The 40912-nt window shown below is 71.9% G+C and carries 40 protein-coding genes and 1 pseudogene; 16 read left to right on the top strand and 25 right to left on the bottom strand.

Going from position 1 to position 40912, the window contains the following annotated elements:
- From ACZ7G3_RS33950 to ACZ7G3_RS33920, 7 genes and pseudogenes are all read right to left on the bottom strand, one after another.
- Positions 1–166: pseudogene (locus ACZ7G3_RS33950) on the bottom strand (ABC transporter); the annotation flags it as partial.
- 62 nt (positions 167–228) lie between these two features.
- Positions 229–1071 (bottom strand): DUF4097 family beta strand repeat-containing protein, encoded by an 843-nt coding sequence (locus tag ACZ7G3_RS33945; RefSeq protein WP_470930355.1) that lies wholly within the window; start codon positions 1069–1071, stop codon positions 229–231.
- A 163-nt stretch (positions 1072–1234) separates the two neighbouring features.
- Positions 1235–1759, bottom strand: a complete 525-nt coding sequence (locus ACZ7G3_RS33940; protein ID WP_470930353.1) for a hypothetical protein — start codon at positions 1757–1759, stop codon at positions 1235–1237.
- Between the two features lie 266 nt (positions 1760–2025).
- A complete protein-coding gene (locus tag ACZ7G3_RS33935; RefSeq protein ID WP_470930351.1) occupies positions 2026–2457 on the bottom strand; it encodes an SHOCT-like domain-containing protein in 432 nt (143 codons plus the stop codon).
- 20 nt (positions 2458–2477) lie between these two features.
- Complete coding sequence (locus tag ACZ7G3_RS33930; protein ID WP_426524850.1) at positions 2478–2738, bottom strand: hypothetical protein; 261 nt, start codon at positions 2736–2738, stop codon at positions 2478–2480.
- Entirely contained in the window at positions 2735–3100 is a 366-nt protein-coding gene (locus ACZ7G3_RS33925) for a DUF2089 domain-containing protein (protein ID WP_426602944.1), read from the bottom strand. Before ACZ7G3_RS33925 ends, ACZ7G3_RS33930 begins: the two co-directional genes overlap by 4 nt.
- A gap of 92 nt (positions 3101–3192) precedes the next feature.
- Positions 3193–4191: a helix-turn-helix transcriptional regulator gene (locus ACZ7G3_RS33920; protein WP_470930350.1), complete on the bottom strand. Its 999-nt coding sequence runs from the start codon at positions 4189–4191 to the stop codon at positions 3193–3195.
- A 125-nt stretch (positions 4192–4316) separates the two neighbouring features.
- Between ACZ7G3_RS33920 and ACZ7G3_RS33915 the strand changes: the two genes are divergently transcribed.
- Positions 4317–4739 carry a VOC family protein gene (locus ACZ7G3_RS33915; protein WP_426524856.1) on the top strand — a complete coding sequence of 141 codons (423 nt, stop codon included), beginning with the start codon at positions 4317–4319 and terminating at the stop codon, positions 4737–4739.
- 122 nt (positions 4740–4861) lie between these two features.
- On the opposite strand, the gene ACZ7G3_RS33910 is transcribed toward ACZ7G3_RS33915, so the two are convergent.
- From ACZ7G3_RS33910 to ACZ7G3_RS33895, 4 genes are all read right to left on the bottom strand, one after another.
- Positions 4862–6304, bottom strand: a complete 1443-nt coding sequence (locus tag ACZ7G3_RS33910; RefSeq protein ID WP_470930349.1) for a sensor histidine kinase — start codon at positions 6302–6304, stop codon at positions 4862–4864.
- Entirely contained in the window at positions 6305–7144 is an 840-nt protein-coding gene (locus ACZ7G3_RS33905) for a response regulator transcription factor (RefSeq protein ID WP_470930348.1), read from the bottom strand. It abuts the gene before it with no gap.
- A 61-nt stretch (positions 7145–7205) separates the two neighbouring features.
- Positions 7206–7832, bottom strand: a complete 627-nt coding sequence (locus ACZ7G3_RS33900) for a CE1759 family FMN reductase (RefSeq protein ID WP_470930347.1) — start codon at positions 7830–7832, stop codon at positions 7206–7208.
- On the bottom strand, positions 7829–8920 hold the full coding sequence (locus tag ACZ7G3_RS33895) for an LLM class flavin-dependent oxidoreductase (protein WP_470930346.1): 1092 nt from the start codon (positions 8918–8920) through the stop codon (positions 7829–7831). Before ACZ7G3_RS33895 ends, ACZ7G3_RS33900 begins: the two co-directional genes overlap by 4 nt.
- Positions 8921–9024: 104 nt before the next feature.
- Here ACZ7G3_RS33895 and ACZ7G3_RS33890 point away from each other — a divergent pair, with 104 nt between their 5' ends.
- Both ACZ7G3_RS33890 and ACZ7G3_RS33885 read left to right on the top strand, forming a co-directional pair.
- Complete coding sequence (locus tag ACZ7G3_RS33890; protein ID WP_426602932.1) at positions 9025–9363, top strand: YnfA family protein; 339 nt, start codon at positions 9025–9027, stop codon at positions 9361–9363.
- A gap of 54 nt (positions 9364–9417) precedes the next feature.
- Positions 9418–10197 carry an SDR family NAD(P)-dependent oxidoreductase gene (locus ACZ7G3_RS33885; protein WP_470930345.1) on the top strand — a complete coding sequence of 260 codons (780 nt, stop codon included), beginning with the start codon at positions 9418–9420 and terminating at the stop codon, positions 10195–10197.
- 124 nt (positions 10198–10321) lie between these two features.
- Here the strand turns inward: ACZ7G3_RS33885 and ACZ7G3_RS33880 are convergent, their stop codons facing one another.
- A complete protein-coding gene (locus tag ACZ7G3_RS33880; RefSeq protein WP_470930344.1) occupies positions 10322–11515 on the bottom strand; it encodes an RtcB family protein in 1194 nt (397 codons plus the stop codon).
- Between the two features lie 204 nt (positions 11516–11719).
- Between ACZ7G3_RS33880 and ACZ7G3_RS33875 the strand changes: the two genes are divergently transcribed.
- From ACZ7G3_RS33875 to ACZ7G3_RS33865, 3 genes are all read left to right on the top strand, one after another.
- Complete coding sequence (locus ACZ7G3_RS33875; protein ID WP_470930343.1) at positions 11720–12712, top strand: DUF3558 domain-containing protein; 993 nt, start codon at positions 11720–11722, stop codon at positions 12710–12712.
- A gap of 116 nt (positions 12713–12828) precedes the next feature.
- Positions 12829–13701 (top strand): DUF3558 family protein, encoded by an 873-nt coding sequence (locus ACZ7G3_RS33870; protein WP_470930342.1) that lies wholly within the window; start codon positions 12829–12831, stop codon positions 13699–13701.
- A gap of 89 nt (positions 13702–13790) precedes the next feature.
- A complete protein-coding gene (locus ACZ7G3_RS33865; protein ID WP_470930341.1) occupies positions 13791–15191 on the top strand; it encodes a DUF2637 domain-containing protein in 1401 nt (466 codons plus the stop codon).
- A 109-nt stretch (positions 15192–15300) separates the two neighbouring features.
- On the opposite strand, the gene lysS is transcribed toward ACZ7G3_RS33865, so the two are convergent.
- The gene (gene lysS, locus ACZ7G3_RS33860; protein WP_470930340.1) at positions 15301–17040 is read right to left on the bottom strand and encodes a lysine--tRNA ligase; all 1740 of its coding nucleotides are present in this window, start codon (positions 17038–17040) and stop codon (positions 15301–15303) included.
- Between the two features lie 187 nt (positions 17041–17227).
- On the opposite strand from lysS, the gene argS reads away from it, so the two are divergent.
- Positions 17228–19000, top strand: a complete 1773-nt coding sequence (argS, locus tag ACZ7G3_RS33855; RefSeq protein ID WP_470930339.1) for an arginine--tRNA ligase — start codon at positions 17228–17230, stop codon at positions 18998–19000.
- Positions 19001–19087: 87 nt separating this feature from the next.
- Here the strand turns inward: argS and ACZ7G3_RS33850 are convergent, their stop codons facing one another.
- Positions 19088–19534 (bottom strand): peptidoglycan-binding domain-containing protein, encoded by a 447-nt coding sequence (locus tag ACZ7G3_RS33850; protein WP_470930337.1) that lies wholly within the window; start codon positions 19532–19534, stop codon positions 19088–19090.
- Positions 19535–19840: 306 nt separating this feature from the next.
- Here ACZ7G3_RS33850 and ACZ7G3_RS33845 point away from each other — a divergent pair, with 306 nt between their 5' ends.
- Together ACZ7G3_RS33845 and ACZ7G3_RS33840 are read left to right on the top strand one after the other, a co-directional pair.
- Complete coding sequence (locus tag ACZ7G3_RS33845; RefSeq protein WP_470930335.1) at positions 19841–20650, top strand: peptidoglycan-binding protein; 810 nt, start codon at positions 19841–19843, stop codon at positions 20648–20650.
- Positions 20647–21519 carry a helix-turn-helix domain-containing protein gene (locus ACZ7G3_RS33840; RefSeq protein WP_470930333.1) on the top strand — a complete coding sequence of 291 codons (873 nt, stop codon included), beginning with the start codon at positions 20647–20649 and terminating at the stop codon, positions 21517–21519. Before ACZ7G3_RS33845 ends, ACZ7G3_RS33840 begins: the two co-directional genes overlap by 4 nt.
- Before the next feature lie 156 nt (positions 21520–21675).
- Here the strand turns inward: ACZ7G3_RS33840 and ACZ7G3_RS33835 are convergent, their stop codons facing one another.
- The 3 genes from ACZ7G3_RS33835 to ACZ7G3_RS33825 all read right to left on the bottom strand — a co-directional run bounded on the left by ACZ7G3_RS33835 (position 21676) and on the right by ACZ7G3_RS33825 (position 25472).
- Positions 21676–22980, bottom strand: a complete 1305-nt coding sequence (locus ACZ7G3_RS33835; protein ID WP_470930331.1) for an aminotransferase-like domain-containing protein — start codon at positions 22978–22980, stop codon at positions 21676–21678.
- Positions 22981–23055: 75 nt separating this feature from the next.
- Positions 23056–23958, bottom strand: coding sequence for an SAM-dependent methyltransferase (locus ACZ7G3_RS33830; protein WP_426602909.1), 903 nt, complete (start codon positions 23956–23958; stop codon positions 23056–23058).
- 113 nt (positions 23959–24071) lie between these two features.
- On the bottom strand, positions 24072–25472 hold the full coding sequence (locus ACZ7G3_RS33825; protein WP_470930329.1) for a helix-turn-helix domain-containing protein: 1401 nt from the start codon (positions 25470–25472) through the stop codon (positions 24072–24074).
- 209 nt (positions 25473–25681) lie between these two features.
- Between ACZ7G3_RS33825 and ACZ7G3_RS33820 the strand changes: the two genes are divergently transcribed.
- Positions 25682–26461, top strand: a complete 780-nt coding sequence (locus ACZ7G3_RS33820) for a DUF4232 domain-containing protein (RefSeq protein ID WP_470930327.1) — start codon at positions 25682–25684, stop codon at positions 26459–26461.
- A 49-nt stretch (positions 26462–26510) separates the two neighbouring features.
- Here the strand turns inward: ACZ7G3_RS33820 and hemB are convergent, their stop codons facing one another.
- Positions 26511–27503 (bottom strand): porphobilinogen synthase, encoded by a 993-nt coding sequence (gene hemB / locus ACZ7G3_RS33815; protein WP_470930325.1) that lies wholly within the window; start codon positions 27501–27503, stop codon positions 26511–26513.
- 97 nt (positions 27504–27600) lie between these two features.
- Here hemB and ACZ7G3_RS33810 point away from each other — a divergent pair, with 97 nt between their 5' ends.
- Entirely contained in the window at positions 27601–28434 is an 834-nt protein-coding gene (locus ACZ7G3_RS33810) for a bestrophin-like domain (protein ID WP_470930359.1), read from the top strand.
- Here ACZ7G3_RS33810 and ACZ7G3_RS33805 read toward each other — a convergent pair.
- The 4 genes from ACZ7G3_RS33805 to ACZ7G3_RS33790 form a co-directional block, all read right to left on the bottom strand.
- Entirely contained in the window at positions 28376–30223 is a 1848-nt protein-coding gene (locus ACZ7G3_RS33805) for a glycoside hydrolase family 15 protein (RefSeq protein ID WP_470930323.1), read from the bottom strand. The two genes, ACZ7G3_RS33810 and ACZ7G3_RS33805, sit on opposite strands and share 59 nt — an antisense overlap.
- 43 nt (positions 30224–30266) lie before the next feature.
- The gene (iolE, locus tag ACZ7G3_RS33800) at positions 30267–31163 is read right to left on the bottom strand and encodes a myo-inosose-2 dehydratase (protein WP_470930321.1); all 897 of its coding nucleotides are present in this window, start codon (positions 31161–31163) and stop codon (positions 30267–30269) included.
- Positions 31163–32863: a pyranose oxidase gene (locus ACZ7G3_RS33795; RefSeq protein WP_470930319.1), complete on the bottom strand. Its 1701-nt coding sequence runs from the start codon at positions 32861–32863 to the stop codon at positions 31163–31165. Before ACZ7G3_RS33795 ends, iolE begins: the two co-directional genes overlap by 1 nt.
- A gap of 82 nt (positions 32864–32945) precedes the next feature.
- Positions 32946–34241 carry an FG-GAP repeat domain-containing protein gene (locus ACZ7G3_RS33790; protein ID WP_470930317.1) on the bottom strand — a complete coding sequence of 432 codons (1296 nt, stop codon included), beginning with the start codon at positions 34239–34241 and terminating at the stop codon, positions 32946–32948.
- Positions 34242–34439: 198 nt separating this feature from the next.
- Between ACZ7G3_RS33790 and ACZ7G3_RS33785 the strand changes: the two genes are divergently transcribed.
- Positions 34440–34901, top strand: coding sequence for a MarR family winged helix-turn-helix transcriptional regulator (locus tag ACZ7G3_RS33785; RefSeq protein ID WP_470930315.1), 462 nt, complete (start codon positions 34440–34442; stop codon positions 34899–34901).
- On the opposite strand, the gene ACZ7G3_RS33780 is transcribed toward ACZ7G3_RS33785, so the two are convergent.
- Together ACZ7G3_RS33780 and ACZ7G3_RS33775 are read right to left on the bottom strand one after the other, a co-directional pair.
- The gene (locus tag ACZ7G3_RS33780) at positions 34898–35818 is read right to left on the bottom strand and encodes a nitroreductase/quinone reductase family protein (RefSeq protein WP_470930313.1); all 921 of its coding nucleotides are present in this window, start codon (positions 35816–35818) and stop codon (positions 34898–34900) included. The genes ACZ7G3_RS33785 and ACZ7G3_RS33780 overlap by 4 nt on opposite strands.
- A 340-nt stretch (positions 35819–36158) precedes the next feature.
- On the bottom strand, positions 36159–36440 hold the full coding sequence (locus ACZ7G3_RS33775) for a transcriptional regulator (protein WP_470930357.1): 282 nt from the start codon (positions 36438–36440) through the stop codon (positions 36159–36161).
- A 416-nt stretch (positions 36441–36856) separates the two neighbouring features.
- Between ACZ7G3_RS33775 and ACZ7G3_RS33770 the strand changes: the two genes are divergently transcribed.
- Complete coding sequence (locus ACZ7G3_RS33770) at positions 36857–37831, top strand: ABC transporter ATP-binding protein (protein ID WP_470930311.1); 975 nt, start codon at positions 36857–36859, stop codon at positions 37829–37831.
- Positions 37828–38661: an ABC transporter permease gene (locus tag ACZ7G3_RS33765; RefSeq protein WP_470930309.1), complete on the top strand. Its 834-nt coding sequence runs from the start codon at positions 37828–37830 to the stop codon at positions 38659–38661. Before ACZ7G3_RS33770 ends, ACZ7G3_RS33765 begins: the two co-directional genes overlap by 4 nt.
- 361 nt (positions 38662–39022) lie before the next feature.
- On the opposite strand, the gene ACZ7G3_RS33760 is transcribed toward ACZ7G3_RS33765, so the two are convergent.
- Positions 39023–39643, bottom strand: a complete 621-nt coding sequence (locus ACZ7G3_RS33760; RefSeq protein ID WP_426602885.1) for a TetR/AcrR family transcriptional regulator — start codon at positions 39641–39643, stop codon at positions 39023–39025.
- Between the two features lie 123 nt (positions 39644–39766).
- On the opposite strand from ACZ7G3_RS33760, the gene ACZ7G3_RS33755 reads away from it, so the two are divergent.
- Both ACZ7G3_RS33755 and ACZ7G3_RS33750 read left to right on the top strand, forming a co-directional pair.
- Positions 39767–40432, top strand: coding sequence for a DUF998 domain-containing protein (locus ACZ7G3_RS33755; protein WP_470930307.1), 666 nt, complete (start codon positions 39767–39769; stop codon positions 40430–40432).
- 82 nt (positions 40433–40514) lie between these two features.
- Entirely contained in the window at positions 40515–40727 is a 213-nt protein-coding gene (locus ACZ7G3_RS33750; protein WP_426602881.1) for a DUF4287 domain-containing protein, read from the top strand.
- Positions 40728–40912: the final 185 nt, after the last annotated feature.

Raw genomic sequence — 40912 nt, 5'->3', positions numbered from 1 at the left:
CGTTCGGCCCGAGCAGGGCGAACACGGAACCGGCCGGGATGTGCAGGTCGACGCCGTCGAGGACGGTCTTGTCGCCGTACGACTTGCGCAGCCCGACGGCGGAGACGGCGGCCGGGGACGCCTGACCGCCCCCCTGCCTGGACGTGGACATGACAGATGAAGGCATGGAGTCCTCCCTTTCGAGGGGCGAGGTGATCGGGGTGAGTGGGCGGGCCCGCGGGGCGGGGCTCAGGCCTTGGCGCGCCGGACGTCGATGTTCCCGTGCCGGGTGCGGGCGCGGACCTTGACCGTGTCGTCGCCCTCGTGCGGTGTCTCGGACGCGGTGAGCGAGTTGCGTACCTGGCCGGAGCCCGCGTGGACGTCGAGCCAGGCGGCCGTGCCCTCACGGACACCGACCTCGATGGCGCCGTAACTGGTCTCCAACTGGACGGTGCCGCGGACCGCGTCGCCCACGCGCAGGGTTCCGTGGGCGGTGGTGGCGGTGACCGAGTCCTCGGCGCGGGCGATGTCGATGTCGCCGTTGGCTCCGCTCACCCGCAGCTCGCCGGTCGCGGCGCCGACGGTCGTGGTGCCGTGCGAGTTCTTCAGGACGGCGGGGCCGTCGAGCAGGCCGACGCGCAGGCTGCCCGAACTGGTGGTGATCTCGGCCGCGCCCTCGACCCGGTCCACGGTGATCGAGCCGTGCGACGCGGTCAGCTTCAGAGGGCCGGTCGCATCGAGGCGGACGTCGCCGGACGAAACCTTCACGTGGACTTCGCCGAGCCGGCCCTCGCCGAGCACCTGGGTCCAGGCACCGGTCAGGTCGACGCGCGAGCCCGTGGGCAGTTCGACCGTCACGTCGACGGTGCCGGTGCGCCCGAACAGGCCGGACTTGGGCGTCCTGACGGTCAGTTCGCCGTTCGCGTACGTCACCTCGGTCTGGTCGGCCGTCCGCACGTCCAGGTCCTTCCCGGGGTCGCGGGGCCGCACCTCGACGACGGTTTCGACGCGGTCGCCCGCGGCGAACTGGATGGAACCGGCCTCCACGCGCGCCGTGGCCGAGATCGCTTCGGGAGTGTCGAAAGAAGGCATGGCTGTCCCGTCCTCTTGGGTCTTCAGGACGTCCCGGCTGAGGGGACGTGGTGTCGGTGAAGCGGTGCGGGTGAGCTGGTGAGCGGGTGTGCGAGTGAGCGGGTGTGCGGATGTGCGGGTGAGCCGGCGCTTGGTGAGGTGGCGCCGCGTGCGCCGGGCGCGGCTAGCGCACCCAGCCCGTGAAGCTCTGTCCGAGCGTCCGGGTCTTCTCCGCCGCCTGCGGCCGGGTGCCGCCGTCGACCGCGGCCGACACGGCACGCACCAGCCACGCGTTGACCGACAGGCCCTCGCGGCTCGCGGCCTCCTCCGCGCGCGCCTTGAGGTGGGCCGGCAGGCGCAGGTTGACGCGGGCGGTGCCGCCCTCGTCACCTTCGGCCGGGACCGAGGCCGCGGCCCTGGGCGGTTCCACGGGGGCGGCCGGCTCGGCGGGGGCACGGTCGTCGGTGGGCGGCGGCGTCACCACGAAGTCCGGGTCGAGCCCGCGCAGCCGCACGTCGACCGAGCCGGGGGCGAGTTCACGGGTGATCTCGTCCATCGCGGCGGAGAGCACGTTGAGCATGGTCAGCCGGGTCGCCGACTCCAGCGGAGCGGTGAGCCTCTCGGCCAGCACACGGGCGTCTTCCCCGCCGGCTTCGGCGGCCACCGCGAGTTCACGGCGGAGAGTGTCGACATACGGGGTGAGGTCCATGACGCCATTATGGCACCACAGTGGCGCCACACGCAAGCATGCGCGGCACCGAACCCGACGGAACGCCGAGAAAACCCCTCCGACCTGCGGAAACGCACCCAACACTGCACGAACGACGACGACATCGGCACGTTGGGACACTCCCAGGTGCCGTGAAATGGCACCGCTTGGCACCAGGTGGCGCCGTATGGCGCCGTATGGCGCCAAGCGGGCCGGCCGGTGGTGCAGGCACTCAGCGGCACCCCGGCCACCCCGCCGTGGCGGCGTCACTCACAGAAGACCCGCACCTTGGTGCCGGAGTCGTCGACGTCGATGGCGACCTCGTCGAGCTGGTCGACGAGGTCCTCCATCTGCTGCGGCTTGAGTTCGGTGAGGTCGATCGGCACCCCGGACCTGTTCAGTTCCGCGTTGGCCTTGGCGAGCGCCTGCGGAGGGACCAGGCTCGTGAGCCGGACCCCGGCACGCAGCAGCTGCATCGGGACGCGGATGTCGACCCGGCTCGGCCCGTCACCGCCGGGTTCGTCCACCGCGTCCACCACCACGCGCAGGTACTTGGCCCGGGGCTTCGGGCGGGGCGAGGCTCCCGGCGGCGCCTCGGGCCGGTCTCGCTCGAGGGCGTCGATGAGCCGCTCGGCCTCGTCCGCGGTGATTCTGCCCTCGGCCAGCATCTCCAGGACCTGGCGGCGCTGCTCGTTCATGATCTCCCCATCCCTCCGACTCATCCGACGCTTACCAGCACGGCCGTCCGGCCCTGCTCGATCTCGATCCGGGTGCCGGGCAGCGCCCACAGCAGCTGCCCGGCGCCGCGCAGCGCGCCCACCGGGCTCACCCGGGTGACGAGGCAGGCGACCAGTCCGGCCGCCACGGCGAGCAGCAGCAGCGGTGACAGCACCACCAGCACCGGCAGGACGGGGACGTACAACCGCCGCCGACGGCTGCCCGGGCGGCGCCAGCACACCGTCACCAGCTGGGGGATCACCGGGACCTCTCCAGCTCGGCCAGCGCCTCCTGGGCGCTGATCTCCCCCCGGCGCAGGCGGTCGACGACGTCGGCGGCACCGGTCGGCGCCGGGTCGGTGTCGACGAAGTCGAGGTGCTCGGCGATCCGCTTCAGCCGGGACTTGACCGTCGGGTAGCTCACCCCGAAGATCCGCTCCATCTCCTTGATCGAACCGTGCGACCGCACGAACGCGGCGACGAACACCTGGTCGTCGATGCCGAGCTGAGCCAGCTGCGGCGGCTCGAACTGCCCCTCGATCGCGACGCCGCTGTCGGCGAGGCGGACCCGCTCGACCACGAACGGCCGCCCTTGCGTCAGGTCCGTCAGTTCCTGCCAGTCCACCCTCGGCTCCCTGCCTTCGACTCGACGACCGCGCTCATCCCTGTTTGTACTTTGATTTTCTTAAGCGGTCAACGGCTACACCTTCATTTTCTTCATTCCACGTTCGTGGAATTCAACTCGCTCGCGCCCGCCGCGTTGGCGCAGCGCGCGGCCAGTTCGGCGAACGCGCTGGTCAGTTGGGGCGGGCCGACGACTTCGACGTCGGCGTCGAAGCGGCAGAGCGCGGCGGCGAGGCCGGTCCACGACCAGGAGCCGAGGGTGAGGCGGCAGCGGTCGGGGCCGAGTTCTTCGACGACCGCGTCCTGCGCGAAGGGGGCCACGGCCCGCGCGGGGAGGTCGAGGACGACCTCGCCGATGCAGGGCCAGTCGGCGGTGGAGCCGTCGGTTCCGCGGAAGTGGCCGGTGACGAACGCGGCCACGTCGCCACCGGGGACCTCGCGCGGGCTGAAGCGCGGGCCGGTCGGAGTGCGCGGGTGTACGCGGTCGACGCGGAAGGTGCGCCAGTCGGCACGGTCGAGGTCCCAGGCGACCAGGTACCAGTGGCCGCGCCGGGTGACGAGGTGATGGGGCTGTACGCGGCGGGGCCGACCGGTGGAGCCGGTGGCGTCGTGCCCGTAGTCGAAGCGCAGCTCCTCGCGGGCGTGGACGACGCGGCTCAGCTCCATGAGGACCGCCGTGTCGACCGGTGCCGCGTCACCGGACCCGGGCGACGGAACGGCGGTGACCCGCACCATGTCGATGCGCTGCCGCAGGCGGGGCGGCATGACCTGGCGAACGGTGGACAGCGCCCGTGCGGCGTCCTCGCCGATCGTGCCGCTGGTGACCGCGGACTGCAGGGCGAGGGCCAGGGCGACGGCCTGGCCGTCGTCGAACAGCAGCGGGGGCAGTTGCGAGCCGGCGTCCAGGCGGTAGCCGCCGGAGGGCCCCTTGAAAGCGAGGATCGGGTAGCCCAGCTCCCGTAGCCGGTCGATGTCGCGGCGCACGGTGCGCGGGGTGATGTCGAGCCGCTCGGCGAGATCGTCACCGGACCAGTCGCGATGCGCCTGAAGCAGTGAGAGCAGTGCGAGCAACCGCGAGGAAGTCTTCTGCATGCCCACCATTGTGGGCGCGGTACAGGACACAACCTGTCCGCTACCCCTGGAACGGTGAACCCCGGGTCCACCAGAGAGCAGGGCCCGCGAGAGAGCACAGAACCGCCGAGAGCAGGGAGAAGGCCATGGCCGTCACGACCACCACCCATCTGAACTTCCGGGGCGACGCCCGGGCGGCGCTGGACCACTACCGGTCCGTCTTCGGCGGACGCGTCACCGCCGTCACGTACAAGGACACCGGCAACACGCGGAACGAGAACGAAGCGGACTGGGTGACGTGGGGCGAGGTGGTGGGCGACAACGGCTTCCACGTCATGGCCTACGACGTGCCCTCCGACCTGCCCTGGGACCAGGGCAGCCGCCCCTTCTTCGTCTCCGTGCGCGGTGACGACACGGACGAGATCAGCACCCTCTGGCAGAAGCTGGCGGAGGGATCGACGGTGGTGCAGCCCCTGGAACCCTCGCAGTGGGCCCCGCTGTACGGCATGCTCACCGACCGCTTCGGCGTGACCTGGGTCCTGGACGTGGCGGCCCCGTACAACGGCTGATCCACACAGCGGGGAGGGAGGGGGCGCGAGCGGGCGGGCGTGTCGGTCCGCGCCCTGCCGCGCCCGCCCGTGCCGTGCGGTGCCGTGCCCCCGTGTCGCGGACGGGATCGGCGCCCGCCCGGTCAGCCGCCCGGCGGCCCACCGGTGAGCGGCCCGTCCTCCACGGCCCCGACGACCGTGAACCCGATCACCGCCCCTCCCCCGGCCCGCCGGTAGGCGAACGGCGCTCCCCCGTGCGCCAGCGCCACCTCCCGCACGATGGACAGGCCGAGGCCCGAGCCGGGCCGGGAGCGGGCGTCGGCGGCGCGGTAGAAGCGGTCGAAGACACGGGTCAGGTCGGCGTCACGGATGCCGGGGCCGCGGTCGAGGACCTCGACGCGGATCGTGCCCGGGAGGGCGGGTCCGGCGACGGCGACCTCGATGGGGCCGGTGCCTTCGGGGTCGAACTTCGCGGCGTTCTCGACCAGGTTGGAGAGGGCGCGGGCCAGCATGGCGGGCCGGCCCTGCGTCGTCGTCCCTCCGCAGGCCCGTACGCCGATCTCCCGGCCGGTGCGGCGCCGGGCCAGGGCCGCCACGTCGTGCGCGATCCGGGCCACGTCGACCCGCTGCGGGGGCTCGCCGGCCCACTGGCCGGCCGCCAGTTCGACCAGTTCGTTGACCAGGTCGGTCAGCTCGCGGGCCTCCTGCCCCAGGTCGGCGACCAGTTCCTCGCGGGCGGCGGGCGGGAGTTCGTCGATCCGGCGCAGCAGCGAGATGTTGGTCCGCAGCGAGGTCAGCGGCGTACGCAGCTCGTGGCCCGCGTCCTGGACCAGGCGCCGCTGGTCCTCCTCCGACTGGGCGAGGCGGCCCAGCATCAGGTCGAAGGCGCGGCCGAGGCGGCCCACCTCGTCGGGGCCGGTGACCGGGACCTGGATGCCGAGGCGGCGGGTGCGTGCGACGTTCTCGGCGGCGGAGGTGAGGACGACCAGACGCCGGGTGATGCGCCTGGCCAGCCACCAGCCGAACAGTCCGGCACCCGTCACGACCGCCGCCATCAGGAGCAGCGTCCGCCGTTGCAGCGTCCGCAGCAGGTCCTCGGTGTCACTGAACTCCTGCGCCACCTGCACCGCGCCCCGGCCGCCGCCGAGGGCGACGGTCGCGACCCGGAAGGCGTCGTGGCCGACGCCGACGTCCTCGTGCTCGACCATCCGCCCCGCCGTCGCCGCGCCCGCGGTCCGCCGGTCGGCGCCGGTGACCGGCAGCCGCGGGCCGGCCGGGTCGAAGATGTCACCGTCCGGCCCGAGCACCTGCACGTCGGTGCGGGCCGGGCGCACGATGTCGTGGCCCGGCGCGGACGTGGAGAAGTCGAGGGGCGAGAGCCTCCGCAGGCGCACCTCGGCCCGCAGGTCCTGCACGACCTGGTCGAAGACGGACTCCTGGTCCACCCGGACCAGCCGGGCCGCGGCGCTGTACGACAGCACCCCGACGACGACCGTGACCACGGCGGTGACCGTCGCGAACGACACCGCGAACGTCGTCCGCAGCGACAGCAGCCGGGGCCGGCGCCCGAGCGGGGAGTGGCCCACTCAGTCCTCCCGCAGCACGTAACCCACCCCGCGCACGGTCTGGATCAGCTGCGGCGCCCCCGGCCGGTCCAGTTTGCGGCGCAGGTAGCCGACGTAGACGGCGAGGTTCTTGGAGCCGGGCCCGAAGTCGTAGCCCCAGATGCGGTCGTAGATGGTGGAGTGGTCGAGCACGATGCCCGCGTTGCGGACCAGCAGTTCCAGCAGCTCGAACTCGGTGCGGGTCAGTTCCAGCTCACGCCCGTCCCGCCAGGCGCGGCGGGCCCGCGGGTCCATGCGCAGTCCCGCCGCCGCGAGGTACCGGCCGTCGTCCGGCTCGTCCGGAACGGGGCCGGACCGCGACGGGGCCGGGCCGCCCGGCCGAGCGGGGCCGTCCGCTCCGGCGGTGCCGTCCGGCTGCCCCGCCTCCGCACGGCCGTCGGCACGGCCGTCCATGCGGCTCTCCGTCCGGCCGTCCATACGACCCTCCGTGCGGCCTTCCGTGCGGCGCAGCAGGGCGCGCAGCCGGGCGAAGACCTCCTCGACGTCGAAGGGCTTCACCACGTAGTCGTCGGCGCCCGCGTCCAGGCCCGCGATGCGCTCGGCGGTCTCCACCAGCGCCGTCAGTATCAGGATCGGCGTGGAATCGCCCTCCGCGCGCAGCGCCCGGCAGACCTGGAGGCCGTCGATGCCCGGCATCATCACGTCCAGCACGAGGACGTCCGGCCGGCCGCGGTGGGCCTGCGCCAGCGCCTCGACGCCGTCCGCGACCGCGGTGACCCGGTAGCCCTCCAGGGTGAGGGCGCGCTCCAGGGCGTGCCGGATGGCGCGGTCGTCTTCGGCGAGCAGAACAGTCCGGGGCACGCGCCCAGTCTGCCAAGGCCAGGGCCCCTGCGACCGGACGGCCGGGGTTCTTACCGAGATCTCACCCGGCGGGCCGCAGCGCGGCGAGCCGCTCCTCGAACGGCACGATCCCGTCGGCGTCCGCGGCCGGCTCCACGGCCGGCTTCACGGCCGTCGACAGCCCGGCCGTCAGCGCCGCCAGCTCCCCGGCCGCCCGGTCGATCCGCCCGTCCAGCCCCTCGGCTCCCCAGTCCTCCGAGGCGGCGTAGACGCCGGTCGGTACGACGACGGCCTTGAGGTGGGCGAAGAGCGGTCGCAGCGCGTGGTCCAGGACGAGCGAGTGCCGGGCCGTGCCGCCGGTCGCGCCGATCAGCACCGGCTTCCCGGCGAGGGCGTCCGCGTCGGTCACGCTCAGCGCGTCGAAGAACGACTTGAACAGCCCGCTGTACGACGCCGAGAACACCGGCGTGACGACGATCAGGCCGTCGGCCGCCGCCACCGCGTCGAAGGCGGCGGACAGGTTCCGCCCGGGGAAGCCGTTGGTGAAGGTGTGCGCGATCTCCACGGCGAGATCGCGCACCTCGACCACCTGGACCTCCGCGGACGCCGGTGGGGCGCCTGCGGCGACGGTGGCGGCGGCCAGCCGGTCGGCGAGCAGCCGGGTGGAGGACGGGACGCCCAGTCCCGCGGAGACGACGACGAGCTTCACGCCCGTACTCCTTCCTTGCGCGCGCCGGCCAGCAGCGACGCGTGGGTGGGGGCGTCCGGCACGGCGGCCGGGCGGTTCTTGGCGAACTCCTCGCGCAGGACCGGCACGACCTCCTCACCGAGCAGGTCGAGCTGCTCCAGCACGGTCTTCAGGGGCAGCCCGGCGTGGTCCATGAGGAACAGCTGGCGCTGGTAGTCACCGGCGTACTCGCGGAAGGCGAGCGTCTTCTCGATCACCTGCTGCGGGGAGCCGACGGTGAGCGGCGTCTGCTCGGTGAAGTCCTCCAGCGACGGCCCGTGCCCGTAGACGGGGGCGACGTCGAAGTACGGCCGGAACTCGCGCACCGCGTCCTGGCTGTTCTTCCGCATGAACACCTGCCCGCCCAGGCCGACGATCGCCTGCTCGGGGGTGCCGTGCCCGTAGTGGGCGTAGCGGGCCCGGTACAGCTCGACCATGCGCTTGGTGTGGTCGGCGGGCCAGAAGATGTTGTTGTGGAAGAAGCCGTCGCCGTAGTACGCGGCCTGCTCGGCGATCTCCGGGGACCGGATCGAGCCGTGCCAGACGAACGGCGCGACACCGTCCAGCGGGCGGGGCGTGGAGGTGAAGCCCTGGAGCGGGGTGCGGAACTTCCCCTCCCAGTTCACGACGTCCTCGCGCCACAGGCGGTGGAGCAGGGCGTAGTTCTCGACCGCGAGGTTGATGCCCTCGCGGATGTCCTTGCCGAACCACGGGTAGACCGGCCCGGTGTTGCCGCGCCCCATCATCAGGTCCACCCGGCCGTCGGCCAGGTGCTGGAGCATCGCGAAGTCCTCCGCGATCTTCACCGGGTCGTTGGTGGTGATGAGGGTGGTGGAGGTGGAGAGGATCAGCCGCTCGGTGCGGGCCGCGATGTAGCCGAGCATCGTGGTCGGGGACGAGGGCACGAAGGGCGGGTTGTGGTGCTCGCCGGTCGCGAAGACGTCCAGGCCGACCTCCTCGGCCTTCAGCGCGATGGCGACCATGGCCTTGATGCGCTCACGCTCGGTCGGCGTCCGGCCCGTGGTCGGGTCCGGGGTGACGTCGCCGACGGTGAAGATGCCGAACTGCATGGTCGCTCAACCTCCGAGTTGTTGACGGTTCAACTATACTCGTGGAACGGAGGACCCCCGGGCGTTATTCCGCCCCCCGTTCCTCCCCGTGCGAAGCTGCCCCCATGCTGGTCCTCCGCTCCGCCGCCCTCTTCGTCGTCGCCGCCCTCTTCGAGATCGGCGGCGCCTGGCTGGTCTGGCAGGGCGTGCGCGAACAGCGCGGCTGGCTGTGGGCCCTCGGCGGGGTCCTCGCCCTCGGCGCCTACGGCTTCGTCGCCACCTTCCAGCCCGACGCCCACTTCGGCCGCATCCTCGCCGCGTACGGCGGGATCTTCGTGGCCGGCTCGATCCTGTGGGGCGTGGTCGCGGACGGCTACCGCCCCGACCGCTGGGACATCACCGGGGCGCTGGTCTGCCTCGCGGGGATGGCCGTGATCATGTGGGCGCCCCGCAACGGCGGCTGACTACCCTGGTCGGCGACCGTCCGCACCGCACCCGTCACGCAACAGGAGCAGCCCATGGCCACCGCAGCCGCCCCGTCCGCCGCCTCCCGCATCGCCGTCGTCACCGGTGCGAGCAGCGGCATCGGCGCCGCTACGGCCCGGCAACTCGCCGAAGCCGGCTACCGCGTCGTCCTCACCGCCCGCCGCAAGGACCGCATCGAGGCGCTGGCGGAGGAGATCCAGGCGGCCGGCCACAAGGCCACGGCCTACCCCCTGGACGTCACCGACCGCGCGGCCGTCGACGAGTTCGCCACCGCCTTCAAGACGATCGGCGTCCTCGTCAACAACGCGGGCGGCGCGCTCGGCGCCGACCCGGTGGCCACCGGCGACCCGGACGACTGGCGCCGCATGTACGAGACGAACGTCATCGGCACCCTCAACCTCACCCAGGCCCTGCTCCCCGGGCTGGAGGCGAGCGGCGACGGCACGATCGTCGTCGTCTCCTCGACCGCCGGCCTCTCCACCTACGAGGGCGGCGCGGGCTACGTCGCCGCCAAGCACGGCGAACACGTCCTCGCCGAGACCCTCCGCCTGGAGATCGTCGGCCGCCCGGTCCGCGTCATCGAGATCGCGCCCGGCATGGTGAAGACCGACGAGTTCGCCCTGACCCGCTTCGGCGGCGACCGGGACAAGGCGGCCAAGGTCTACCAGGGCGTCGCCGACCCCCTGACCGCCGACGACGTCGCCGACACCATCACCTGGGCGGTCACCCGCCCCGCCCACGTCAACATCGACCTCCTGGTCGTCCGCCCCCGCGCCCAGGCGTCGAACACGAAGGTGCACCGGGAGGGCTGACGCCGAAGATCACCGGTGGGGCTGACGACGAAGGCGCACCCGGTAGGGCTGACGCCGAGGCGCACCGGGAGGGCTGACGCCGAGGCGCACCGGGAGGTGCTGACGCCGGACGCCGCCCCGGAGGTCAGCCCTTCACGCAGACGACCTGCTTCAGCTTCGCCACGACCTCCACGAGGTCGCGCTGCTGGTCGATGACCTGGTCGATGGGCTTGTAGGCGCCCGGGATCTCGTCCACGACGCCCGAGTCCTTGCGGCACTCCACGCCCCGCGTCTGCTCCTCCAGGTCCTTCGTGGAGAAGCGCCGCTTGGCCGCGTTCCGGCTCATGCGCCGGCCGGCGCCGTGGGAGGCGGAGTTGAAGGACTCGGCGTTCCCGAGGCCCTTCACGATGTACGAGCCCGTACCCATGGAGCCCGGGATGATCCCGTACTCGCCGGAACCGGCCCGGATCGCGCCCTTGCGGGTGACGAGCAGGTCCATCCCGTCGTAGCGCTCTTCGGCCACGTAGTTGTGATGCGCGCTGATCTCCGGCTCGAAGGCCGGCTTCGCCTTCTTGAACTCCTTGCGGACCACGTCCTTCAGGAGCGCCATCATCAGGGTGCGGTTGTACTTCGCGTACTCCTGCGCCCAGAACAAGTCGTTGCGGTACGCCGCCATCTGCGGGGTGTCCGCGACGAACACCGCGAGGTCGCGGTCGACCAGGCCCTGGTTGTGCGGGAGCTTCTGGGCGATACCGATGTGGTGTTCGGCGAGTTCCTTGCCGATGTTGCGGGAACCGGAGTGCAACATCAGCCAGACGGAACCGGTCGTATCCGTGCAAACCTCAACAAAGTGGTTGCCGCTTCCGAGCGTTCCCATCTGCTTTCCGGCCCGCTCATGACGGAACTTGACCGCCTCCGCCACTCCGTCGAACCGCCCCCAGAAGTCGTCCCACCCGGCCGTCGCCAGCCCGTGGAAGCGCCCCGGCTCGACGGGACTGTCGTGCATCCCCCGGCCCACCGGAATCGCCTGCTCGATCTTCGAGCGCAGCCGCGACAGGTCGCCCGGGAGGTCGTTCGCCGTCAGGGACGTCTTCACCGCCGACATCCCGCAGCCGATGTCCACGCCCACCGCCGCCGGGCACACCGCGCCCTGCATGGCGATGACCGACCCGACCGTCGCCCCCTTGCCGTAGTGCACGTCCGGCATGACCGCCAGGCCCTTGATCCACGGCAGGGTCGCGACGTTGCGCAGCTGCTGGAGGGCCACGTCCTCCACGGTCGCCGGGTCGGTCCACATCCGGATCGGCACCTTCGCCCCCGGCATTTCCACGTACGACATATCGTCCTCATTCCCCCGGAAACAAACAGAAGTCTCAATGCGCAAAACCGGCGCCAAGGTCGACCAAAGAGACAACCGACCGGCGTTCACGGCAGCGCGTGCGATACACATTGTCTGCAGGGGGCGCCCCGTCGCGGCAAGCGAATAACGAGCGGGGACACTGGAGTACCGACCCACAGCCACACCGGCGAGAGGAGCCGCACCGTGCAGCGGAAGGCCTACGTACCCGGCGTCGCCGCCCTCCTGGCGGCGTTGCTGGCCGGCTGCACCGGCGGCTCGGACGACGGAGCCACGTCGGACGATTCCAACCCGGGACAGCCCGGTGTCGCGGCCGAGGCGGCCGAGCCCGGCAAGTACCGCTTCCTTCCGGAGCCGTGCGGCGCGGTCGGCGACAAGTCACTCGACGCGCTCCTGCCCGGCATCGAGGAGATCGCGGACCAGGAGCAGCGGGAGAAGGCGTACGCGGGCGAGGCGACGCCCGCCTACGACACGGACCGCAAGGTCGGCTGCCGCTGGAAGGTGGAGTCGGCGGACGCCACCAACCATCTCTTCGTCGACTTCGAGCGGGTGGTCTCGTACGACAACGAGGTGAGCGACGACAGCGAGGCCGAGCAGCTCTTCGCCAAGCAGGTGGAGGCGGCCGACCTGCCCGTACCGGTCACCTCGGAGCCGGGGTCGGCGTCGGGCTCCGAGTCGGCGTCGGACGCGGAGTCGCAGTCCGAATCGGAGTCAGGATCCGAGTCGGAGTCAGGGCCGGAGTCGGGATCGGAGTCGACGCCGGCTGCCGGTTCGAAGTCTGAGCCGGCGTCGGGTGCGGGTTCCGCGCCCGGTGCCACGCCGGGATCCGCGTCGCCGTCCGGCTCCGCGTCACCCGGCACGCCCTCCGCCACGGCTTCCGGCTCCGCGTCGTCCGGCGCCCCCTCGTCGAGCCCGTCCGCCGACGCCACGCCCACCGGCCTCCAGCCCCGTCTGCTCGACGACCTGGGTGACGAGGCGTTCGTGGACGACGAGCTGGGCAGCTCCGGTTCGACGGCGAAGCGCCGCACGGTGACTGTGGCGTTCCGCACGTCGAACGTCGTGGTGACCATCGAGTACGCGGAACAGCCGGCGACGCTCGGAGTCGTGCCGGACAGCGAGGAAATGCAGGACATGGCGCGGAAACTGGCGTCCCGGCTGGCGGATTCACTGAGCGGTTGAGCCCCGCCCGGGCCCGCCGGCGTCCGCGTGCGAAGCACCTGGAGCGGACCGCCCGGTTCCCCCAACGCGTACCGTGGCCCCCCGGACCCGTTCCGACCGCAGGAACCACGAGTGCCATGAGTGAAGGAACCATGCAGCGACGAGCCCAGCGTGATCAGCGAGCGAAGCGACTCACCCGCGTCCTTGTCGGCGCGGCCGCCGTACCCGTGATGCTGGTGGCAGCCGGCTGCTCCTCGGACTCCGGCTCCGACGACGGCGAGGGCAAGGCCGCGGCCAAGGCGTCCCCGTCGAAGTCGGCGAGCCCGTCCCCGACGGTGCGGCCCGCGGCGTACGGGAAGCTTCCGGAGCCGTGTTCGGTGCTGTCGAAGAAGACGCTGGACGACCTGGTGCCGAAGGCCAAGTCCGGCAAGGAGGGCGCGTCCAACGACACCGCGACACGCGCCGGTTGCTCCTGGGACAGCCTGGACGACAACGGCGTGAAGGGCTCCCAGTTCCGCTGGCTGAGCGTGTCGATGCTGCGCTTCGAGTCGGATCTGACGCGCGGCGAGGGCGACAAGCTGGCGCGCGACTACTACGCGAAGCAGCTGAAGGACGCCCAGTCCACGCAGGGCGCGAAGGGCCTGCAGACCACGCCGGTGAGCGGCACGGGTGACGAGGCCGCGGTCGTGCGCTACGACCTGAAGAAGAAGGAAGGCACCTTCAAGCAGCAGACGGTCGTCGCACGCGTCGAGAACGTCGTCGTCACCGTCGACTTCAACGGCGCGGGCCTGGCCGGCGACAAGACGCCGGACGCCGACGACCTGACCAAGGACGCCCAGAAGGCCGCCAAGGAGGCCGTGGCCGCGGTGACGAAGGCCAACGGCGGCGGTACGTCGAGCGGCTCGTCGGCGCCGTCCGGCTCGGGCTCCGGATCGGGCTCCGGATCGGACACGGACTCCGACTCGGATGCGGACGGGAAGACGCGCAAGTCGTCGTCGAAGACGGGCTGACGGGCCGTACCGACCCACCGGCCACCCGTCCCCCGCACACATGTGCCACTCTGTTGCGCGCAACAACAGGCACTGGGAGGGGAGTACGGGTGGCCGCACCACTGGAGCTGACACGGACGCATCGCGTTCTGATCGGCATGGTCGTCTTCGGTGCCGTCATCATCGCCGGGATCGGCTTCGCGGGTTCGTACGCGGCGGTGCGTGAACTCGCGCTGCAGAAGGGCTTCGGGAACTTCAGCTACGTCTTCCCGATCGGCATCGACGCGGGCATCTGCGTGCTGCTGGCCCTGGACCTGCTGCTGACCTGGATCCGCATCCCCTTCCCGCTGCTGCGGCAGACGGCCTGGCTGCTGACGGCGGCGACGATCGCGTTCAACGGCGCGGCGGCCTGGCCCGACCCGCTGGGTGTGGGCATGCACGGAGTGATCCCGGTCCTGTTCGTGGTGTCCGTCGAGGCCGCCCGGCACGCGATCGGCCGGATCGCCGACATCACCGCCGACAAGCACATGGAGGGCGTCCGCCTCACCCGCTGGCTGCTCTCGCCGGGGCCGACCTTCCTGCTGTGGCGCCGCATGAAGCTGTGGGAGCTGCGCTCCTACGAGCAGGTCATCAAGCTGGAGCAGGAGCGCCTGGTGTACCAGGCCCGGCTGCGTTCCCGCTTCGGCCGCGGATGGCGCCGCAAGGCCCCCGTGGAGTCCCTGATGCCGCTGCGCCTGGCCCGCTACGGTGTGCCGCTGGCGCAGACGGCCCCGGCGGGCCTGGCGGCGGCGGGCATCGAGCCGGCCCTGCTCCCGCCGGCGCCGCAGCCGGACGCGGGCGCGGGCGACGGTGCCGCCGGGACGCCGCCCGCCCTGCGGAAGGCGGAGCCCGCGAGCGGGCAGCGCCCCGAGCTGCCGGGCGGCCGGGAGCCGGAGCAGGCGCGGGAGGAGTCGGCGCGGGAGGAGCCCGCGGTGGGCCGGGACCCCGGACCGGACCGGAAACCCGGAGCGGACCGGCCCGCCGAACCCGACGAGGTCCCCGAACCGGACGGGGTCCCCGCGCCGGACCAGAACCCGTGGCTGCACGCCCGGGACCCGCAGTCCGTCGAGTACCACGGCGACTACGACCCCGCTTACGACCCGGACCAGTACGCCCAGTGGGAAGCGGAACAGCGGCAGGCCGAGCAGTACCGGCAGCAGTTCGAGGAGGAGCCGCCGGTCCAGGAGCCCTCTCCGGAGGACACCGGGAGCTTCCCCATCCCGGTGGGTCCGCACCGCACCCGCGAGCTGGGTGAGGGCGGCGGTGTCCCGGGTGTCCAGGCGCCGGACGACGAGGCGTACTACCAGGTCTTCAAGCAGTCGATCCACGACAGTTTCCCGACCCCGCGCGAGTTCGGTGAGAACGTCGAGGCGACGTACGGCACCTCGCTGTCGGACGCCGATGCCAAGCGCATGGTCACCCGCTACTCCAACCGCTTCAACGCGGAGCTGGAGGAGAACCACATCGCCTGACCGGCGGGACGGAACGGACGTACGTACGGCGAAGGGGGCACCCGGTTCGCACCGGGCGCCCCCTTCGCCCGTCCCCCGACGCCGGACGCCCCCTGCCGTGTGACGCCGTCTACTCGCCGAGCAGATGCCGTACCCGCTCCTGCCCGACCGCGAGCAGCAGCGTGGGCAGGCGCGGGCCGGTGTCGCGGCCGACGAGCAGGTGGTAGAGCAGCGCGAAGAACGACCGCTGGGCGGTCTTGATCTCCGGCGGGAGTTCCTTGGCCGTGGCGTCGGCGGGGAAGCCGGCCTGGACCTTGGGCACGCCGTAGACGTGGTGGGTGAGCCCGTCCAGCGACCAGTGGCCGGCGAGCCCGTCGAGCAGCAGCCGCAGGGACTGCCGGCCCTGCTCGTCCAGGGACTTCAGCAGTTCGGCGTCGGGCTCGTCGCGGACGATGGTGCGCTGGTCGGCGGGGACGTGGGTGTTGATCCACGCCTCTGCCTTGTCGTAGCGCGGCCGGGCCTCGTCGAGCGCCGTCAGCGGGTTCGCCGGGTCGAGCTCGCTGAGGATGCGCAGCGCCTGGTCCTCGTGTCCGGCGGTGATGTCGGCCACGGAGGCGAGGGTCCGGTACGGCAGCGGCCTGGGCGTCCGCGGCAGCTCGCCGGCGGCCGTGCGGACGGCGCGCGCGTGGGCGGCGGCGTCGGCGGGCAGCGCGCTGCCGTCGGCGACCTTGGCGTCGAGGCGGTCCCACTCGTCGTACAGCCGCTGGATCTCCTGGTCGAAGGCGATCTTGAAGGACTGGTTGGGCCGGCGGCGGGCGTACAGCCAGCGCAGCAGCTGCGGTTCCATGATCTGCAGCGCGTCGGCCGGGGTGGGCACCCCGCCCTTGGAGGAGGACATCTTCGCCATGCCGCTGATGCCGACGAAGGCGTACATCGGCCCGATCGGCTGCTCGCCGCCGAAGATGCCGACGATCTGCCCGCCGACCTGGAACGACGACCCGGGAGAGGAGTGGTCCACGCCGCTGGGCTCGAAGACGACCCCCTCGTACGCCCAGCGCATCGGCCAGTCGACCTTCCAGACGAGCTTGCCGCGGTTGAACTCGCCGAGGCGGACCGTCTCGGAGAAGCCGCACTCGGTGCAGGCGTAGGTCAGCTCGGTCGAGTCGTCGTCGTAGGCGGTGACCGTCGTCAGGTCCTTCTCGCAGTTGCCGCAGTACGGCTTGTACGGGAAGTACCCGGCGGCCGAGCCCGAGCCGTCGTCCTCGGCCGCGGCGCCGGATCCCTCGGCGGCCTCCAGCTCGGCCTCGTCGACCGGCTTCTGCGACTTCTTCGCGGGAGCCTTCTTGGTGCGGTACTGGGCGAGGATCGCGTCGATGTCCCGCCGGTGCCTCATGGCGTGCAGGATCTGCTCGCGGTAGACACCGGAGGTGTACTGCTCGGTCTGGCTGATCCCGTCGAACTCCACGCCCATCTCGGCGAGCGAGGCGACCATGGCGGCCTTGAAGTGCTCGGCCCAGTTCGGGTACGAGGAGCCCTTCGGGGCCGGGACCGAGGTCAGCGGCTTGCCGATGTGCTCGGCCCACGTCTCGTCCACGCCGGCGATCCCGGCCGGAACCTTGCGGTAGCGGTCGTAGTCGTCCCAGGAGATCAGGTGCCGGACCTCGTGGCCCCGGCGGCGCACCTCGTCGGCGACCAGGTGCGGGGTCATGACCTCGCGCAGGTTGCCCAGGTGGATGGGGCCGGACGGGGAGAGCCCGGAGGCGACGACGACCGGTTTGCCCGGGGCACGGCGCTCCGACTCGGCGATGACCTCGTCCGCGAAACGGGAGACCCAGTCGGTGGTCTCTGTGCTCTGAGCCACGATCGGCACGTCCTCTTTCCTGGAACTTCTCTGGAACTACTCCTGAGGCAGCCCGTACGGTCGCACGGCTGACCGCTCCATTCTCCCAGCCCGGCCCGCATCCGCGAAAACCGCTTTTCACCGCGTGGGATACTCGGCTTCTGTAGCTACAGAAAGCCTCACTCCCGGAACCCCGAGCAGAACGGCGAACCACTCCATGGCCTCGGTCACGTCCCTCAGCGACTCCGTCCAGCAGCACCTCGCGTCCGCCCTCACGGCCACCCGGCCGGAGGCCGCCGGCGCGGACCCGCTGCTGCGCCGAAGCGACCGGGCGGACTACCAGGCCAACGGCATCCTCGCCCTGGCCAAGAAGGCCAAGGCGAACCCGCGGGAGCTGGCCGCCGAGGTCGTCGCGCACATCACCACCGGCGACCTGATCAAGGACGTCGAGGTCTCCGGGCCCGGCTTCCTGAACATCACGATCGGCGACCGCGCGATCACCGAGAACCTCGCCGCGCGGTACGCGGACGACACGGGCCGCCTCGGCGTCCCGCACGCCGCGCACCCGGGCACGACGGTGATCGACTACGCCCAGCCGAACGTGGCGAAGGAGATGCACGTCGGCCACCTGCGCTCCGCGGTGATCGGCGACGCCGTCGTCCAGCTGCTGGAGTTCACCGGTGAGACGGTCGTGCGCAGGCACCACATCGGTGACTGGGGCACCCAGTTCGGCATGCTCATCCAGTACCTGGACGAGCACCCGCACGAGCTGGACCACAAGGCCGCCGAGGACGGCGCGGTCTCCGGCGAGGAGGCGATGTCGAACCTCGACCGCCTGTACAAGGCCGCGCGCAGGCACTTCGACTCCGACGAGGAGTTCAAGACGCGGGCGCGGCGCCGGGTGGTCGACCTCCAGGCCGGGGACCCGAAGACGCTCGCCGCGTGGCAGAAGTTCGTCGACGAGTCGAAGATCTACTTCTTCTCCGTCTTCGAGAAGCTGGACATGGAGATCCGCGACGCCGACATCGTCGGCGAGTCCGGCTACAACGACATGCTGGCCGAGACCTGCCGCCTGCTGGAGGAGTCGGGCGTCGCCGTCCGCTCCGAGGGCGCGCTGTGCGTCTTCTTCGAGGACGTCAAGGGCCCGGACGGCAAGCCGGTCCCGCTGATCGTGCAGAAGTCGGACGGCGGCTACGGCTACGCGGCCACCGACCTCTCCGCGATCCGCGACCGCGTCTTCAGCCTGAAGGCGGACACGCTGCTCTACGTGGTCGACGCCCGCCAGTCCCTGCACTTCAAGATGGTCTTCGAGACCGCCCGCCGGGCCGGCTGGCTGAACGAGGACGTGACGGCGGAGCAGCTGGCGTTCGGCACGGTCCTCGGCAAGGACGGCAAGCCGTTCAAGACCCGTGCGGGCGAGACGGTCCGGCTGGTCGACCTCCTCGACGAGGCGATCGACCGCGCGTCCGCCGTCGTCCGGGAGAAGGCGCAGGACCTGTCCGAGGAGGAGATCGCCGAGCGGGGCACCCAGGTGGGCATCGGCGCGGTCAAGTACGCGGACCTGTCGACGTCGGCGAACCGGGACTACAAGTTCGACCTGGACCAGATGGTCTCGCTCAACGGCGACACGTCCGTCTACCTCCAGTACGCCTACGCCCGGATCCGGTCGATCCTGCGCAAGGCGGGCGACGTACGCCCGGCCGCGCACCCGGAGCTGGAGCTGGCCGAGGCCGAGCGCGCCCTGGGCCTGCACGTGGACGCGTTCGCGGAGACGGTGGCGGAGGCGGCCCGGGAGCACGCCCCGCACAAGCTGACGGCGTACCTGTACCAGGTGGCGTCGCTGTACACGTCCTTCTACGACAAGTGCCCGGTCCTGAAGGCCGAGACGCCCGAGCAGGTGGAGAACCGCCTGTTCCTGTGCGACGTCACGGCCCGCACGCTGCACCAGGGCATGGCGCTGCTGGGCATCCGGACGCCCGAGCGGCTCTGACTCCCCGCGCCGGGCGCACGGCACGCGGCCCGTCCTTCCCCCGGAGGGGAGGACGGGCCGCGGTGGGTTGGTGGGACGGCTGGTCCGTCAGAGCCTGTTGGCCCACTTCTTGAAGCCCGACTTGGTCCCGGAGCCGGCGATGCCGTCGATCGGGCCGGTGTAGTCGCCGTTGGCCCTCAGCAGGCGCTGCACCGCCTTGACCGTGTTGGTTCCGACGATTCCGTCGATCTTGTCGTCGTAGCCCCAGTTCTTGGCCAGGCAACGCTGGAACGCCTTCCAGCTGTTGGTGCCGAGGTATCCGTCGATCGCGTCGTTGTAGTTCCAGTGCTTGGCCAACCAGCGCTGGACGTTCCTGGCCTCCGCCCGGGTGAGCCCCAGGTTGACCACCGCGAGCGGCGCTGCGGCCTCGGCGTTCACCGCCTGCTGCTGGGTCTGGGCGGGAGCCGCCACGGCCGTGCCCGCGGTGGCCAGACCGCCGGCCGCGATCCCGGCGGCGGCGGTGACACTGACGAGTGCCTTGGTGAGAGTTCGCATGCTGTTCCCCTCCGTTGACGTGCGTTGGCCGGAGCCGACCGCAACGGCCGGCTCCGCAACGAGCCTGAGGGTCGGGCGGCGCGCCCGGCCACAGTTGGCTCAGAAGTGTCGTCCTCCCGGGACGTCCCACTCGCTGACCTGCTGGGACGTTGCCCGCCGTGTCGGGATGGCGGGACGACCGGGAGCGGGGACGGCTGATTCCGTACAGGAGCGGGATCAACGCTCATGAGCGCCGTGACGGTTGATGCAGAATGAGGACGGGACACCGGGGCCGGACCAGCGGTCCCCGGCGCGAGCGGGGGGAACATGTCGCGTTGGAAAGAGTTGCCCGCCACCCTGCACCCACACGTCCACCAGTTGATCGTGCGATTGCGCAAACTGAAGGACCGCAGCGAACTGAGCACCCGCCAGCTGGCCGCGAAGACCGGCTACAGCGCGAGGTCGTGGCAGCGCTACCTGAACGGCGGGGCGCTGCCGCCCCGGGCGGCCGTCGAGGCGGTGGCCCGCATCGGCGGTGACGATCCGACCCGGCTGCTGGTGCTGCACGAGATCGCCGCCGAACGCTGGGCGGAGGGGCCGGTGGCCGGCTCCGAGGCCCTGGACAACCCCCCGGAGACCGCTCCGGAGACACCGGCGCACTCGCCCGCGGAGCGGCAGCCGTACGGGCGTTACTCCCACGTCGTGTTCACGGCGGGAGCGGTGGCCCTGGTGCTGTCCGTCTCCGCGGCGCTCCTGCTGGCCGTGCGGCTCGCCGAAGCCCGCGCCCAGCTCGCGAAGGGCCGCCCGGGCACCATCGTGACGGCCCCGGCCACCGTGTCGGAGTCCCTGGTGCCGGTCGACTACACCTGCCGGCTGGAGCAGAGCGACGGACGCTGGTACGCGGGTCTGAGCCGGACCACGGACACCATCCTGGCGTACACCCACGTGGGACCGGAAGTGGCCGAGGCGCAGTGCCTGTTGCGTCGGGCGGGGATCACGCCGGGAGACATCGACGGTGTCTTCGGGCCGAAGACGCAGCGCGCGGTCGTGCGTATCCAGACGCGGGACGGACTCGTCGTGGACGGTGTCATCGGCCCGCACACCTGGAAGGCCCTGCGGGAGGCGGCACCGAAGTGAGCCCGGAACACACCAGGCTGGTCACGGCGCTGCGAGAGCTGAGGGCCCGTACGGGGCTGAGCCTGGCGGCACTGGCGGAACGGACGGCGTACAGCAAGTCCTCCTGGGAGCGTTACCTCAACGGCAAGGTCCTGCCTCCTCCCCAGGCCGTACGGGAACTGTGCCGGGTAGGCGACGAACCGGAAGGGCGGCTGCTGGCCCTGTGGGAGATCGCCGATTCGCGGTGGAGCGGACGCGCGGCGGTCCTCGCCCCCGCCGCCGAGGAACCGCAACCCCAGCCGCAACCCCGGCCGCCGGAACCGCCGCCACCACCCTCCGGGGCCGGACGGCCGCGCGGCCGCAGGGACGGACTCGTGGCGGTGCTGGCGTCGGCGTACACGCTGCTTGTCGGTGGTGTGGTGCTGGTACTCCTCCTGCTGCCGGACCGGGACACCGCTCAGGACGAACCGCTGTCGGCCTCCGCCCCGTACTCCCTCGCCCCGCAATGCCACGGAGCCGCCTGCGAGGGCCGGGACCCGATGCGCATGATCTGCGGCATCGATCCCGACACCCTCACCACTCACCGCACCGCCACCGGCGCCCACGTGGAGCTGCGCTACAGCGAGAAGTGCGGCGCCAGCTGGGCCCGGGCCTGGGGGACCCTGATCGGCGACCGGGTGGAGGTCACGGTGGGCGGCCCGACCCGCGATGTGCGCATCACGGGCCGGGCCGAGGCAGAGGCCTACGTCTACACCGGAATGACGGTGGCCCACCCCGGCAGCACGGTCCGCGGCTGCTTCGTGCCCGCGTCGGCGGACGGCGAACGGGAGTGCTTCGAGGCACGCGTGGGCGGACCCGCCGGCACGACCCGGCCGCCCTCGTCCCAGTAGCGCCAGGCCCTCCGGGGACGCCGATGCCGAAGTCCCCCGCGGGCAGGCGCCGGACCTCGTCCTCGTCCGTCGGCTTCCGCTCGGTGGCCGTGCCGTCGGCGCGGGTCCTGGTCCCGGGACGAGGACCCGGGCCTCCCGCGGTACCCGCCTCGGCGCCTACCGCCGTGCCTCGCGCCGCTCCTGCCGCCGTACCTCGCGCCGCTCCTGCCGCCGTGCCTCCCGCAACGCTCCCCCGAGCCGCCGCAGCCCCTCCGCGATCTCGTCCGGCGTCTGCGTGACGAAGCACAGCCGCAGGGTGGCGCGGTCGGGCTCGCCTGCGTGGAAGGGGGCGCCGGGGACGTACGCCACGTCGTGCCGGACCACCTCGGGGAGCAGGGCGGTGGTGTCGTAGCGCTCCGGCAGGCGCGCCCACAGGAACATGCCGCCCTCGGGACGCGTCCACACCGATCCCTCCGGCAGCGCGTCCGCCAGGCCCGCGAGCATGGCGTCCCGGCGCGCTCCGTAGGCCGCGGCGACGCGCGCGACGTGGGCGTCCAGGTCGCGGTCGGCGAGGTAGCGGGCGGCGGCGAGCTGGTTGACGGTCGGGGTGTGCAGGTCGGCGGCCTGCTTGGCGACCGCGCAGGCCCGGCGCAGTCCGTCGGGCGCCCGCAGCCAGCCCAGGCGCAGGCCGGGTGCCATGACCTTGGAGAAGGAGCCCAGCAGCACGGTCCGGTCCCGGGCGCCGTCGTACGACGCGATCCACGGCACCCGCTCGCCCTCGAAGCGCAGCTCGCCGTACGGGTCGTCCTCGACGATCCACAGCCCGCACCGGCCGGCGACCTCGGCCACGGCGGCACGGCGGGCGGCGGGCAGGGTGCGCCCGGTCGGGTTCTGGAAGGTGGGGACGGTGTAGAGCAGCTTGGGGCGCTCGCGCACCACCAGCTCCTCCAGTGCCCCGGGGTCGATCCCGTCCTCGTCACCGGGCACGGCGACGACCCGGGCACCCGTGAAACCGAAGGCCTGGAGCGCGGCCAGGTAGCAGGGGCTCTCGACGAGGACGGTGTCGCCGGGTTCGAGCAGGGCGGTGGCGAGGAGCGACAGGGCCTGCTGCGAGCCGGTGGTGACGAGGAGGTCGTCCGGGCCGGTCGCCAGTCCGCGCGCCGAGGTGCGGGCGGCGAGCGCGGCCCGCAGGGTGGGCTCGCCCTCGGTGGTGGAGTACTGGAGCGCCCGCGCGGGCACCTCGGCGAGGACGTCCCGGTACGCGGCGGCGATGCCCTCCGCGTCGAACAGCTCCGGGGCCGGCAGCCCGCCCGCGAAGTTGATCACTTCGGGGCGGGCGGTGACGGCGAGGATGTCCCGTACGGGCGACCCGCCGATCGACCGGGCCCGCGCGGCGAGCGGCGGCAGCGGGGCCGACGGGGCGGATGGGGCCGGCGGGGTGGGTGAGGCAGGCGGGGCGGCCACGTTCTCAGTCACGGTCATGCCCGCACCCTAGGGAAGTACGTGCCGTCTACAAGAGACTTTCCGCGATCCGGACACCCCTGCGGATGGCGGCCGTCAGGCCTTGACGCCCAGCCCGCCGTACACGTTGATGTCGGCGTCCGTGACGTCGTTGATGTCCTTGTACCGGACCTTCTCGATGTCGTCGAGGCCGGCCAGGTACGACGCCTCGGGCTGCTCGGGCACCGGGGCCGCGTGGTCCGGACGCCAGTGGTGCACCGGGACGACACCCGGCTCGGCGACCTCCAGCCCGGTCTCCGTGAAGAAGCGCTCGACGTCCTCGCGGGAGCGCAGCACGAAGGTGAAGCCCCGCTCGGTGTACGTCCGCTGGACCGCGCGGATGTTCTCCGGGTTGAGGTCCTCGGTGAGGTGGCTGAGGACGAGCCGGCTGCCGGCGGGCAGCGCGTCCATCAGCCCGCGGACGATCGGGTACGCATCCTCGTCCTCGACGAAGTGCAGGATGGCGACGAGGCAGAGCGCGACGGGCCGGCTGAGGTCGAGGGTCCGCGACGCCTGTTCGAGGATCTGTGCCGGGTTCTTCAGATCGGCGTCGATGTAGTCCGTACGTCCCTCGGGACCACTGGTCAGCAGGGCCCGGGCGTGGGCGAGGACGACCGGGTCGTTGTCGACGTAGACCACCCGCGACTCGGGGGCGGTGCGCTGGGCTATCTGGTGGACGTTCTCGGCGGTCGGCAGGCCGGTGCCGATGTCGAGGAACTGGCGGATGCCGTGCTCCTCGACCAGCGTGGTGACCGCCCGGCGCAGGAAGTCCCGGTTGTGCCGTACGTCGAGGTAGCCGCGCGGGTTGGCGGCGAGCCCGGCGGCGGCCGCGTCGCGGTCCGCGGGGTAGTGGTCCTTGCCGCCGAGGAAGACGTCGTAGACGCGGGCCGGGTGCGCCTTGCTGCTGTCGATCCTCCTTCTCAGCTCCGCGGGGTCCTGGCTGAGGGCTTCACCGGGCATGGGCGTCTCCTGCGAGAGGGCGAACCGGAGTGTCGGCCAACAACCTAGCCCCCGCCCGGAATTGACGACGCACCGGTGCCCGCCCGCGCCCCGTCCGCGCCCCGCCCACCGCCTCAGTCGCCCTCGAAGAACTCCCAGGCGTCTCCGCCGAGGGGGTAGCCGTAGTAGGAGTTGTCCCGGGAGGCGCTGGTGCGGAACGGCTTGCCGTGGTCGTCGACCCGCATGATGCCGTGCCGGTCGCCGCTGGACCACTCCAGCTCCAGGTACCAGCTGACGTCGTGGCTGCTGGTGTGCGCGTGGACCCGGAACACCTCGAGGTCGTCCGCGGTGACGGTGTACGGGAAGTCCTTCTGTCCCCCGATCGGCACCGCCTCGGGGGTGCCCAGGTCGAGCGAGACGTCGAAGGCTTTGGGGTCCACCCCGCCGCCGCAGCCGACGCCCATCGTGTACTGCTTCCAGTCCAGCGGCGGCTTGCTGCTCACCACCCGGACGTGCAGGTCCTGGAGGACCACCGTCTCCGCGCCGGTGCCCTGCACGGTGAGGACGGCCGTCTGCTCGTTCGCGGAGACCGCACCGTACGTGGTGGCCCAGCCGACGGCCTCCCGCTGAGTGGGCGGCTGCAGCACGTTCTTCGGGCTGCGGTCGACCAGGAAGGAGTGTTCGCAGGGGACGCTCCAGTGGTACGGGTTGGTCAGCACGGCCGGCGCGGGGCCGGCGGCGGCTGCCCCGCGGCTGGGCGAGGCGGTGCCCGCACGCGACGGAGCGACGGACGGAGCCCCGGAGCGGGCCCCGGAGGGGGACCCGGACGGCGACGGGGAGAGGGACGGGGACGAGGACGCGCTGCCGCTCGGAGAGGCCGTCTCGGAGGCGCTCCCGGAGACCACCGAGGAGGACCGTGCCACGGCCCCGGCCGGTTGGCGACGGACGTCGTCGTCCGTGCCGGAGACGAGGTTCGCCACGAGCGCGACGGCGGCGCTGACGGCGACGACGCCGGTCGCGGCGTAGAACGCGGCGCGCGGGATCCGGCGGCGGGGCGGGTCGGGCCGGTCGAGCGCGGGCGGCGGATCGTGGGGCGTGGACCGTCCGTCCGACGTGGGGGTCTCGGGCGGTACGGGCGGTGTGCCCTGCGCCGCGCCGGGGACGGTGACGTGCGCCACAGCGGAGACGCCGGCCTCCTCCGCGACGGAGCCGGTGGACTTCTCCCGCTCCTCCGTCTCCTCCCCCTTCTCCGTCTCCTCGGCCTGCCTCTTCTCCCCGCTCTCCTCCTTCTTCACGCCGCGCAGGGCGTCCGCGCGGATCCAGCGGCGGTGGAGTTCGAGCAGCTCCTCCGGGGCCGCCCGGCATACGCGCGCGAGGCGTTCGACCGGGGCGAACTCGGTGGGCACGACCTCCCCGCTGACGTATCGGTGGAGGGTCGACGCACTCATGTGCAGCCGCTTGCCCAGGGCCCCGTAGCTGAGCCCGGACCGCTCTTTCAGTTCTCGCAGCAGTGCTGCGAAGTCGTCCCCCGCCACCCGTCTCTCCCTCTTTCCGTATCCCCGTACGGCATCCCAGAGGGACACCGTTCCCGCAGGTCAGAGCCGTTCCCGGCGTCCCAGTATCCCGCATCTCCAGGCATCACTGGCGACCGGGACGGCCCCGGGCCCAAGCTGTGGTCATCCAAGCAGCCCCTCCCGGTCAACGGTCGAGCGGCTCACCTCAACTCCACTCGAAGGAGCCCGTCATGTCCGCACGCATCACCCGTACCCGCCTGTTCGCCGCCACCACGGTCGCACTGGCCGCACTCTCCCTCACGGCCTGCGAGAGCGACGGATCCGACGCGAGCGCCCCGGCCGCCTCCACTTCCACCCCCGCGGCCGGGAGCAAGCAGCCGGCGCCCGACCAGGCCGGTTCGGGTGACGCGAAGGGCGACGCCGGCAAGGAGGGGTCCACGGGCTCGAACGGATCCGCCGGTTCCGCGGGTTCCGCCGGTTCGTCCGGCAACGACAAGGCGTCCGGCTCCAGCAGCGGCGGCGGATCCGGTTCTGGTTCTGGTTCTGGTTCTGGTTCCGGTTCCGGTTCTGGTGCGAGCGCCGGCAAGGGGTCCGACTCGGACGCTGTCGGACGGTGCTCCGCGTCCGACGTGCGGATCACCGCGGCGAACGCGCCCCGCCCGCTCAACCACATGCTGCTGACCGCCACCAACACCGGCTCGAAGACCTGCGCGCTGGCGCCGTACCCGGTGGTGCGGTTCGAGGGGGCCCAGTCGGTGCCGCCGGTCGCCGAGTCCAGCAAGCCGCAGGCGCTGACGACGCTGGCGCCCGGCGAGTCCGGTTACGCCGGTGTGCAGCTGTCGTCCGCCGACTCCACCGCCGAGAAGGGGACCGACGTGAGCGGCCTCACCATCCCCTTCGAGGACGGTTCCATCGCCACCGTCAAGCTGCCCTCCGGCAGCGTGTACATCGACAGCAGCCTGAAGGTCACCTACTGGCAGTCCAGCGTGAGCCACGCGCTGGACTACTGAAGGGGGCCTCGGACACGTGCCCACTGCCTGGCGGGCCGGCACAGGTCGTTCAGCGCAGCGTGCGAGCGACCTCGGTCGCCCAGTAGGTCAGGATGTTGCGCGCACCGGCCCGCTTGATGCCGGTGAGCGTCTCCAGGATGGCCCGGTCCCGGTCGATCCAGCCCTTCTCGGCGGCGGCCTCGATCATCGAGTACTCGCCGGAGATCTGGTAGGCGGCGACGGGCACGTCCACGGCCTCGGCGACCTTGGCCAGGATGTCGAGGTAGGGACCGGCCGGCTTGACCATCACCATGTCGGCACCCTCCGCCAGGTCCAGGGCCAGCTCCCGCATGGACTCCCGCACGTTGGCGGCGTCCTGCTGGTAGGTCTTCCGGTCCCCCTTCAGCGAGGACCCGACGGCCTCCCGGAAGGGCCCGTAGAAGGCGGAGGCGTACTTGGCCGTGTAGGCGAGGACGGCGACGTCCTCCCGCCCGATCTGGTCCAGGGCGTCGCGGATGACGCCGACCTGCCCGTCCATCATCCCGCTGGGGCCGACCACATGGGCGCCCGCGTCGGCCTGCACCTGCGCCATCTCGGCGTACCGCTCGAGGGTGGCGTCGTTGTCCACACGCCCCTCGGCGTCGAGCACACCGCAGTGCCCGTGGTCCGTGAACTCGTCGAGGCACAGGTCGGACATGACGAGCAGGTCGTCCCCGACCTCGGCCCGCACGTCGCGCAGGGCGACCTGGAGGATCCCGTCCGGGTCGGTACCGGCCGTCCCGAGCGCGTCCTTCTTCTCCTCCTCCGGCACGCCGAACAGCATGATCCCGGAGACACCGGCCCCGACCGCCTCCGCGGCGGCCTTCTTCAGCGTGTCCCGGGTGTGCTGCACGACCCCGGGCATCGCCGTGATCGGCACCGGCTCGCGCACGCCCTCGCGCACGAACGCGGGGAGGATGAGGTCGGCGGGGTGGAGCCGGGTCTCGGCGACCATCCGACGCATCACGGGGGTGGTCCGCAGCCGACGGGGCCGGGTGCCGGGGAAGGATCCGTACGTCGTCATACCACCTACGCTACGCCCGCGCCACCCGTGCCTTTGCCGACGCCGAGTCGGCCCGCCCCCGGCCGTTGCGCGGGAACCGGAGTGCTCGTTGAGCGCGGTGAACAGAGCCGAGGTGACCGTGTACCACTTCCTCATCGTCGAACTGCCGCTGTGGGCGGCCGCGCTTCTCATCCTCGGCGGCGTCCCGGTGGTCGCCGTCCTGCTGCAGGCGCTGATGCGCAGGCTCGTGCCGCCGCCCCGGGCCAAGGCCAACAACGACGTCGCGGGCTTCCTGGTGGCGGTCATCGGGGTGGTCTACGCCGTCACGATCGGGTTCTCCGTCGACGACCAGTGGGAGAACTTCGCCGAGGTCAGGCAGTACGCCGCCGAGGAGGCGTACATCGCCGCCGCGGTCGGCCGGGGCAGCGCCGTCATGGGCCCCGGCGACCGGCGCGAGGTCATCGAAGCGGTGGTGGCCTACAACCGCGCGGTCGTCGCGTGGTGGCCGAAGGACGTCGGCCTGAACAGGCCGAGCCCGGCCGAGCGGCGGGCGTTGCGGCACCTCTTCGACACGGTGGGGAAGCTGCGCCCCGTCAACGAGCCGCAGCGGGCGTACGTGGAGGTGGCGACGGACGAACTGGTGGCGGTGTCGGCGCTCAACGCGGACCGGCACCGCCGGGCCGGCACGGCGCACCTGAGTACGCCCATGTGGATCGCGGTCTGCCTGACCAGCGCGGTGATCCTGCTGTTCAGCCTGCTGTTCGGGCTGGAGTCCGCCTGGCTGCACTACGCGATGATCACCGGTGTGGCACTGGTCATCGGCGTCAACCTCTTCCTGGTCGTCCTCCTGGAGTTCCCGCTGACCGGGGCGCTCTCCGTATCCCCCGGCGCCTTCACCGAGGCGACGCGGGACCTGCTGCGGGAGCTGCCCGCTCCGCCAGCGCCCGGTTGAGGCAGAGCGCGGCGCTGACCAGCCCGAGGTGGGTGAACGCCTGGGGGAAGTTGCCGAGGTTGCGTCCGGTGCCGTCCATCTCCTCGGCGTACAGGCCCAGATGGTTGGCGTAGCTGTGCATCTTCTCGAAGAACAGCTGGGCGCGGTCCACCTCGCCGGCCTCGGTCAGGCACTGGATGAACCAGTACGAGCACATGGAGAACGTGCCCTCGGTGCCGCTCAGCCCGTCCGAGGAGCCGTCCCCGCTGCGGTACCGGTAGACGAGGGAGTCCTCCACCAGGGAGTCCTCGATCGCGCGCAGGGTGCTCAGCCACCGGGGGTCGACCGGGGAGATGAACCCCATGAGCGGCATGAGCAGGCTCGCCGCGTCGAGGGTGGTGGCGCCCCGGTGCTGGACGAACGCCCCCTGCCCCTCGTCCCAGAACGCCTTGTGGATCTCGGCGTGGATCTCGTCGCGGACCGCGGCCCACCGTTCGCGGGGCGCGGGCAGGGAGCGCCGCAGGGCGATGCGCAGCCCGCGGTCCAGGGCGACCCAGCACATCAGCCGGGCGTACAGGAACTCCTGGCGTCCGCCGCGGGTCTCCCAGATCCCCTCGTCGGCGAGCCGCCAGTTGTCGGTCACCCAGTTCACCGAGTCGCTCACCCGGGACCAGAGTTCGTGGGAGACCGCTTCCACGTGCTCGTCGTACAGGTCCACGAGGTGCAGCAGTTCGCCGTAGATGTCGAGCTGGAGCTGGTCGTAGGCGCCGTTGCCGACACGGACCGGGCTCGATCCCTCGTAGCCGCTCAGGTCCGGCAGGATCTCCTCGGTCAGTTCGTGGCGGCCGTCGATGCCGTACATGATCTGCAGCCGCCCCGGTTCGGTGCTCTCCCGGTAGCGCTGCTCCACCCACCGTACGAACGCGCGGGCCTCGTCGTGGAAGCCGAGCTGGATGAACGCGGCGGCGGTGAACGAGCCGTCCCTGATCCAGGTGTAGCGGTAGTCCCAGTTGCGTTCGCCGCCGACCAGCTCCGGCAGGCCGAAGGTGGCCGCCGCGGCGATCGATCCGTGGCGGACGGAGGTGAGCAGCTTCATCGCCAGCGCCGAGCGGGACACCTCCTCCTGCCAGCGGCCCCGGTACGTCGAACTGCTCAGCCACTCGTGCCAGAAGGCGTGGGTGTGCCGGAGCGCCCGTTCGGCCCACCGGGGGCCGGACGCCGGGCTGTGCTCGCCCGGCGGGACGGCTTCGAGGACGAAGTCCATCGTCTCGTCCGGCCCCAGCTCGAACTCGGCGACCACGTCGTCGCCCACCACCCGCAGTTCCACCGGGCTCTGCAGCCGCAGGGCCACCGCGCCCTCGGCTCCCGTCCCGCTCTCCGGTACGAAGAACACCTCGCCGGGGTGCTGCTCGATCCGGTGCGGCAGCCTGGCGTAGTCGAAGCGGGGCGCGCAGCACAGCCGGAACCGGAAGGTGCCCCGCACCCCCTTCACCCGGCGGACGACCGCGTGCGTGTGGCGGATCGAGCCGACCGGCATGAAGTCGACGACCTCCCCGACCCCGTCCTCGGACAGGAACCGGGTCAGCAGGATGTTGGTGTCGGGCAGGTAGAGCTGCTTGAGGCGGGCGCCCTCGACGGCCGGGCCGATCCGGAAACTGCCGCCTCGGGCGTCGTCGAGCAGCGCGCCGAACACCGTGGGCGAGTCGATGTCGGGCAGGCACAGGAAGTCCAGGGAGCCGTCGAGGGCCACCAGGGCCACGGTGCGCAGGTCGCCGATCACGCCGTAGTCCTCGATCGGTCGGTAACTCATGGCAGTGCTGCTCCCTCGGTCGCGGAGGTCATGGCGGGCGTGCTCACCGTCCGATGAGGGCGCGCAGGTGCTCGCGCGCCTTCTTGGCGTACGTCAGCGGGTGCGCCTTCGCCGGGTCCTGTTCGGCCTCGACGACGAGCCACCCCCGGTACCCGGCGTCCGCGAGGGCGCGGAGCACGGGCCCGAAGTCGATCGTCCCGTCACCGGGCACGGTGAAGATCCCGGCGAGTACGGCGTCGTGGAAACTGGGGTCCTCGCGCCGGAAGTACTCCAGGACGTCGGCGCGTACGTCCTTGAGGTGCACGTGGGCGATCCGCCGGGCGTGGCCGCGGGCCAGGTCGAGCGGGTCGTCGCCGGCCAGGGTGAGGTGGCCGGTGTCCAGCAGCAGGTGCACCAGGTCCGGGTCGGTGCCCGCGAGCAGGCGGTCCACCTCGGCCCGGGACTGCACGCCGGTGCCCATGTGGTGGTGGTAGCACAGGAGCATGCCGCGGCCGGCCGCCATCCGTCCCAGTTCGTCGAGGCCGGTCAGCAGCGCGTCCCAGGCCGCGTCGTCGAACACCGGCTTGTTCGCGGCCAGGGCGACCGCCTGCTGGTGCACGGCGTGGCCGAGTTCCGCCACGACGACCCGGTCGCCGCCGACCGCCTGGATGAAGTCCAGCTGGTCGCGGAAGCCGGCGAGGGTGCGCTCCCGCATGTCGCGCACGGTGAAGTAGGTGCTCGCCCAGGGTTCGGACACCCGCAGGCCGCGCAGGTCCAGCGCCCGCGACAGGGCCCGCGGGTCGGCGGGGAACTTGTGGCCGACGCTGCAGCCCTCGAAGCCGGCCAGCGCGATCTCGCTGACGCACTGCTCGAAGGGGATGTCCGCCCCGATGGTGGGGAAGTCGTCGTTGGTCCAGCAGGTGGGGGTGATACCGAGGGAGACGGCGCCGGGCGCGAACATCAGGCGCCCCGGCCCGGCACGGCCCCACCGGACGCGGACCCGCCGGACGCGGACCCACCGGACGCGGACCCACCGGACGCGGACCGGCCTCCGGCGGACCGGCCTCCGGTCCGGCCGGTGATGTGCCGGGCCGCCTTCAGCGCCAGCGCGACGCTGGTCAGCGTGGGGTTGCTCGCCGTGCCGCGCGGGATGACGTTGTTGCCGCCCAGGTAGAGGTTGTCGACGCCCCACACCCTGGAGTCGGTGTCCACGACGCTGGTCTCGGGGTCGTCGCCCATCCGGGTCGTGCCGGTGACGTGCAGTCCGAGACCGGGCTCGACGAACTGCGGTTCGGAGCCCGGCAGGAAGCCGCCGAGGGTGCTCGCCGCGCGCAGCATGTCCCGCATCATCGCGTGCTGGTTGACCCGGTCCTGCTCGCTGAGGCTGAAGACGAAGGTGGGCTGCGGCATGCCGTGCGCGTCCTGGTGCCGGTCCGAGAACTCGATCCGGTTGTCGAACCGGGGCTCGGCGATCCCGAACCAGCGCAGGTCCACGATGAGCCGGCCGTCGACGTTCGGCGCGATGTCGCCGTAGTGGAAGGCGTCGCGGTGGATCTGGCAGTGCCACGGCCGTCCCTCCGACACCGGGATCCACACCTGGGGTTCCGGGTCGCTCCGCGGGATGGGCACGGGGTCCTGCGGGGCGGACGCGCGGTGCTCGCGCACGACGTCGTCGAAGCGCGGGTCGGCGGCGACCGAGTCGACCAGTTCCTGGCTCAGCACGATCTGGCAGAAGGAGATCGGCTGTTCGCTCAGGTAGCGGCCGAGCGCCTCCGGGCGGATCCGCGACGCGTACAGCAGCTGCGGGGTGAGGTAGGCGTTGCCCGCCACCACGAAGGTCTCCGCCTCCACCCGCAGGGTCCGCCAGCGCCGCAGGTCGCGGATCTCGGCGTACTCCACGCGGCTGCCGTCGGCGCTGCGCACCAGGCGGGTGCAGAGGTGCTCGGGGTGCAGTTCGAACCGGTCGTGGCCGCCGTCGGCCAGCGGGCCGAGGACGGTGTCCGCGCCGCTCCAGTGGACGAACTCGGGGTTGTCCTCGCGGCGTTCCACGGCGAGCGGCAGGTTCTGCACCTGGTAGGGCTCCTGGAGCTCCCCGTACTCCTTGGCCAGCGCCCCGCGCACCAGCCGCTGCCGCACCGAGCCGGCGTAGGCGTCGGTACGGGTGTGCAGGAGCTGTTCGCCGTCCCGGTAGAGGGAGTCCCACTCGTCGCCGGTCAGCAGGTCCGAACGCTCGATGACGGGGTGGTGCCGGGGTGTGGCGCAGGTCCAGTGGGTCGCCATGCCGCCCACGCCGTAGGTCGCGGCGGCGGCGCCGAGGTTGACGGCCGGGTCCTGGTCGGGGTTCTGGTTGTTCAGTACGAAGCCGTCGTACTTCTTGAGGTCGATCCGGAAGGCGGCCGGGTCCAGGGTCACCTCGGCCTTGTCGCTCGACGGGATCGACAGCAGGCTCAGATGGCCGCGGATCACGGGCGAGAACAGGTTGAGGTTGCGCTGGTAGAGGTAGGCGTTCTTGAGGTGCTCCCCGGGCCGGTCCGACAGCTGGGCCCCGGCGTCGATCATGTAGACGTGCCGGCCGGCCGCCACGAGCTCGCGGGCGAAGGCGCATCCGACGGGTCCGGAGCCGACGACGAGGGTGTCGACCCGGACGGTGTTCTGTGCCACTGCGTTCTCCTGCTGGTGAGGGCTGCCCGGAGCGAGGCAGCGGGTGTTTCCGATGCGGCGGGGCGGAGCCGGGGGGCTTCGGTCAGCCGTCTCCGCCGGGCGGGGCCATGACCGGACCGGGCACCCCGAAGGCGTTGGTGAACAGGCACACCTTGGGGTCCGGGATCTCGTAGTAGCCCACCGTGTCGTAGGCGGTGGTGGCGAAGTCCAGGCGGCCGTCGCCGTCGAAGTCGGCCACGGCGATGCGTGCCGTGGAGTCCGTGCTCACCTGCTTCTCGACGAGCACGTTGCCCGACGCGTCGAACTTGAAGTAGAAGACGCCCTGTGCCGGGGCGGGCCCGCGCAGGCCGACCAGGAACTCGTCGTCCCCGTCGCCGTCGAAGTCCGCCACGACCACGTGGTGGCCGACGGCGTCGTGCGTCGCGTCCGGCGGGTCGAGGATCCGCAGTTGCCGGCGCTCCCAGGGCGTGTCGAAGGGCGCGACCGTGCCGGGCGGTCTGACGTAGACGCTGAGGGTGTTGCCGTGGAACGGCTCGACGGCGAGGATCACGGCGCAGGGCCGTCCGCCGATCCGGGCGACGCCGAGGTTCCCGCTCCCGCTGAAACGGTGCTCGGGGTTCTCCACGGACGCCTGCGGCGGCACGCCGTCGCCGATCTTCCTGACCTGCCAGCCGCCGCCCGGGCCGGAACCGGTTCCGGCGCCCAGCCAGCTGATCCCCTCCCCCGTGGCCAGCAGGAACGACTCCCGTTCCGGGTGGGGAGTACCGGGGAAGCGAGCGGCGACCACGCCGTGCACGATCGTGAAGTCGGCGGTATCGAGCGGCTGCCCCCGCCACTCGCCGGCGTGCGCCACCGGATCGTCCGGCACGTCGTAGAGCATGAGGCGGACGGCGGAGCCGACCCCTTCCGCCCCGCCCTGCGGCCCGACGACCGGAAGGGCGACCAGCTGGATGCGGCTGTCCGTCGTGAACCGCCCCAGCCGCACCCGGTGGCAGGCCACCAGGTCGGCGACGTGCGAGCGGGTCCAGGGCTCGTCCCAGCCGTCCGGGCCGGGGTTGCGCAGCCAGGAGATCACGCCGTCCCGCGGCCCGCAGTCGAACATGCAGTTGCCGTAGTCGTGGCAGAGGACGAGATCCGGCAGGCCGTCGCCGGTGAGGTCCGCCGCGTCCAGGGCGACCGGTTTGCGGTCGCCGAGGGAGACGATCGTCCGCTTGGTCCAGGACGGGTTCTGGTACCAGACGACCTGTCCGCGGGTGAGGCCGGAGGCGACGAGATCGGGACGCCCGTCACCGTCCACGTCGACGGCCCGCAGGAAGTACCCGTCCTGGGGATCGTCGTCGATCACCGACCGCCGGAACACGGGCTCGGCATGGTTCATGAATCCACTTCCCGGTCGCGAAGCCTCACCCGTCGACCGGGGCGCCGACGGGGACGCGCTCATACATACCGACCCGAACGGCGAGTAGACGCGGGCAGCGGAAATTCACCCTTTGTCCCCCCCTCCGCCCCTCGCTTGACCTCAAGTCCGATAGAGGTTCTACGGTCGCTCCCACCGCCACCGACCGAGGGAGTGACCGTGCAGTACTCGCACACCGACGCAGAGCTGATCCAGCAGCCCATCGGCTACTGGAGCTGGGCGGCCTACAAGGCCGTCGTCACCCGCACCCGGGCGGCCCTCGCCGAGATCGGCACGACCCAGCCCCAGTGGTGGGTCCTCAACCAGGTCGCCCGCGCGGACGCCCCGAAGACCCGCGACGAGGTGTCCCGCGTCCTGCGGAACTACCTCGACACGGGCCCGGAGGCGATGGAGTCGGAGATCGACGCGACCATCACGCAGGGCTGGATCACCGAGACCTCCGACGAGCACCACCTGACCCTCACCCCCGAAGGCAGGGCGTTCTACGACAAGGCGGCGGCCCTCCAGGGCGAGCTGTGGACGGAACGCCACGCCGACATCTCCGACGACGAGTACCTGACCACCCTGAAGGTGCTCCAGCGCTTCATCCACAACACGGGCGGCAAGGCCTGGCACCACTAGGGCGCGGTCACAGACCCGACCGGCGGCCACGGCACGTCGGCCAGCAGTGGAATCAGCGCCTCCTCCTCGTGGTCGAGGTGCGCGTTCAGCTCCGCCGACATCGCCTCCAGCTCGGCACGGAAGCGCTGCGGATCGGCGATGGTGACGCCGGCCAGCAGCGCCGCCAGCTCACCCTGGATACGGGCGACCGTGCGGTGCTCGTCACCGAGCCGCCCGAAGACGTCGGCCAGGTGGGGGTGCTGGCGGGCGATCCCCGGGAACAAGTGGCCGTCCTCACTGGCGTGGTGGAACTCCAGCGCCTGGCAGAACGCGAGACAGCGCTGCCGTATCTGAAGCCCGAGCCCCGGCAGGACCGGCGGCGCACCGGGCCCCTGCCGCGCGGCCCGCGCCGCGAAGTGGGCCTCGGCCTCCGCCCGCACCTGATGCAGCTGGCCCCGCAGCCAGGTGTGCACCTCCATGAGCTTGTCGGCGAGCGTCCGGATCTCGCGGGGCGCCTCCCACCCCTCGGGCTCGGCCCGTTCCAGCACCACGACCGGCAGCAGCCGTTCGGTCCCCGCCTGGTAGTCGCCGTACCCGGGCGCCGCCCGTACGACGTGCGCGAACAGCTCCTCGCGCCGGTCCCCCTCGGCGGGCACGGCGAGGGCCTCGAAGGACCGGTCACCGACCTCCACCCGGACCACGGGGCGGGCGAGCAGGTTGTGGTACCAGCCGGGGTGCCGGGGGCCGCCGAGGTTGGACCCGACGACCAGGAGGGTGTCCCCGTGGCGGACGTACCCGAGCGGGGTGGTGCGCGAGGCTCCCGAACGGGCGCCGGTGGTCGTCAGCAGGAGCAGGTCACTGCCCTCGAAGGGGCCGCCGACCTTCCCCTCGTTGGCGCGGAACTCGTCGATGACGGACTGGTTGAAGGACGTGGGCATACGTATCTGTGTCTCCATGACGGCAGACCGCCGCGTGCGGTGCGCGCGCGTGCATGCGTGCGTGCGGCACGGTGCCGGAAGGTGGGAAGAGAGAGAAGGACGACGACGTGCGAACGCGCTACGTCACGTCAGGGCGCGGAGCAGGAACTCATCACGTACCCCTTGCATGAAGGGCGCTCGCCCGATCGCCGGCCGGCCCACTGCTCTTTGACCGGCGCCACGCGGCACCGCCCTCATTACACGCACCCACCCGCCGGGCTGTCAACGTCCCTCGGTCCGGGCCGCCGGCACACTGACCCTGGCTGCCGATGGCGTACTTCGACCGGCAGCCGCGCCGGAGCTACGTTCCGGCCGTGGGGTCTTCGTCGGCCACCGCACCCAGGGCCGCCGCCCGGGAGGCCAGGTCGCGCAGCGCCTCGAGGTGGGCGAGAAGGGCCCGGCGGCCTTCCGGACTCAGCCGCAGCCAGGTGCGCGGGCGCTTGCCCACGTATCCCTTGCGCACCTCGATGTACTGGGCGGCCTCCAGAGCGCTGACCACCTTGCTCAGCACCGAGTCCGAGACATGACATCCCTCCCGCACGGCACGGAACTCGGCCTCGGCGCACCCGGAGAGAAACGCCATGACCGTCAGCCGGGTGGGGTGGTGGATGCGCTCGTCCAGTGCGGGCTGCGCTCTTTCCTCGCCCTTCACGACCGCTGGTCCCCCACGCGCTCCCGGGTCAGCAGCCACCGGTTGGCCAGGCCTCCGCCGACGGCGCCGTGAGCGGGGGTGTCGTGCATCGGGGCCTCCAGGGCATCGGGATCGACATCTGATTGCAATACTTGCATTTACTTTCCACACTGGCAAGTGTTAGTTTTCGGGGAAAGAACAGGCCGACACGGCAGGGCGATATCCACCCTCGGGCTGGAAGCGCCATCCGGGGTACGCGTCATCCGGGCCGTGTCACGACGTTCGACCGTGTTCACGACGTTCGACCGCGTCACGACGTCCGGGCTGCGGCGCGCAGTCCACGACGCTTCAATTCCTGGGGGAAGTTGATGACTTTGCAGGAGACGGCGCCGGAGGCCGGCCACGCCTCCACACCGCAGCCGGCGATCCGCGTCAGCGGGCTGCGGATGCGCTACGGCACCCGCGATGTGCTGAGCGGGCTCGATCTGGAGGTGAGCAGGGGCGAGCTGTTCGCCCTGCTCGGCCCCAACGGCGCGGGAAAGAGCACCACGATCGAGATACTCGAGGGCTACCGCGCCCGCTCCGGCGGCGACGCCGAGGTCCTGGGGCACGACCCCGGGCACGAGGACGCCGCGTGGCGGGGCCGCCTGGGCATCGTCCTCCAGGCCAGCCGCGACCACGGCCGCTGGCGGGTCGGCGACCTGCTGGGCCACTTCGCCCGTTTCTACCCGCGCGCCTTCGAACCGGCCGAACTGATCCGGCTGGTGGGCCTCACGGCACAGACCACCCAGCAGGTGAGCACCCTCTCCGGCGGCCAGCGGCGACGCCTCGACGTCGCCCTGGGCATCGTCGGCCGGCCGGAACTGCTCTTCCTCGACGAACCGACCACCGGTTTCGACCCCGAAGCACGCCGCGACTTCCACGACCTCATTCGGGGGCTGCGCGACAACCTCGGTACGACGATGCTGCTCACCACCCACGACATGAGCGAGGCCCAGCAGCTGGCCGACCGCATCGGCATCCTGCAGCACGGCCGCATCACCGCCTGCGGCACCCTCGCCGAACTCTCCGCCGCCGCCAGGACCCGTTCCGAGGTCCTCTGGACAGACCCGGAGGGCCTGCCCCAGCGACGGCTCACCGCGGACCCGTCGAAGGTCGTCTGGGAACTGCACCAGCAGTTCCAGGGGCCGATCCCCGACCTGGAGGTACGCCGCCCCACGCTGGAGGACACCTACCTGCGCATGATCGCGGAGGACGGGGCGTCGGCGGAGGGCGCCGCGGGAGAACACGGGTCGGACACCGCCGAACCGTCCGCCGCTCGCCACGAGGAGTCCGCCGCGTGAACCTCTACCGACTCGGTCTGTCCCGCGGCGCCATCGAACTGCGTCAGGTACTGCGCAGCCGCAAGGACATCTACTCGTACCTCTCGACTCCGCTGCTGTTCCTCGCCGTCTCCTACTGGCAGTCGCGGGACGGCGACGACGCCACCGCGCAGCTCTCCCTGGCCGGCGGCATGGCCTCCACCATCTTCATGTTCGGCCTGCTGACCGTCCCGCAGTTCCTCTTCGGGGACCGCGAGGACGGCACACTGCTGCGCCTGCGCGGCGTACCGGGCGCGATGACCGTCTACCTGACCGGGAAGACCCTCTTCGTCCTCGTGAACATCGCGGTGTCCATCGCGCTGTTGCTGGTGGGCGGTTGGGCGCTTCTGGGGGCCGGACTCCCCGACACGCCCCAGCGCTGGCTCACGCTCCTGTGGGTCGTCACCCTCGGCATCCTGGCCGTCGTACCGATCGGGGCGGCCATCGGGTCGCTGCTGCCCGCCGCCCGGGAGGCGCTCGGCATCTACATGCTGCCCATGATGGGCCTGATGATCACTTCCGGCACGTTCTTCCCGCTGCGCGAACTGCCCGAGTGGCTGCAGAACCTGGTGTCCGTCTTCCCGCTGCGCTGGATCGCTCAGGGACTTCGTTCCACCCTGCTGCCCGACAGCGCCCAGGCACTCGAGGTGTCCGGCGCGTGGCAGCACCTGACCATCGGGGGCGTGCTCGCGCTGTGGGCCGTCGCCGGGCTCGTACTGGCTCCGCGGCTGCTCCAGCGGATGACCCGCCGCGAGTCCGGAAGCCGGCTCTCCACGCGCGAGCAGCAGCGCATGGCCAAGACGGCGTACTGACCGTGTTCCCCGCCGTGTTCGTCCACGACGCACGGCACCCGGACAGCTTGCAGGCCTCGGCCCGGTGCTCTCGGCCCGGCGCTCCGCGTGTCGCCGCGGGAGCGCGGGCCGGGGCCTGAGTCCCCCCGTCCGGTCGCGCCCCGGACTGGCCGGCCGTTGTCGCGTCGCGGATCTTCATGCGTTCCCCCGTTCGAAGCCGGTCCCCGGGGTGCGCGGACTGCACCGCCGGCGGCGTCCGCCGGAGCGCGCCCTCCCGGAAATCTCCCTTCGGATACGGACACCGCCCTGCGGCCCTCCCGGAGCAGCGCCCACAGGACGTTGACCACAGCCGTGCCCGAGCGGTCCGCCGCCGAGGCGGCCGTCAGCGGTAGGCGGCGAGGAACGCGCGGACGCCGGCGGTGGCGCAGTGGTCGAGATCGGCCTCGGTGTGCTGGAGGCTGCCGTGGAACATCGCCTTGTTCACGGGGATCCACAGCAGCAGGCCGGAGAAGTGGTTGGCGGCCAGGAGCGGTTCGTCGCACCGGAGCAGCCCCTGGCCGGTCAGGCGCTGGAAGGTGGCCGCCAGCGTGGCCAGAACCCGTTCGAAGCCCTGCTCGTACCACCTGGCGCCGAGGTCGGGGAAGGCGTCGGCGTTGGCGATGACCAGACGCCTCAGCTGAAGGACCTGGGGCCGGGTGAGGGCGGCCAGGAACTGGCGGGCGAGGCGGGTCAGGTTCGCTTCCAGGGCATCGGCGTCGGCCGGGATGTCGGCCACCAGGTCGACCATGCCGTCGATCCGGTCGGTGGTGGCGAGGACGATGTCGGCGAACAGCTTCTCCTTGTCGGAGAAGTGCTTGTAGACGGTCTGCTTCGACACCGCGGCCATCTTCGCGATGTCGTCCATGCTCGTGCCCGAGTAGCCCTTGGCCATGAACGCCTCGGTCGCGGCCTCCATGATCGCCTGGCGTTTGCGTGCCGACCGGCCCTGCTCGTTCACTTCCATGCCGCCTCCCACACTCAGTACTGGACAGTCCAGTTCTTCTGTGAGTACTGTACCGTCCAGTCCCGACGGGTACCACACCGTCCAGTTCTGGCTTTGGCCTCTCCCGACCGAGGAAGACACCCCATGACCCAGACGATCCCCACCCCGATCACCGTGTCCGCCCCGGCCCGGCCGGCGGCACGATCCCTGCCGGCCGGTGCCATCGGGGCAGGCCCGCTCTTCCTGGGCGCGGGCCTGGCGCAGGGCCTCACCCGCGAGGGCTTCGACTTCACCCGTCACGCCCTCAGCCAGCTCAGCCTCGGAGACCTCGGCTGGATCCAGGTCACCGCCTTCGTCCTCACGGGCACCGCGGTCATCACCGGCGCGGTGGGCATACGCCGAGCGCTGCACGGTCAGCCCGGCGGCACCTGGGCGCCACGGCTGATCGGTGCTTTCGGCGCTTCCTTCCTGCTCGCCGGGGCCTTCGCCGCCGACCCGGGCGCCGGCTTCCCCGCCGACGCCCCCGAAGCCCGCGCCGCCTCCCTGAGCTGGCACGGCGCCGTGCACATGCTCAGCGGCATGGTGGGCTACCTGGCGCTGTGCGCCGCCTTCCTCGTACTGGCCCGCACGTTCGCCGCCCAGCGCCGCCGCGGGTGGGCTGTCGCCTGTCGCCTGGTACCCGTGGGAGTCCTCGCCGGCTTCGCGGCCTCCTCCGCCACCGTCCTGGCGTTCACCGCCGGAGCCGGTCTCGGCCTCCTCTGGCTCACCGCGGTCACCGTCCGGCTGAGGGCCACGGAGCGGTCGGCGTAGCGGCACCGCGCCTCTTCGCCGGTCCGTACCGGTGAAGGTGACATCCCGGAATCACTCGGCACGGACGGAGAGGACCACCGGCATGACGGAACCGGTGAAGGGCCCTGCCGGCTACTTCCCTTCCATCGAGAAGAAGTACGGCCACCCGATCGCGCACTGGCAGGACCTCATCCGGTCCTCGCCCCTGACCAAGCACATGGAGCTCGTCTCCTGGCTCAAGGCCGAGCACGGCCTGGGCCACGGCCACGCCAACGCGCTCGTCGCGCACACCCTCGCCGAGGACAGCGGAAAATGAACCGCGCGTGACCCGCGGACAGGGGGACGGGCCGGCTGCCTCTCGCGGAATCACCCGCGGAAGGCCGCAGCGAAACACCGGTGGCGGGGGGGGGGGGGGGGGGGGGGGGGGGGGGGGGGGGGGGGGGGGGCTGCTCGCCGCCGACCTGGCGACCCCCCCCCCCTCCTCCCCTGGCCCACCACGCC

This window comes from Streptomyces sp. NPDC037271, assembly GCF_055603605.1.
The sequence above is the reverse complement of the archived record's forward strand: the minus strand, read 5'-3'. Positions and strand labels throughout refer to the sequence as shown.

Bases quoted from the DNA above. Each gene is read 5' to 3' on its own strand.
- argS (WP_470930339.1), top strand. From the start codon at position 17,228: ATGGCCTCGGTCACGTCCCTCAGCGACTCCGTCCAGCAGCACCTCGCG.
- ACZ7G3_RS33830 (WP_426602909.1), bottom strand. From the start codon at position 23,958: ATGCCCGGTGAAGCCCTCAGCCAGGACCCCGCGGAGCTGAGAAGGAGG.
- ACZ7G3_RS33880 (WP_470930344.1), bottom strand. From the start codon at position 11,515: ATGTCGTACGTGGAAATGCCGGGGGCGAAGGTGCCGATCCGGATGTGG.
- ACZ7G3_RS33805 (WP_470930323.1), bottom strand. From the start codon at position 30,223: ATGAGTTACCGACCGATCGAGGACTACGGCGTGATCGGCGACCTGCGC.
- ACZ7G3_RS33775 (WP_470930357.1), bottom strand. From the start codon at position 36,440: ATGGCGTTTCTCTCCGGGTGCGCCGAGGCCGAGTTCCGTGCCGTGCGG.
- ACZ7G3_RS33820 (WP_470930327.1), top strand. From the start codon at position 25,682: ATGTCCGCACGCATCACCCGTACCCGCCTGTTCGCCGCCACCACGGTC.
- ACZ7G3_RS33885 (WP_470930345.1), top strand. From the start codon at position 9,418: ATGGCCACCGCAGCCGCCCCGTCCGCCGCCTCCCGCATCGCCGTCGTC.
- ACZ7G3_RS33935 (WP_470930351.1), bottom strand. From the start codon at position 2,457: ATGAACGAGCAGCGCCGCCAGGTCCTGGAGATGCTGGCCGAGGGCAGA.
- ACZ7G3_RS33755 (WP_470930307.1), top strand. From the start codon at position 39,767: ATGACCCAGACGATCCCCACCCCGATCACCGTGTCCGCCCCGGCCCGG.
- ACZ7G3_RS33750 (WP_426602881.1), top strand. From the start codon at position 40,515: ATGACGGAACCGGTGAAGGGCCCTGCCGGCTACTTCCCTTCCATCGAG.
- iolE (WP_470930321.1), bottom strand. From the start codon at position 31,163: ATGTTCGCGCCCGGCGCCGTCTCCCTCGGTATCACCCCCACCTGCTGG.
- ACZ7G3_RS33895 (WP_470930346.1), bottom strand. From the start codon at position 8,920: ATGCAGTTCGGCATCTTCACCGTCGGCGACGTCACCCCGGACCCGACC.
- ACZ7G3_RS33770 (WP_470930311.1), top strand. From the start codon at position 36,857: ATGACTTTGCAGGAGACGGCGCCGGAGGCCGGCCACGCCTCCACACCG.
- ACZ7G3_RS33890 (WP_426602932.1), top strand. From the start codon at position 9,025: ATGCTGGTCCTCCGCTCCGCCGCCCTCTTCGTCGTCGCCGCCCTCTTC.
- ACZ7G3_RS33870 (WP_470930342.1), top strand. From the start codon at position 12,829: ATGAGTGAAGGAACCATGCAGCGACGAGCCCAGCGTGATCAGCGAGCG.
- ACZ7G3_RS33845 (WP_470930335.1), top strand. From the start codon at position 19,841: ATGTCGCGTTGGAAAGAGTTGCCCGCCACCCTGCACCCACACGTCCAC.
- ACZ7G3_RS33920 (WP_470930350.1), bottom strand. From the start codon at position 4,191: ATGCAGAAGACTTCCTCGCGGTTGCTCGCACTGCTCTCACTGCTTCAG.
- hemB (WP_470930325.1), bottom strand. From the start codon at position 27,503: ATGACGACGTACGGATCCTTCCCCGGCACCCGGCCCCGTCGGCTGCGG.
- ACZ7G3_RS33790 (WP_470930317.1), bottom strand. From the start codon at position 34,241: ATGAACCATGCCGAGCCCGTGTTCCGGCGGTCGGTGATCGACGACGAT.
- ACZ7G3_RS33780 (WP_470930313.1), bottom strand. From the start codon at position 35,818: ATGCCCACGTCCTTCAACCAGTCCGTCATCGACGAGTTCCGCGCCAAC.
- ACZ7G3_RS33760 (WP_426602885.1), bottom strand. From the start codon at position 39,643: ATGGAAGTGAACGAGCAGGGCCGGTCGGCACGCAAACGCCAGGCGATC.
- ACZ7G3_RS33915 (WP_426524856.1), top strand. From the start codon at position 4,317: ATGGCCGTCACGACCACCACCCATCTGAACTTCCGGGGCGACGCCCGG.
- ACZ7G3_RS33940 (WP_470930353.1), bottom strand. From the start codon at position 1,759: ATGGACCTCACCCCGTATGTCGACACTCTCCGCCGTGAACTCGCGGTG.
- ACZ7G3_RS33945 (WP_470930355.1), bottom strand. From the start codon at position 1,071: ATGCCTTCTTTCGACACTCCCGAAGCGATCTCGGCCACGGCGCGCGTG.
- ACZ7G3_RS33850 (WP_470930337.1), bottom strand. From the start codon at position 19,534: ATGCGAACTCTCACCAAGGCACTCGTCAGTGTCACCGCCGCCGCCGGG.
- ACZ7G3_RS33835 (WP_470930331.1), bottom strand. From the start codon at position 22,980: ATGACCGTGACTGAGAACGTGGCCGCCCCGCCTGCCTCACCCACCCCG.